Annotated in this window: 56 protein-coding genes and 1 tRNA gene (2 of these 57 only partly in view); 35 read left to right on the forward strand and 22 right to left on the reverse strand. The window is 70.8% G+C overall.

Translation table 11 applies throughout. The annotated features are described in order from the left end of the window. Window positions 1-1,218, forward strand: the 3' portion of a protein-coding gene (locus HNR15_RS01655) for a hypothetical protein (protein ID WP_179478583.1). The gene continues 348 nt to the left of window position 1, outside the view; the window shows 1,218 of its 1,566 coding nt (coding positions 349-1,566); its start codon lies beyond the left edge, outside the window; its stop codon occupies window positions 1,216-1,218. On the opposite strand, the gene HNR15_RS01660 is transcribed toward HNR15_RS01655, so the two are convergent. Then, window positions 1,182-1,928 (reverse strand): phosphatase PAP2 family protein, encoded by a 747-nt coding sequence (locus tag HNR15_RS01660; RefSeq protein ID WP_179478585.1) that lies wholly within the window; start codon window positions 1,926-1,928, stop codon window positions 1,182-1,184. The genes HNR15_RS01655 and HNR15_RS01660 overlap by 37 nt on opposite strands. A 235-nt stretch (window positions 1,929-2,163) precedes the next feature. Between HNR15_RS01660 and HNR15_RS01665 the strand changes: the two genes are divergently transcribed. From HNR15_RS01665 to HNR15_RS01675, 3 genes are read left to right on the forward strand one after another with little or no spacing between them, the layout of a single operon-like run. Continuing rightward, window positions 2,164-3,447: an aspartate kinase gene (locus HNR15_RS01665; protein WP_179478587.1), complete on the forward strand. Its 1,284-nt coding sequence runs from the start codon at window positions 2,164-2,166 to the stop codon at window positions 3,445-3,447. Continuing rightward, on the forward strand, window positions 3,444-4,502 hold the full coding sequence (locus tag HNR15_RS01670; protein ID WP_179478589.1) for an aspartate-semialdehyde dehydrogenase: 1,059 nt from the start codon (window positions 3,444-3,446) through the stop codon (window positions 4,500-4,502). The genes HNR15_RS01665 and HNR15_RS01670 overlap by 4 nt, the downstream gene beginning before the upstream one ends. 20 nt (window positions 4,503-4,522) lie before the next feature. Then, on the forward strand, window positions 4,523-5,581 hold the full coding sequence (locus tag HNR15_RS01675; protein ID WP_179478591.1) for an aspartate-semialdehyde dehydrogenase: 1,059 nt from the start codon (window positions 4,523-4,525) through the stop codon (window positions 5,579-5,581). A gap of 43 nt (window positions 5,582-5,624) precedes the next feature. On the opposite strand, the gene HNR15_RS01680 is transcribed toward HNR15_RS01675, so the two are convergent. The 5 genes from HNR15_RS01680 to HNR15_RS01700 form a co-directional block, all read right to left on the reverse strand. Continuing rightward, window positions 5,625-7,025, reverse strand: a complete 1,401-nt coding sequence (locus HNR15_RS01680) for an ABC transporter permease (protein ID WP_179478593.1) — start codon at window positions 7,023-7,025, stop codon at window positions 5,625-5,627. Continuing rightward, on the reverse strand, window positions 7,022-7,804 hold the full coding sequence (locus HNR15_RS01685) for an ABC transporter ATP-binding protein (RefSeq protein WP_179478595.1): 783 nt from the start codon (window positions 7,802-7,804) through the stop codon (window positions 7,022-7,024). Before HNR15_RS01685 ends, HNR15_RS01680 begins: the two co-directional genes overlap by 4 nt. 56 nt (window positions 7,805-7,860) lie before the next feature. Further along, window positions 7,861-8,901: an NAD(P)/FAD-dependent oxidoreductase gene (locus HNR15_RS01690; protein ID WP_343048369.1), complete on the reverse strand. Its 1,041-nt coding sequence runs from the start codon at window positions 8,899-8,901 to the stop codon at window positions 7,861-7,863. 173 nt (window positions 8,902-9,074) lie between these two features. Next, on the reverse strand, window positions 9,075-9,722 hold the full coding sequence (locus tag HNR15_RS01695; protein ID WP_179478599.1) for a response regulator: 648 nt from the start codon (window positions 9,720-9,722) through the stop codon (window positions 9,075-9,077). Continuing rightward, window positions 9,719-10,897, reverse strand: a complete 1,179-nt coding sequence (locus HNR15_RS01700) for a sensor histidine kinase (RefSeq protein ID WP_179478601.1) — start codon at window positions 10,895-10,897, stop codon at window positions 9,719-9,721. The genes HNR15_RS01695 and HNR15_RS01700 overlap by 4 nt, the downstream gene beginning before the upstream one ends. Before the next feature lie 116 nt (window positions 10,898-11,013). On the opposite strand from HNR15_RS01700, the gene HNR15_RS01705 reads away from it, so the two are divergent. From HNR15_RS01705 to HNR15_RS01715, 3 genes are read left to right on the forward strand one after another with little or no spacing between them, the layout of a single operon-like run. Further along, complete coding sequence (locus tag HNR15_RS01705) at window positions 11,014-12,951, forward strand: penicillin-binding transpeptidase domain-containing protein (RefSeq protein WP_179478603.1); 1,938 nt, start codon at window positions 11,014-11,016, stop codon at window positions 12,949-12,951. A 24-nt stretch (window positions 12,952-12,975) separates the two neighbouring features. After that, window positions 12,976-14,457, forward strand: coding sequence for an ABC transporter substrate-binding protein/permease (locus tag HNR15_RS18735; protein WP_343048370.1), 1,482 nt, complete (start codon window positions 12,976-12,978; stop codon window positions 14,455-14,457). Then, window positions 14,454-15,236, forward strand: a complete 783-nt coding sequence (locus HNR15_RS01715; RefSeq protein WP_281373808.1) for an amino acid ABC transporter ATP-binding protein — start codon at window positions 14,454-14,456, stop codon at window positions 15,234-15,236. The genes HNR15_RS18735 and HNR15_RS01715 overlap by 4 nt, the downstream gene beginning before the upstream one ends. A 21-nt stretch (window positions 15,237-15,257) precedes the next feature. On the opposite strand, the gene HNR15_RS01720 is transcribed toward HNR15_RS01715, so the two are convergent. The 5 genes from HNR15_RS01720 to HNR15_RS01740 all read right to left on the reverse strand — a co-directional run bounded on the left by HNR15_RS01720 (window position 15,258) and on the right by HNR15_RS01740 (window position 20,559). After that, window positions 15,258-16,430, reverse strand: a complete 1,173-nt coding sequence (locus HNR15_RS01720) for an acyl-CoA dehydrogenase family protein (RefSeq protein WP_179478605.1) — start codon at window positions 16,428-16,430, stop codon at window positions 15,258-15,260. Window positions 16,431-16,461: 31 nt separating this feature from the next. Then, window positions 16,462-17,643, reverse strand: a complete 1,182-nt coding sequence (locus tag HNR15_RS01725) for an SPFH domain-containing protein (protein WP_179478607.1) — start codon at window positions 17,641-17,643, stop codon at window positions 16,462-16,464. Between the two features lie 65 nt (window positions 17,644-17,708). Beyond that, window positions 17,709-17,948: a hypothetical protein gene (locus tag HNR15_RS01730; RefSeq protein ID WP_179478609.1), complete on the reverse strand. Its 240-nt coding sequence runs from the start codon at window positions 17,946-17,948 to the stop codon at window positions 17,709-17,711. Between the two features lie 112 nt (window positions 17,949-18,060). Continuing rightward, window positions 18,061-18,930: an SDR family oxidoreductase gene (locus HNR15_RS01735; protein ID WP_179478611.1), complete on the reverse strand. Its 870-nt coding sequence runs from the start codon at window positions 18,928-18,930 to the stop codon at window positions 18,061-18,063. Window positions 18,931-19,038: 108 nt separating this feature from the next. Beyond that, entirely contained in the window at window positions 19,039-20,559 is a 1,521-nt protein-coding gene (locus HNR15_RS01740; protein WP_179478613.1) for a glycerol-3-phosphate dehydrogenase/oxidase, read from the reverse strand. A gap of 103 nt (window positions 20,560-20,662) precedes the next feature. On the opposite strand from HNR15_RS01740, the gene HNR15_RS01745 reads away from it, so the two are divergent. After that, window positions 20,663-22,249 (forward strand): FAD-binding oxidoreductase, encoded by a 1,587-nt coding sequence (locus HNR15_RS01745; RefSeq protein ID WP_246305870.1) that lies wholly within the window; start codon window positions 20,663-20,665, stop codon window positions 22,247-22,249. Beyond that, window positions 22,246-23,133, forward strand: coding sequence for a diacylglycerol/lipid kinase family protein (locus tag HNR15_RS01750; protein ID WP_179478615.1), 888 nt, complete (start codon window positions 22,246-22,248; stop codon window positions 23,131-23,133). Before HNR15_RS01745 ends, HNR15_RS01750 begins: the two co-directional genes overlap by 4 nt. A 61-nt stretch (window positions 23,134-23,194) precedes the next feature. Here HNR15_RS01750 and HNR15_RS01755 read toward each other — a convergent pair. After that, window positions 23,195-23,271, reverse strand: a tRNA-Pro gene (locus HNR15_RS01755). Window positions 23,272-23,390: 119 nt separating this feature from the next. Beyond that, complete coding sequence (locus HNR15_RS01760; protein WP_179478617.1) at window positions 23,391-24,347, reverse strand: metallophosphoesterase; 957 nt, start codon at window positions 24,345-24,347, stop codon at window positions 23,391-23,393. 43 nt (window positions 24,348-24,390) lie between these two features. On the opposite strand from HNR15_RS01760, the gene HNR15_RS01765 reads away from it, so the two are divergent. Beyond that, window positions 24,391-24,846 (forward strand): GatB/YqeY domain-containing protein, encoded by a 456-nt coding sequence (locus tag HNR15_RS01765; protein WP_179478620.1) that lies wholly within the window; start codon window positions 24,391-24,393, stop codon window positions 24,844-24,846. 20 nt (window positions 24,847-24,866) lie between these two features. On the opposite strand, the gene HNR15_RS01770 is transcribed toward HNR15_RS01765, so the two are convergent. After that, complete coding sequence (locus tag HNR15_RS01770) at window positions 24,867-27,218, reverse strand: transglycosylase domain-containing protein (RefSeq protein ID WP_179478622.1); 2,352 nt, start codon at window positions 27,216-27,218, stop codon at window positions 24,867-24,869. Window positions 27,219-27,436: 218 nt separating this feature from the next. Between HNR15_RS01770 and HNR15_RS01775 the strand changes: the two genes are divergently transcribed. After that, window positions 27,437-27,739 carry a WhiB family transcriptional regulator gene (locus HNR15_RS01775; RefSeq protein ID WP_179478624.1) on the forward strand — a complete coding sequence of 101 codons (303 nt, stop codon included), beginning with the start codon at window positions 27,437-27,439 and terminating at the stop codon, window positions 27,737-27,739. A 37-nt stretch (window positions 27,740-27,776) separates the two neighbouring features. Here HNR15_RS01775 and bagB read toward each other — a convergent pair whose 3' ends face one another. From bagB to HNR15_RS01790, 3 genes are read right to left on the reverse strand one after another with little or no spacing between them, the layout of a single operon-like run. After that, complete coding sequence (bagB, locus tag HNR15_RS01780) at window positions 27,777-28,940, reverse strand: ArsA family ATPase (protein WP_179478626.1); 1,164 nt, start codon at window positions 28,938-28,940, stop codon at window positions 27,777-27,779. Continuing rightward, window positions 28,940-29,914, reverse strand: a complete 975-nt coding sequence (bagA, locus tag HNR15_RS01785; protein WP_179478628.1) for an ATPase BagA — start codon at window positions 29,912-29,914, stop codon at window positions 28,940-28,942. The genes bagB and bagA overlap by 1 nt, the downstream gene beginning before the upstream one ends. Continuing rightward, a complete protein-coding gene (locus tag HNR15_RS01790) occupies window positions 29,911-30,669 on the reverse strand; it encodes an alpha/beta hydrolase family protein (protein WP_179478630.1) in 759 nt (252 codons plus the stop codon). The genes bagA and HNR15_RS01790 overlap by 4 nt, the downstream gene beginning before the upstream one ends. A 120-nt stretch (window positions 30,670-30,789) precedes the next feature. On the opposite strand from HNR15_RS01790, the gene sp36 reads away from it, so the two are divergent. From sp36 to HNR15_RS01805, 3 genes are read left to right on the forward strand one after another with little or no spacing between them, the layout of a single operon-like run. Further along, a complete protein-coding gene (sp36, locus tag HNR15_RS01795) occupies window positions 30,790-30,948 on the forward strand; it encodes a Sp36 family protein (protein WP_179478632.1) in 159 nt (52 codons plus the stop codon). Then, entirely contained in the window at window positions 30,948-31,409 is a 462-nt protein-coding gene (locus HNR15_RS01800; RefSeq protein ID WP_179478634.1) for a RidA family protein, read from the forward strand. Before sp36 ends, HNR15_RS01800 begins: the two co-directional genes overlap by 1 nt. Beyond that, entirely contained in the window at window positions 31,402-32,274 is an 873-nt protein-coding gene (locus HNR15_RS01805; RefSeq protein WP_246305871.1) for an NUDIX hydrolase, read from the forward strand. The genes HNR15_RS01800 and HNR15_RS01805 overlap by 8 nt, the downstream gene beginning before the upstream one ends. A 3-nt stretch (window positions 32,275-32,277) precedes the next feature. Here HNR15_RS01805 and HNR15_RS01810 read toward each other — a convergent pair whose 3' ends face one another. Continuing rightward, complete coding sequence (locus HNR15_RS01810; protein WP_218883506.1) at window positions 32,278-33,144, reverse strand: GH25 family lysozyme; 867 nt, start codon at window positions 33,142-33,144, stop codon at window positions 32,278-32,280. A 162-nt stretch (window positions 33,145-33,306) separates the two neighbouring features. Here HNR15_RS01810 and HNR15_RS01815 point away from each other — a divergent pair, with 162 nt between their 5' ends. Then, on the forward strand, window positions 33,307-34,017 hold the full coding sequence (locus HNR15_RS01815) for an MBL fold metallo-hydrolase (protein ID WP_246305872.1): 711 nt from the start codon (window positions 33,307-33,309) through the stop codon (window positions 34,015-34,017). Window positions 34,018-34,035: 18 nt separating this feature from the next. Here HNR15_RS01815 and HNR15_RS01820 read toward each other — a convergent pair whose 3' ends face one another. Then, window positions 34,036-34,713, reverse strand: coding sequence for a Crp/Fnr family transcriptional regulator (locus tag HNR15_RS01820; protein ID WP_179478640.1), 678 nt, complete (start codon window positions 34,711-34,713; stop codon window positions 34,036-34,038). Between the two features lie 124 nt (window positions 34,714-34,837). Here HNR15_RS01820 and nth point away from each other — a divergent pair, with 124 nt between their 5' ends. Together nth and HNR15_RS01830 are read left to right on the forward strand one after the other, a co-directional pair. Next, window positions 34,838-35,497, forward strand: coding sequence for an endonuclease III (gene nth / locus HNR15_RS01825; protein ID WP_179483531.1), 660 nt, complete (start codon window positions 34,838-34,840; stop codon window positions 35,495-35,497). After that, window positions 35,494-36,129, forward strand: a complete 636-nt coding sequence (locus HNR15_RS01830; RefSeq protein WP_343048371.1) for an NUDIX hydrolase — start codon at window positions 35,494-35,496, stop codon at window positions 36,127-36,129. Before nth ends, HNR15_RS01830 begins: the two co-directional genes overlap by 4 nt. A gap of 32 nt (window positions 36,130-36,161) precedes the next feature. Here the strand turns inward: HNR15_RS01830 and HNR15_RS01835 are convergent, their stop codons facing one another. Both HNR15_RS01835 and nhaA read right to left on the reverse strand, forming a co-directional pair. Continuing rightward, complete coding sequence (locus tag HNR15_RS01835) at window positions 36,162-36,599, reverse strand: phage holin family protein (protein ID WP_179478642.1); 438 nt, start codon at window positions 36,597-36,599, stop codon at window positions 36,162-36,164. Window positions 36,600-36,664: 65 nt separating this feature from the next. Next, on the reverse strand, window positions 36,665-37,945 hold the full coding sequence (nhaA, locus tag HNR15_RS01840; protein ID WP_179478644.1) for a Na+/H+ antiporter NhaA: 1,281 nt from the start codon (window positions 37,943-37,945) through the stop codon (window positions 36,665-36,667). Between the two features lie 97 nt (window positions 37,946-38,042). Between nhaA and HNR15_RS01845 the strand changes: the two genes are divergently transcribed. The 10 genes from HNR15_RS01845 (at window position 38,043) to HNR15_RS01890 (ending at window position 45,023) form a co-directional block, all read left to right on the forward strand. Next, window positions 38,043-38,516, forward strand: coding sequence for a GNAT family N-acetyltransferase (locus HNR15_RS01845; protein ID WP_179478646.1), 474 nt, complete (start codon window positions 38,043-38,045; stop codon window positions 38,514-38,516). A 94-nt stretch (window positions 38,517-38,610) separates the two neighbouring features. Then, on the forward strand, window positions 38,611-39,444 hold the full coding sequence (locus HNR15_RS01850) for a Fic family protein (protein WP_179478648.1): 834 nt from the start codon (window positions 38,611-38,613) through the stop codon (window positions 39,442-39,444). A gap of 560 nt (window positions 39,445-40,004) precedes the next feature. Next, the gene (locus tag HNR15_RS01855; protein ID WP_179478650.1) at window positions 40,005-40,733 is read left to right on the forward strand and encodes a CpaE-like family protein; all 729 of its coding nucleotides are present in this window, start codon (window positions 40,005-40,007) and stop codon (window positions 40,731-40,733) included. Beyond that, window positions 40,730-41,863 carry a TadA family conjugal transfer-associated ATPase gene (locus HNR15_RS01860; protein WP_343048373.1) on the forward strand — a complete coding sequence of 378 codons (1,134 nt, stop codon included), beginning with the start codon at window positions 40,730-40,732 and terminating at the stop codon, window positions 41,861-41,863. Before HNR15_RS01855 ends, HNR15_RS01860 begins: the two co-directional genes overlap by 4 nt. Further along, window positions 41,860-42,561, forward strand: a complete 702-nt coding sequence (locus HNR15_RS01865) for a type II secretion system F family protein (RefSeq protein ID WP_179478652.1) — start codon at window positions 41,860-41,862, stop codon at window positions 42,559-42,561. Before HNR15_RS01860 ends, HNR15_RS01865 begins: the two co-directional genes overlap by 4 nt. Beyond that, entirely contained in the window at window positions 42,558-43,124 is a 567-nt protein-coding gene (locus HNR15_RS01870; RefSeq protein ID WP_179478654.1) for a type II secretion system F family protein, read from the forward strand. The genes HNR15_RS01865 and HNR15_RS01870 overlap by 4 nt, the downstream gene beginning before the upstream one ends. Window positions 43,125-43,311: 187 nt before the next feature. Then, on the forward strand, window positions 43,312-43,530 hold the full coding sequence (locus HNR15_RS01875; RefSeq protein WP_179478656.1) for a DUF4244 domain-containing protein: 219 nt from the start codon (window positions 43,312-43,314) through the stop codon (window positions 43,528-43,530). Continuing rightward, a complete protein-coding gene (locus HNR15_RS01880; RefSeq protein ID WP_179478658.1) occupies window positions 43,527-43,892 on the forward strand; it encodes a TadE family type IV pilus minor pilin in 366 nt (121 codons plus the stop codon). Before HNR15_RS01875 ends, HNR15_RS01880 begins: the two co-directional genes overlap by 4 nt. Beyond that, window positions 43,889-44,278, forward strand: coding sequence for an Rv3654c family TadE-like protein (locus HNR15_RS01885; protein WP_343048374.1), 390 nt, complete (start codon window positions 43,889-43,891; stop codon window positions 44,276-44,278). Before HNR15_RS01880 ends, HNR15_RS01885 begins: the two co-directional genes overlap by 4 nt. 13 nt (window positions 44,279-44,291) lie before the next feature. Next, on the forward strand, window positions 44,292-45,023 hold the full coding sequence (locus tag HNR15_RS01890) for a hypothetical protein (RefSeq protein WP_179478660.1): 732 nt from the start codon (window positions 44,292-44,294) through the stop codon (window positions 45,021-45,023). A gap of 73 nt (window positions 45,024-45,096) precedes the next feature. Here the strand turns inward: HNR15_RS01890 and HNR15_RS01895 are convergent, their stop codons facing one another. Continuing rightward, window positions 45,097-47,451 carry a DEAD/DEAH box helicase gene (locus HNR15_RS01895; protein ID WP_179478662.1) on the reverse strand — a complete coding sequence of 785 codons (2,355 nt, stop codon included), beginning with the start codon at window positions 47,449-47,451 and terminating at the stop codon, window positions 45,097-45,099. A gap of 118 nt (window positions 47,452-47,569) precedes the next feature. Here HNR15_RS01895 and HNR15_RS01900 point away from each other — a divergent pair, with 118 nt between their 5' ends. The 8 genes from HNR15_RS01900 to HNR15_RS01935 form a co-directional block, all read left to right on the forward strand. Further along, window positions 47,570-47,911, forward strand: coding sequence for an STAS domain-containing protein (locus HNR15_RS01900; RefSeq protein WP_179478664.1), 342 nt, complete (start codon window positions 47,570-47,572; stop codon window positions 47,909-47,911). Continuing rightward, window positions 47,904-49,397 carry a DUF7059 domain-containing protein gene (locus HNR15_RS01905; protein WP_179478666.1) on the forward strand — a complete coding sequence of 498 codons (1,494 nt, stop codon included), beginning with the start codon at window positions 47,904-47,906 and terminating at the stop codon, window positions 49,395-49,397. The genes HNR15_RS01900 and HNR15_RS01905 overlap by 8 nt, the downstream gene beginning before the upstream one ends. Before the next feature lie 118 nt (window positions 49,398-49,515). Beyond that, window positions 49,516-52,296, forward strand: coding sequence for a type I DNA topoisomerase (gene topA / locus HNR15_RS01910; RefSeq protein WP_179478668.1), 2,781 nt, complete (start codon window positions 49,516-49,518; stop codon window positions 52,294-52,296). A 153-nt stretch (window positions 52,297-52,449) separates the two neighbouring features. Then, entirely contained in the window at window positions 52,450-53,469 is a 1,020-nt protein-coding gene (locus tag HNR15_RS01915; protein ID WP_179478670.1) for an alcohol dehydrogenase, read from the forward strand. A gap of 72 nt (window positions 53,470-53,541) precedes the next feature. Continuing rightward, on the forward strand, window positions 53,542-54,255 hold the full coding sequence (locus tag HNR15_RS01920; RefSeq protein WP_179478672.1) for a hypothetical protein: 714 nt from the start codon (window positions 53,542-53,544) through the stop codon (window positions 54,253-54,255). Window positions 54,256-54,288: 33 nt separating this feature from the next. Continuing rightward, a complete protein-coding gene (gene tmk / locus HNR15_RS01925; RefSeq protein WP_179478674.1) occupies window positions 54,289-54,915 on the forward strand; it encodes a dTMP kinase in 627 nt (208 codons plus the stop codon). After that, complete coding sequence (locus tag HNR15_RS01930) at window positions 54,912-56,060, forward strand: DNA polymerase III subunit delta' (protein ID WP_179478677.1); 1,149 nt, start codon at window positions 54,912-54,914, stop codon at window positions 56,058-56,060. The genes tmk and HNR15_RS01930 overlap by 4 nt, the downstream gene beginning before the upstream one ends. 71 nt (window positions 56,061-56,131) lie before the next feature. Next, window positions 56,132-56,489 carry the 5' end (the start) of an alpha/beta hydrolase gene (locus tag HNR15_RS01935; protein WP_343048375.1) on the forward strand. The gene runs 1,097 nt beyond the window's last position, so only the first 358 of its 1,455 coding nucleotides appear in the window; its start codon is at window positions 56,132-56,134; its stop codon lies beyond the right edge, outside the window.

Genomic DNA, 56,489 nt, shown 5'->3' on the forward strand with positions numbered 1-56,489 from the left:
GCGGCCTGCGCCGTCGCCGCCGACGTCAGCCTCCGCACCCGTGCGCAACGTGTGTGGGCCGGGGTGCTGATGATCACCGCCGCGGTCGCGTTCCTTCCCGACGCCGGCCAGGCGGCCAACTACGCCCACTTCGCGCTCGCGCCCGGAGCGGTGGCGATGGTCCTGGCCCGGCGGCGTTCCAAGCGCGCGGCGGCCCTCGCCGGGCTGGCGCTCGCGGTCGCGGTCCTGTGTCGCCAGACCTGGCTCATCGGGTTGCTGCCGGCGGGGATGGCCGTGGCTCGTTCACGCCGCTGGTCCCACCTGGGGTGGATGTTCGGTGGGTTCGCGGTCGGCATCGGCATCGTCGTGGCCTGGCTTCCGACGGCCGATGTGTGGCACTGGGTGTTCGCCTCCAACGAGGGATTCCTGCTCACCGGTCCGAACTGGTCCATGGTGGCCGTCAGCTTCTTCGGTGGCCTGGCCCTGCTGGTGGGACTGCACCTGCCGCTGCTGATCCCCGTGGCGCTGCGTATCAGGGCGGCCGGCTCCCTGCGACAGGCGGTGCAGGTGGATCGGGACCTGTGGATCTGGTGGGCGACGGCGACGGTCGCCTGGATCTCCGGCTTCCGCTTCTTCGCCCACTACTGGATCCAGTCGCTACCGCCGCTGGTGCTGCTGGCCGCGCCCACCGCGGCCCGCATCACCGGCCGCCTGCGCACCTGGATCCTCGCGCTGCTCGTGGTGGTCACCACGGCCGCCGTGGTGGCCGGATTCACCCCCGAAACCTTCCGCACCCTGCCCAACACGACGCCGCTCGCCAAGTACGTCGCGGCCCACTCCCGTCCCGACCAGCCGATCCTCGTCTGGGGCAACCTGCCGCAGGCGCAGTGGGAGTCCGACCGGCCGCTCGGCGGGGCGTTGGTGCACTCCGACTTCGTCACGGGGGTCTCGGGCAACCGGACCGCCGACCCGAGCACGGTGCCGGCGACCACGCCCGGCGCCTACAAGGCCGTGCTGCGCTCGGTCTACACCCACCCGCCGCAGCTGGTGCTTGACACCTCGACCGCCGACCTGCGCGCGTACGGCGGGCAGTACTACGACGGCAAGTACCCGCTGTCGGTCTTCCCGCAGTTGAAGTACTTCGTGGACACCTACTACACGCTGGCGGCCCGGGTGAACGGCGTGACGATCTACCGGTTGCGTCAGGAGTACTCGGGCAACAGCGGAGCCGGTTCGTAGGCTCCGCGGCCCTGCAGCGTGCGGTGGATGCCGTACGCGAGGCCGAGCACCGCGGCGCCGGCGACGCCGTCGATCGCGAAGTGGTTGGCCGTGCCGATGACCACGGTGAAGGTCAGCAGCGGGTAGAGCATCGCGGCGTACCGCACGATCCGGCGCTTGGCCAGGTTGAAGACCGTCAGGCCGCACCAGAGTGCCCACGCGCAGTGCAGGCTCGGCATCGCCGCGTACTGGTTGGTCACGGCGGCGACGGAGGCGTGACCCCAGGATCCGAAGGTGTGGAACTGCACCAGGGTGTCCACGAAACCCGCGCCCAGCAGACGCGGGGGCGCCATCGGGACGAGGTAGAAGCCACACAGCCCCAGCACGGTCGTGGTCACCAGCACCGTGCGCGCCGAGCGGTAGACGCGTCGCTGCCAGAAGAAGAGCCAGATCAGGACTCCGCCGGTCATCGGCAGATGCAGGAAGGAGTAGTAGCCGTTGGCGAGGCGGGCGATCTCATCGTGCGCGGCGACGAAGTGGTTGAGGGACAACTCGAAGTTGATGTGCAGCTTCTGGGTCAGGTGCAGCACCCGCAGACCGCGGTCGATCGCCGCCGTCTCGTGGTCGGGCACGAGGTTGCGCAGACGCTCGTAGATCATGTCCAGGATGACCAGGATCGCGATCTCGTGCCACCAGACGGGCGCCCTGAAAGTGCGCAGCGAAGCAGGCAACAGTGCACGATGCCCGACTTCAGGCATAGTGGTCACCAACCCCGGGGTGCGACTTGACATCCGACAAGGATGCCACCGGCGGCCGACAAACGCACCTTTGCCCCAGCCGTCAGCGTGTTATACGCGCGCTGTGAGCCGTGTCTCGCCCGCCTCAGGGTGGTCGACGTAGGGGGGTGCCGTCCCGCCATTCGGGCATCGCACGTCTCGGATTCTGGGCTCACTACCCTTGTGGAGCGTGAGTCTCGTGGTCCAGAAGTACGGCGGGTCGTCGCTGGCCGACGCCGACAGCATCAAGCGCGTGGCGCGTCGCATCGTCGACACCCGCAAGGCCGGCAACCAGGTCTGCGTGGTCGTCTCCGCGATGGGCGACACGACCGACGACCTGCTCGAACTGGCCGACGCCGTCTCTCCCGCTCCGCCCTCTCGCGAGCTCGACATGCTGCTGACGGCCGGTGAGCGGATGTCGATGGCGCTGGTGTCGATGGCCATCGCCAATCTCGGCGACTCGGCCCGCTCGTTCACCGGTTCGCAGGCCGGTGTCATCACCGACGACGTGCACGGCAAGGCCCGCATCATCGACGTGACCCCCGGCCGCATCGAGGAGGCCCTGGGCGACGGGCACATCGTCATCGTCGCCGGCTTCCAGGGCGTGAGCCAGGGCAGTAACGAGATCACCACCCTCGGTCGCGGCGGATCCGACACCACCGCCGTCGCGCTCGCCGCCGCGTTGAAGGCGGACGTCTGCGAGATCTACACCGACGTCGACGGCATCTTCACCGCCGATCCGCGGATCGTGCCCACGGCGCGCAAGATCGACCGCATCACCAACGAGGAGATGCAGGAGATGGCGGCCTCGGGCGCCAAGGTGCTGATGCTGCGGTGCGTGGAGTACGCGCGGCGCTTCGGTCTGCCGATCCACGTGCGGTCCTCGTTCAGCCACCGCGAAGGCACCTGGGTCGTCGACCCGTCCTCCGCCCCAGAGTCAGAAGGAGCATCCGTGGAAGACCCGATCATCGCCGGCGTCGCGCACGACCGCAGCGAGGCCAAGATCACCGTCGTCGGGGTCGCCGACTCCCCGGGCAAGGCCGCTCAGATCTTCCAGGCGATCGCCGCCCAGCAGATCAACATCGACATGATCGTGCAGAACGTCTCCGCGCTCGCGACCGGTCAGACCGACGTGTCCTTCACCCTGCCCAAGACCGACGGCCAGCGCGCCGTGCAGGTCCTGCAGGCGGCCCGTGAGCACATCGGCTTCGAGTCGCTGCAGTACGACGACCAGGTCGGCAAGCTGTCCCTGGTCGGGTCGGGCATGCGCAGCCACCCGGGGGTCAGCGCCACCCTCTTCCAGGCTCTGGCCGACAACGGCATCAACATCGAGATGATCTCGACCTCGGAGATCCGGGTGTCGGTGGTGACCCGCGACGACCAACTGGACGACGCGGTCCGGGCGGTGCACACGGCGTTCGGGCTGGACGACGCCGACGGCGGGGCCGTCGTCTACGGGGGGAGCGGACGATGAGCGCCGCACCGCAGCGCGCACTGCACGTCGGGGTCGTCGGCGCCACCGGTCAGGTCGGGGCGGTCGTCCTGCGGCTGCTCGCCGAGCGCGATTTCCCCGTCGCCTCCCTGCGCCTCTTCGCCTCGGCGCGTTCGGCCGGCAGGTCGCTCACCTGGCAGGGGCGCGACTACGTCGTCGAGGACGCTGCCGCCGCCGACCCGAGCGGACTGGACATCGCGATCTTCTCCGCCGGCGGATCGACGTCCAAGGCACTGGCGCCGAAGTTCGCCGCGGCCGGCGTCCTGGTCATCGACAACTCCTCCGCCTGGCGCGGCGACCTGCAGGTGCCGCTGGTGGTCAGCGAGGTCAACCCGGCCCGGATCGCGGGCCCTGCCAAGGGCATCATCGCCAACCCGAACTGCACCACCATGGCCGCGATGCCTGCGCTCAAGGTGCTCTCCGACGAGGCGGGCCTGCAGCGGCTGACCGTCGCGACGTACCAGGCGGTGTCCGGGTCCGGACTCGCCGGCGTCGAGGAGCTGGCCGGCCAGATCCGGCAGGGCGTGCAGGCCGGCGACATCGAGGGCCTCGCGCTGGACGGCGGCGCCGTCGAGCTCGGGCCGGCCAAGACGTACGTCGCGCCGATCGCCTACAACGTGCTGCCGATGGCCGGCTCGGTCGTCGACGACGGGTCGCTGGAGACCGACGAGGAGCAGAAGCTGCGCAACGAGTCGCGCAAGATCCTCGAGCTTCCCGACCTGCGGGTCTCGGGCACCTGTGTGCGCGTCCCGGTCTTCACCGGGCACTCGCTGGCCGTGCATGCCGAGTTCGAACGGCCGATCAGCCCGGCCCGCGCGACCGAACTGCTCGCGAAGGCCCCGGGGGTGGCTCTCGCCCAGGTGCCGACACCGTTGGACGCGGCAGGTCAAGACGCCACATATGTCGGTCGCATCCGGCAGGATCAGGCAGTGGAGGACGGGCGCGGGCTCGTGTTCTTCGTGTCCGGCGACAACCTGCGCAAGGGAGCCGCCCTCAACACGGTGCAGATCGCCGAGGTCATCGCCGCGGCGCAGTGACGGGGGAGGGCACGTCTGACATGACGCGCGACGGAGCGACCCTTGCCGTGGTCGGGGCCACCGGACTGGTCGGCCAGACACTGCTCGGCGTCCTGCCCATGGGCCGCGACGTGTGGGGCGAGGTGCGGCTGCTCGCCTCGTCGCGTTCCTCCGGGCGCACCGTCGACGCCGCCGGTCGCGAGCTGCAGGTGCGCGGCCTGGACGACCACGCGTTCGACGGTGTGGACGTCGCGGTCTTCGCCGCACCGCCGGAGGTCGCCCTCGAATGGGCGCCCCGCGCCGTGGCGGCCGGTGCCGTGGTGGTCGACAGCTCCGGCGCCTTCATCGACCACGACAACGTGCCGCTGGTGGTCCCGGAGCTCAACCCGGCGGCCACCAAACGCACGGGCGCGCGCATCCTCGCCAGCCCGTGCGCGACGACCCTGACGATGATCGGGGTCCTCACGTCGCTGCACCGCAGGTGGCGCCTGCAGGAGCTGGTCGTCTCCACCTACCAGGCCGTCTCCGACGCGGGGTCGCTCGGCGTGCAGCGGCTCTACGACGAGGCGAACGCGCTCGGTGGCGACCGCAGTGTCGGGCAGTACCCGGGCGACGTACGCCGCAAGCTGTCCGACCTCTCCGGCGCGAGCCCGTTCCCCGCGCCGGTCGCGTTCAACGTCATCCCGTGGGTCGGCGGCCAGGGCGACGGCGAGTCCTCGGCGCAGGAGCTCAACGTACGCGCCGAACTGCGGGCGCTGCTGGAGACGCCCGCGCTCAAGATCGCGACGACCTGTGTGCAGGTGCCGGTCACCACGACCCACTCGATGACCGTGCACGCCACGTTCGAGCAGCGGGTGCACCGGGAGGACGTCGTCCAGGCCCTCACGCAGGACGCCAACTCCGTCGTCGTGCTGGACGACCCGCGTTCCGAGGAGTGGCCCACGCCGGTCGACGTGGTCGGTTCCGATCCGGTCTTCGTCGGTCGGGTGCGCCAGCTGGAGGACTTCCCACGGTCGGTGCAGTTCTTCGTGTGCGGCGACAACCTGCGCCGGGGGTCTGCGCTCAATCTCCTGGAGATCGCCGAGCTCGTCGTCAGCTGACGGGTCCACCGCCGGGCCCCTGAACCCGGCGGTGGCTGCGATGTCAGTCGGTCGCCCGCAGCGCCACCACCGGCGGCACCGAGACCGCCCGCCGGGCCGGCGGGCGCGAGGCGACCAGCACCAGGGCACCCCCGGCGACGGCCACGGCCGCGAGCGCCACCCACGGGACACCCCAGACGAAGCCGCTGCTCATCGCACCGACCAGGGACTGCGCCCCCACGGATCCGTAGACGACCCCGATCGCCGCGCCGAGGATGACGGCGGTCGCGGACAGGGCGATCGACTCGCGAGTGATCATCGCGCGTACCTGCACGGCGGTGAATCCCAGCGACCGCAGCAGACCGATCTCGCGACGTCGCTGGATCACGGTCAGCGACATCGTGCTGACGAAACCGACCGCCGCGATGATCGAGGAGATCACCACCAGGCAGACGAGCACGGCCGTGATGATCGCCATCACCTGGTCGGTGTGATGCCGTTGCGCGGCGCTCAGGCCCGACGCGGCATCCATCGCAGCACGCAGTGCCGACATGCCGGAGGCGATCGTGGTGATCAGCACGACCCCGACGATCAGCCCGATCGTCGAGCGGGTGGTGCGCGACGGGTCGGCGACGGCGTTGCGCCGGGCGATGAGGCTGGGCGGTCCGCCGCCGAGCAGCCGGCCGAGGGCGGTGACCACCCACGGGATGAGGAAGCGGGCACCGACGATCACGCCCGTGCCGGACACTGCTGCGCCGAGGAAGGCGCAGAGGAACCCGGACGTCGACATCCGATCGCCCAGTGCCACGGCCATCATGAGGAGGACGACGCCCACGCCGATCAGGGTCACGGTGAGCGCGGCCCGCACGACCGTCGTACGGCGTGCCGGGTCCACCTGTGCCTGGACCGCGCTCAGCGCCTGGACCGGAGCGACGTGCAGCACGGCTCGCGACCCGATCCAGCCGGCGCCGACCGAGCACAGCGCGACCGCGGCGATCGGCAGCGCCAGCAGGGGTACGGCCCACCGGTAGGGCAGGTCCGGAAGTGCTCCGCGGTGCACGAGCACGACACGGACGACGTCGGTCAGCAGCACACCGGCCAGCACCCCGAGGCAGGCGCCGACGGCCCCGGCGCGCGCCGTGCTGCGGCGTACCGACCGGCGCAGGCTGAGGCCGTCGGCGCCCAGCAACCGCATCAGCGCGATGTGCTGCAGGCGCCCGGCGATGACGGTGGTCACGCACCCCGTGATGACGACGGCGGCGACGTAGAGTGCGATCCCGATGAAGACCGGCGAAACGATCCCGAGCAGCATGGCGACGTCTCCGTCGCCCTGGGTCGAGCTGATCGAGGCCAGGATCGAGGAGGTCATGATCAGCGTGGCCGCGTAGCACCCGCTGAGCCCGGCCACCAGGGTGACCGTGCCCAGCTCGCGCACCGAGCCCAGCACCGGCGGCACCCGGGTCATGCCACACCCTCTTCGACGTCGATCAGCAGCTGCGAGATCTGCTGCGGTGACAGGGCCGCGTGGTCGGCGACGATGCAGCCGTCGGCGATCACCAGGATGCGGTCGGCGTACGACGCGGCGAGCGGGTCGTGGGTGACCATGGCGATCGTCTGCCCGTACTCCCGTGCCGCGGTGCGCAACAGCGCGAGCACCTCACGTGAGCTGCGGGAGTCCAGGTTGCCGGTCGGCTCGTCGGCGAAGATCACCTGCGGTCGTGAGGCGAGCGCACGAGCGATCGCGACGCGCTGCTGCTGTCCGCCGGACAGCTGCGCCGGGCGGTGGGCGGTGCGCTCCCTCAGACCGAGGGTGGTCAGCAGGTGGGCGATCCACTCCCGCTGGTCACCGTCGATGGTGCGTTGCGCGAGACGGAACGGCAGTTCGACGTTCTCGACCACGGACAGCGTGGGCACCAGGTTGAACGCCTGGAAGACGAACCCGACCCGGTCGCGCCGCAGGACGGTCCGACCCGCGTCGTCCATCGCGTGCAGTGCCTCGCCGGCGAGGTACACCTCCCCCGAGGTGATGTCGTCCAGGCCGGCGGCCACGTTCATGAAGGTGGACTTGCCCGAGCCCGAGGGGCCCATGATCGCGGTGAAGTCGCCGTCGAAGATGTCGACGGTGACCTGGTCCAGAGCGCGCACGGCGTCCGGGCCGGTGCCGTAGTGCTTGTCGACGCCGCGGAAGGAGACGACGGCTCGGCGTGGCTGGGTGACGGGGTGGATCGACCGGGTCGGGTTCATGACGACGACCCTGCCGCAGCCGCGGGCCGCGGACATCCGCCTGGCGGGCTATCTGTCTACATCTGCGGAGGTATGTCGGACGAGCCGCGGGACGCGGAACGCTCGCGGTACGCCGCGACCGCGGCCGCGCTGTCCTCGGCCATCAGGTCCATGTGGATGGCGGCCCCTGCTGCCGAGCCGGCCGAGGCGGAGGTGACGACCTGGGCCATGAGATTCGCCAGGTTGCCGGCCGCCCACACACCGGGAGTCCCGGTCAGTCCCGTCGGGTCGGTGGGCACGTAGGTACCCACCGACACCCCGCCCATGTCCAAGTCGCTCGTCCGTAGGTCGAGATCCGCCAGCAGATCGCCGCGACCGCGCACGAACGGAGCCACCGCGAGTGCTTCGCGGGCCACGACGTCCCCGGTGGCCAGGCGCACTCCCGTCAGGGCGTCGTCAGCGGTCTCGACGCGCTCGACGGAGCCCACCACATGAGGCACCGAGAGGGCCGCCAGCAGCTCCAGCTGCTCCTCGGTGGGGTCCGGTGCGGTGTGCTGGAAGTAGACGACATCGTCTGTGAGGGTGCGGAAGAGCTGTACCGCGTGCAGCGCGGTCGGACCGGATCCGATCACACCGATCGCCTGGTCGCGTACCTCCCATCCGTGGCAGAACGGGCAGTGCAGCACGTCTCTGCCCCACCGCTCCCGCAGGCCGGCGATATCGGGCAGTACGTCCACGACGCCCGTGGCCAGGAGCAGTCTGCGGGCCGACACGGTCCTGGTGCCGCAGTCCTGCACGTCGATGGTGACGGTGAAGCGCGGACCACCCGCCCCCGACTGTGGCACGACCGCAGCCGAGACGGCCGTGCCGTTGACGATCTGCACCCCGTATCCCGCTGCCTCGGCGCGTCCGATCTCACCGAGCCGGGCCGGTGCCGTGCCCTCGGCGTAGAGGTAGTTGTGCACTCCCTCGGCCGGACCGTTGCGCGGAGCGCCGGCATCGACCAGCAGGACCGTACGCCGGGCGCGCGCCGCGATCTTGGCACCGCTCAGCCCTGCGGCTCCGCCACCGACCACAACGAGGTCGAGGACATCGGTCTGATCGAAGGCTGCGGTCACGCGGGGACTCCTCGACGAAGGGTGCCGGAGCGGGTGTCGCATCCGGTATCGCCAGCATGGAAGCCGCCCGGCCGTAAGAGCAAGGTGGTTTGCCACTACGGCAAAGACCAGAGCGCGCCCCGTCATCCCTTGGCGCCGTTGCTCGCGACGCCGCGGCGACCTGACGTGCAGCGTCAGAGCAGGCCGTGCTCGTAGGCGTAGACCACCAGTTGCACGCGGTCGCGCAGCTGCAGTTTGGCCAGGATCCGGGAGACGTGCGTCTTGACGGTCGCCTCGGACAGTGTTTCAGCAGAGGCGATCTCGGCGTTCGACAGACCGGTGGCCGCCCGCAGCAGGATCTCCCGCTCGCGGGCGGTGAGGGCGTCGTACTCCGGGCCGGGGGCGGCGGCCGTCCGGGTCTTGAACCGGTCGAAGAGAGAGCGCGTGGCACCCGCCGCGACCACCTGGCTGCCGTCCGCCACGGCACGGATGGCCGCGAGCAGCAGCTCCGGCTGGGTGTCCTTGAGGATGAAACCACTCGCGCCGGCGTCGATCGCGTCGGCCGCGGACTCGTCGAGGTCGAAGGTGGTCAGCACCAGCACCCGCGGGGTCTGCTCGGTGGCGTTCGCACGGATGCGCCGGGTCGCAGCGACTCCATCGACTCGGGGCATCCGCACGTCCATCAGCACCACGTCAGGCCGGGTACGTCGGACGAGGTCGATCGCGCCCGCGCCGTCACCCGCTTCGCCGACCAGCTCCAGGTCCGGCTGGCTGCGCACCACCATGGCGATGCCGGCCCGGAACAGCACCTGGTCGTCGACCAGTGCGACCTTGATGGTCACCGGCTCTCCTTCTGCTGTGCCGGGATGTGCGCCACGACCCGGTGCACGCCGCCTGAATGGTCGATGGTGAGCGTGCCGCCGGCGAGGCCGGCGCGTTCGGACATCCCGATGATGCCGTGGCCGGTCTGCGAAGGGGGACCGGCGTCAGGGCGGATCGCGTTGGAGACGCGCAATCGGTAGTCGTTCGACCAGTCCTGCTCCACCAGTACGGGGCGGGACAGATCTCCGTGCTTGAGCGCGTTCGTCAGGCACTCGCTGAGGATCCGATAGGCCGTCAACGCGATGAGCTCCGAGGGCCGGCGCACGCCCGTCTCGCGCACCTCGAGCCGCATCCCGGAGGCCCGCATGCGCTCGAACAGGTCCTCCTGCTGGCCGTAGCCGAGCCGGGCGCCGGGCGCCTCGCGGTTGCGCAGCTCGGTGAGGATGGTGCGCACGTCGGCCATCGCCGACCGGGCCGTCTCCCCGATGACCTCCAGGGCCCGTTCGGCCTCCTCCGGAGAGGACTTCATCGTGTACCGCGCACCGTCCGACTGCGCCGCCACCACGGCCCACGAGTGCGCCACCACATCGTGCATATCGGCGGCGATCCGCGCCCGTTCCTGCTGTTGGTCCAGCGCCTCGGCCAGACGCAGCCGCTCGGACTCCTCCAGCCGGGCGTCGATCCGGGCCTGCACCCTCTGCCGGCTCTGGAAACGCAGGAACCCGACGATCCAGCCGCCTCCGCAGACCACGGCGGCCGACATGGCGATCGCGAGGACCGCGACAGGTTCGAGACCGAGCCGGGTGCCGCTGCCGAAACGCATGAGCGGGGCGGCGATGCCGGCCACCACGGGGGCGACGGCCGAACCGACGAGACCTGTGCGACGGAACACCGCACGACGGTCCGCGCCGAGTGTGAAGTAGAGGGGCGCGTACGCCAGGTCGGCGAGCGGGACGAGCTCCGCTCTCCCCAACTGGATGACAGCTCCCAGCACCGCGAAGCCGATCATGAGCGGCAGGGACAGTCGGCGGGTCACCAGGGCGAGGGCCAGCACAACGACCGTGGCCCACGCCGAGGCGCCGTAGGTGCCGGCTGCGGCCGCGCAGACGACGACGAAGAGGGCGGCCGTCAGGAGGTCGGCCTGCACGCGCCGTGGAGACACCCCGCCGTCTCCCCACACGTCGGCCGTGCTCATGGATCGCTTCCCGTTCCTCGATGGTCTCGGCACGACGCGGTCGCCGTGCGAGGTACGACCGTACGCGAGCAGCGTGGTGGGGCACCCGGGTCGGCGCACCGGGTTAGCGTGTGCGGATGGGGACCTGGGACGCCGGTGTGATGTATCGATCGAGCCGTCGGGCGGTGCTGGCGGCGGGGGTCGTCGTGCCGGTCACGGCGCTCGCGAGCTGCACCGGCTCCGGCAGCGGTGGTGACGGATCGAAGGACGCCGCCGCGAAGCTGGCCGCGGCGCTGCAGTCGGGACATTTCACGGGCAGCCCGGTCACCGGGCAGGACGTCGACACGTCGTACGCCGCGGTCGTCCGCGGGCTGGGCGCCACCGCGCACACCGTGCAGGTCGTCAAAACCGTTGCAGGAGCTGCGAAGTCGTCGAAGACGGTGACGCTCGCGACGCAGTGGACGCTCGCCGGCGGCCGTCGATGGTCCTACGAGCAGCAGGTCACCATGACGTCTGCGGACAAGAAGTGGACGACGCCGTGGTCCTCCACCCTGGTCCATCCGCAGCTGCGCACGGGCGAGCACCTGACGGCGGCATCGGTCGCGCAGGATCGCGGCGACATCACCGACGACAACGGCGACGCCATCGTGACCTACCGGCCCGTCTACCGGGTCGGCATCGACAAGACCAAGACGGCTGCCGCGACCGCGACGGCCTCGGCGACGAAACTCGCTGCGGTCGTCGGCGTGGACGCCGCGTCGTACGCGAAGAGTGTCGCGGCGAGCGGTCCCTCGGCGTTCGTCGAGGCCATCGTGCTGCGGACGCAGGCAGTGTCGGCCGCGGAGCAGTCCCGGATCCGGGCGATCCCGGGGGCGGTGTTGATCTCCGACCGGCGCCCGCTCGCGCCGTCCGCGACCTTCGCCCGCGCGGTGCTCGGCACAGTCGGCCCGGCGACCGCGGAGATCATCAAGGACAGCAAGGGCACCAAGGACCCGGTGACCGCGACCGACCTGGTGGGCATCGGCGGCCTGCAGCAGCAGTACGACGCGCAGCTGCGGGGGACCGCCGCGTTGCAGATCAGCGCTGTGCTGCCGGGCGCCAGCGGTCCGCAGTCGGTGCGCACCCTCGCCTCGCTCGGCGCGGTCGCGCCGAGGCCGCTCCGGACCACGCTGCGTCAGGACCTGCAGTCCACTGCGGAGTCACTGCTGCAGGGCCAGAAGAGCCCGTCGGCACTGGTGGCGATCCGACCGTCCACCGGCGAGGTGCTGGTCGCGGCGTCCGGCGCGGGCTCGCAGGGATACGACACGGCGTTCCTCGGCCGCTACGCCCCGGGGTCGACCTTCAAGGTGGTCTCGTCGCTGGCGCTGCTGCGGTCCGGGCTGAAGATCACCGACACGGTCGACTGCACCCCGACGATCTCGGTGCAGGGCCGGATCGTGAAGAACTTCCCGGACTATCCCAAGGACAAGCTCGGGATGATCCCCTTCAAGACCGCTGTGGCCAACTCGTGCAACACCGTGATGATCCGCGGAGCCGACCGGGCGTCGCAGAGTTCCCTTGCGGTGGCTGCGGATTCGCTCGGCCTGACGCAGAACCCGTCCGACGGTCCGTTCTTCGGCAGCGTGCCGCCCGGGGACACCGGAGCCGACCATCAGGTGTCGATGATCGGTCAGGGCAAGGTGCTCGCCTCACCGCTCGGGATGGCGACCGTCGCAGCCTCGGTCGCGCACGGCGCTCGCGTCACGCCGTTCCTGCTGCCCGACCACAAACCGACCGTGTCCAAGCAGCCGACCACTCCGCTCACGGCTGCGGAGACGACGTCCCTGCGCGCGCTGATGCGCGCCGTGGTGACCGAGGGCGGCGCGACGGGCCTGCAGTCGGTGCCCGGTGGGCCGGTGATGGCCAAGACCGGCACGGCCGAGTACGGCACCGGCAACCCGCCGCAGACCCACTCGTGGATGATCGCGATCCAGGGCGACCTCGCGATCGCCGTCTTCGTCGAGACCGGCGGCTACGGCGGCGTGACCTGCCTGCCGATCGTGAAGAGCTTCCTCACCGCGGCTGGGAGGGCATGACCGGCGACCATTAGGGTTTTGCGCGTGCTCCATAACCTTCGCTTACCTGCCGGTCGATGGCTGGGCGCGCTGATCGTCCTCCTCTTCGGGGCGATGGTGGCTCTGCCCGCGGCAGGAGCCGCCACGTCTGGCGGTCACCCACAGAGTGTCGGGCGGGCCTCGACGGCATCGGTTCCCAAGGTGCTGCGGGTCGGCACCGAGGGCACCTACCCGCCGTTCGATTTCAACCAGGACGGAAAGCTCACCGGCTTCGACGTCGAGGTGGTGCAGCAGATTGCCCAGCGCCTGGGTGTGAAGGTGCAGTTCGTCCAGGTGCCCTTCGACTCCCTCTTCGCGGCTCTCAGGGCCGGGCGCATCGACATGATCGCCGACCAGATCACCATCAACACCGAGCGGCAGTCCCTCTACGACCTGTCCTCGCCGTACGTCGACACCACCGGGGTCATCGTCACCCGCAAGAGCGAGAACGACATCCACTCCCTCGCGGACATCAAGGGCCGGAAGGCCGCCGAGAGCAGCACCAGCAACTGGGGCGACATCGCCCGCAAGGCGGGCGCCAGCATCCAGACGGTGGAGGGGCTCGATCAATCGCTGAAGTTGTTGCAGGAGAAGCGCATCGACGTGCTGGTCAACGACCAGCTGGCCGTCAAGTACGCCCTGCGCGTCACAGGCGCGAACGATCTGAAGATCGTCGGCACGACGTCCGATGCGAGCCAGTCGGCGTTCGCGGCCCGCAAGGGCAGCGGGTTCATGACCCAGATCGACTCCCAGATCGCGGCCATGAAGGCCGACGGCAGCCTGAAGAAGACCTACGACAAGTACTTCACGGTCGCGCCGAAGGTGCCGAGCACCTGGGACACCATCCGCACCAACCTGGTGCCGATGCTGAAGAGCCTGGTGACCGGCACCCTGCCGCTCACCGCGATCAGCTTCGTGGTCGGGCTGGTCATCGCGCTCGGCGTGGCCATGGCCCGGATGTCCAACCGGCTGGTGCTGTCCGGTGTCGCCCGCGCGTACATCGGACTGATCCGCGGCACACCGCTGCTGGTGCAGCTGTTCATCATCTTCTTCGGCCTGCCCGAGCTCGGTGTGAAGTTCAACCCGTTCCCCGCGGCGGTGATCGCCTTCAGCCTCAACGTCGGCGGGTATGCCGCCGAGACGATCCGAGCCGCCATCCAGAGCATCCCGCGCGGGCAGTGGGAGGCAGCGTCGACCGTTGGGATGGACTATCGGACGTCGTTACGGCGGGTGATCATCCCGCAGGCTGCCCGGACCGCCGTACCCCCGCTGTCCAACGAGCTCATCTCGCTGGTCAAGGACACGTCACTGGCATCCACGATCCTGGTGACCGAGGTCTTCCGCAGGGCGCAGACCGCCGCAGCGACGAGTGGGAAGTATCTGGAGCTCTACTCCACGGCGGCGGTCTACTACCTGGTGGTCTGCCTGATCCTGGCGTTCATCCAGGACAGACTCGAAGGACGACTGGGCAGGTTCGTGGCGCGATGAGTGATCTGGTGCAGGTCAGCGGACTGGCCAAGTCGTTCGGCGACCACATGGTGCTCAAGGACATCGCCCTCAGGGTGCCCGCGGGATCTGTGACGGTGGTGCTGGGACCGTCAGGTTCCGGCAAGACCACGCTGCTGCGGGCACTCAACGCGCTGGAGATCCCCGACTCCGGCACGGTCCGGATCGCCGACGTGGAGGTGGACTTCTCCAAGATCACCCCCGGTCGCGGCGGGCGGGTGCCGAAGCAGCAGGCACGGCTGCTGGCCCGGTACCGCGCACAGAGCGGGATGGTCTTCCAGAGTCACAACCTGTTCCCTCACCGCACGGTGCTGCAGAACCTCACCGAGGGTCCTGTCGTGGTGCAGAAGCGGCCGACGGCCGAGGCGACGGCGGCGGCCCGGGAGCTGCTGGCGAAGGTGGGTCTCGCCGATCAGGCCGACAAGCACCCCTTCCAGCTGTCCGGCGGGCAGCAGCAGCGGGTCGGCATCGCCCGCGCGCTGGCGTTGCGTCCGGAGCTGCTGCTCTTCGACGAGCCCACCTCGGCCCTCGACCCCGAGCTGGTGGGTGACGTGCTCGGCGTGATGCGCGACCTCGCGCAGGAGGGCCGCACGATGATCGTGGTGACCCACGAGGTGCGCTTCGCCCAGCAGGTCGCCGACCAGGTGCTCTTCATCGACGGCGGCAGCGTCGTGGAGTCCGGCCCGCCGAGTCAGGTCATCGCCGATCCTCAGCAGGAGCGCACCCGCACCTTCCTGCGCCGCATCCTCGACCCGCTCTGACCCCTCGACGGAGCGTGAGGATCAGCGGAAGGCGCCCTCGCCGGTCAGCGCCTGTCCCACGATCAGCTGGTGCACCTCGGAGGTGCCCTCGTAGGTCATCACCGACTCCAGGTTGTTGGCGTGCCGCATCACCGGGTAGTCCAGGGTGATGCCGTTGGCCGCCAGGATGGTGCGGCACTCGCGGGCGATCTTGATGGCCTCGCGGCAGCTGTTGAGCTTGCCGACGCTGACCTGCGCGGGCTGCAGGGTGCCGGCGTCCTTGAGGCGGCCGATGTGCAGGGCCAGCAACTGGCCCTTCATCAGCTCCAGCGTCATGTCGGCCAGCTTGGCCTGGGTCAGCTGGTAACCGGCGAGCGGCTTGTCGTAGATGACGCGCGAGTCGGCGTACTCCAACGCGGTCTCCAGACAGTCACGCGCGGCGCCCATGGCGCCGAAGATGATGCCGAAGCGGGCCTCGGACAGGCAGGTCAGCGGCCCGCGCAGCCCGGCGACCTCGGGGAGGACGGCGTCGCCCGGCAATCGCATGTCCTCGAAGGACAGTCCGGCGGTCTTGGACGCCCGCAGCGACAGCTTGTGCTTGACCTCGGTGGCGGTGAAGCCCTTGGTGTCGGTCGGCACGACGAAACCGCGGATCTTGTCGTCGGTCTGCGCCCAGACGACGGCGACGTCGGCGACGGTGCCGTTGGTGATCCACATCTTGCTGCCGTTGATGACCCAGTCGTCGCCATCGCGCTTGGCGCGGGTGCGCATGCCGGCCGGGTCGGAGCCGAAGTCCGGCTCGGTGAGCCCGAAGCAGCCGAGCGCCTCACCGGCGGCCATCCGGGGCAGCCACTCCTGCTTCTGCTCCTCGCTGCCGAAGTGGTGGATCGCCGTCATCGCGAGCGAGCCCTGCACCGACATCAGGCTGCGCAGCCCGGAGTCGGCGGCCTCCAGCTCCTGGCACGCCAGGCCGTACATCGTGGCGGAGGCGCCGGCGCACTCGTAGCCGTCCAGGTGCATGCCGAGTACGCCGAGCGCCCCCAGCTGCTGGGCGATCTCGCGCGCCGGGATCTCGCCGGCCTCGAACCAGTCGGCCAGGTAGGGGCGCAACTTGTCGTCCGCGAAGGACCGAACCGTCGTGGCGAGGTCGCATTCCTCCTCGGAGAGGAGCGAGTCGAAGGCGGTCAGTTTGTCCAGGGCGGGGTGCGCGGTCACCCCTCCATCATGACGCCCCGCGGAAGCGGCGTCAGACCTGCGGGCCCTGCTCGCGCCCTTCGATGCCCTTGGTGTCGGGGTTGGTCGCCGTGGCGCCGGTGCGCCCGGAGTCCTGCGACCGGTTGTTCTTGTCGTGGTCGGAGCCGACGTCGCCCTTCAGCGCGTTGAAGATCGCCACACCCTGCCCGGCCAGACCGGTGACCAGGTCGGACAGCCCGTCCGAACCGTTGACGACCGTCATGTTCGCGCCCGCCAGTCCGGCGGCGGCCTTCTCGACGATCTGCGGCAGCTGCGCGATGAGCGCCTGGTCCAGTGCGACCCGGTTGCTGGAGGCTGCTGCTGCCGCCTGGATCTGCACCTTCTCGGCGTCCGCGCGCGCCAGGATCCGCACGCGCTCGGCGTCCGCCTCGGCCGGCTTGACCACTTCGGCGACGAGCTGCTGCTGGCGCAGCTCGGCGTTGCGCTGGGCCAGCTCGGTCTGCGCGGCGATCACCTCGCGCTGGGCCTGCGCCTGCGCGAGGGGCCCGGCCTGAGCCGACTTCGCCTGTGCTGCCTGGGTTTCAGCGGTGTATCCGGCCTGGGTGACGGCGGTGTCGCGCTGGAACTGGGACTGCGCGCGCAGCGACTGCTGCTCGGCCTCGGCCGCGGCCTGGTTGGCGTTCGCCTGGGCGATCTGCGCCTGCTGCTGGATGCGCGCGTTGTGCGGCGCGGCCATCGCCTTGATGTAGCCGAGTCCGCCGTCGTCGATGTTCTGGATCTGCAGCGCGTCGACGAGCAGACCCATCCGCGCCATCTCCTCCTTGGAGCCCTCGAGCACCTCGCCGGCGAGTTTCTGCCGCTCGGTGATGATCTCCTCGACGGTCATCGAGCCGATGATGCTGCGCAGGTGCCCGGCGAAGATCCGCCCGGTGAGCGTGGCCATCTGGGTCTGGTCGGACAGGAAGCGCTGGCCGGCGTTCACGATCGAGTCGTTGTCGGAGCCGATCTTGGCGGCGATGACCGCCTTCACGGTGAGCGCGATGCCCTGCTTGGTGACGCAGGGCTCCTCGACCTCGGCCTCGAAGAGCGAGAGTGTGAGGAACTGCACCTTCCGGAAGACAGGCAGCACGAACGCGCCGTGGCCGGTGACGACGCGGAACGGGGACACGCCTGAGCCCTTGCCGCCCGAGATGAGCATGGCCTCGTCAGCGCGAGGGACCCGGTAACCGAACATTTCTCTCCTTGATGAGTGGGTGGTACGCGCCGAACGTCGGCGAAGGATCGGGGGTGAGGGACCATCTAGAGACGCAGCAAGGAATCCAGGCGTTCCCCCCAAGGGGCGACCTCGACGGTGCGCGGCCCGATCTCGCCGGTGCAGACGACCTGCTGCCCGCGGCGCAGGGGTTCGGGGGAGCGCGCGATGAACGCCTCGGTGCCACCCCTGATGCGGAACACCGCTTCCCCCGGTCCGTCGTCACCCTGCGTCGCCACCGTGAGGTGGCCGATCAGGCCGACCGGCGACAGATCAGACGTGCTCATCCGGACTTCCCGATCGGGCGGCTCCCTCGGCCGCCGTACTCCGTGAAAACTACACCTGCGCACCGAAGTACGACGGCGTACCGGTCGATCGGGAGCACGACTGCGGCTGAGTTCAGGGGTTGCGCTGCGACCACGCGGCCCGGACGACGTCGGCGAGCGGAGTGACGGGTCGCCCGATCAGCTCGGCCAGGGCGTCGCTGTGGGTCTCCAGGTCGCCGTGGGCGATGGAGCTGTCGATGCTCGCGACGAACTCCGCGGTCCCTTCATCGAGGCCGTTGCTGCGCAGCACCGCGACGTACTCGGCCGCGGGGACGTCCCGGTAGGCGACGGTCTTGCCGGACACCTCGCTGATCACGGCGGCCAACTCGGACATGTCGAACGACGGCCCGCCCAGCTCGTAGGTGCGGTCGCCGGACTCGTCCTGCAGCAACGTGGCCACGGCCGCGACGGCGTAGTCCTGGCGGGCGGCCGCGGAGATCCGGCCGTCGCCCGCGGCGCCGACGATCTCGCCGTGCTCGAGGTACTGGTCCAACTGCCGGGTGTAGTTCTCGTCGTACCACCCGTTGCGCAGCAGCACGACCGGCACGCCGGACGCGCGCAGCAGGCGCTCGGTCTCCTGGTGCTCGCCGGCCAGCGGGTTGGTGGTGTCGTCGGCGTTGAGGATGCTCGTGTAGACGATACGCGTCGCGCCGCCCGCCTTCGCCGCCTCGATGACGTTGGTGTGCTGGGGGATCCGCTGACCGGCGGTCGGACCCGAGATCATCAGCACACGGTCGGCGTCGTGCAGAGCGGCGGTCATGGTCTCCGACCGGTCGTAGTCGCCCTCGCGGACCTGGACCCCGCGGTCGGCGAGATCGGCTGCCTTGCTCGGTGTCCGGACGACGGCCACGACGTCCTGGGCCGCCACGCCCCGGGTGAGCAACTCCTCGACGGCGAGGCGCCCTAACTGGCCGCTGGCGGCGGTGACGGTGTACGTGGGCATGGGGATCCTCCTGGTACGGAGCCTGGCCCGACGCGGGCGCGTCGTGTCTTCGGTGGCAACACCGCGGCGGGCTCGATCCATACCGCGCGACGTACGCCATTCGGGATGTCAGTCGAGCCCGGGGGCGACCAGTACATCGGTGGCTACGGGCAGGGCGGCGGCCCGGTCGGCTGGGACCAGCCCGATCCGGGTGCGGCGGTCGAGCAGGTCATCGACGTCGAGGGCACCCTCGTGGGTGACGCCGAAGGCCAGTTCCGCGCGGGTGACGAGTTGGCGCCCGTCGATCGGGGCGAGCAGGTCGGGGTCGTCGGTGAGCGACGGCGCCTCGGTGCCGTACTTGTGGACGAGCCGGGCGGGTGCGGCGAGCCGGTCGAGCACAGCGGGTGCGGCGGCGCCGACGAGCGGCAGGTCATGGGTGCGGCACGGGCCCGCGACCAGTCGGCGCCCGCGGACAGCAGCGTTGACCGCGTCCTGGGCCATCCGGCGGTACGTCGTCAGCTTGCCGCCGATGACGGTCACCACCCCGTCCGGCGAGGTGAGCACCGCGTGCCGCCGGGAGATGTCGGCGGTCGAGCCGCCGGCGTCCAGCAGCGGGCGCAGACCGGCGTAGGTGCCCACGACGTCGACTCGGGTCAGCGGTCGCGCGAGCACCCGGCTGAAGGTCTCGAGCAGGAAGTCGATCTCACCGTCGGTGGCGACCGGCACATCCGGCACGGGGCCGTCGGCGGCCTCGTCGGTGAGTCCGAGGTAGGTGCGGCCGTCCGGCTGCGGCAGCGAGAAGACGAAACGGCCCACGGAGCCGGGGACCGGCGCGTTGAGGATGACTCCGCTCCCGCCGAGCGTCTCCGAGCGCAGGACGAGGTGGGTGCCGCGCGACGGCCGGAGGCTGACCCCTGGCACGAGGCCGCCGGCCCAGACACCGGTGGCGTTCACCACCGCCCGTGCCGTGATGTCGTACGCGGTGCCGGTCAGTTCGTCGCGCACCCGGGCTCCGTCGCCCGCCACGTCCAGGGCGCGGACGCGGGTCAGCACGCGGGCTCCACGACCTGCTGCGGTGCGTGCCAGCGCGATGACGAGCCGGGCGTCGTCCTCGATGCGGGCGTCCCAGGCGGTGATCCCACCCCGCACGTCGTGTCGGAGCGCGGGTGCGAGTTCGCGGGCGCGGGCGGCACCGACGCGGCCCGGCCGGGGCAGCAGGCCGCTCGGCGTACGGACGACCCGGCGCAGGACGTCACCCGCGACGAAACCGGCGCCGATGACCGCGGCGCTGCCGCGGGAGATGTCCGGGGTGAGCGGCACCAGCCACCGGGAGGGCCGCACGAGGTGGGGCGCTGTGCGGCGCAACAGGATCCCTCTCTCGGCCGCGCTCTCGTGGGCGGTGCCGACCTGGCCGTGGGCGAGATAGCGCAACCCACCGTGTGCCAGCTTCGAACTCCACCGCGACGTGCCGAACGCCAGGTCGTGTGCGTCGACGGCCACCACGCTCAGCCCCCTGGACGCCGCGTCGAGCGCCACACCGGCGCCGGTCGCGCCGAGTCCGATCACCAGGAGGTCGACCTGGCGCCCGTCGGTGGCCTCGGCGAGCTCACGCGCCCGACGGGGGCGGTTGAGGGCGGTGTCGCCGGACATGGATGCCTTCCGAGAGTGCCCTTCGTGGGCAGATGCTGTCGAGTGGCTGAGAGCCTCGACGTTGCAATGTTACGGGTCAAAGCACTGTGTCACACTCTAGCCCATGAGTGATCGGATGCACTGGTCCCGCTGGGGAGACCCGGCTCGCACGACGACCCTTCCCGCGAATGCCCTGGCAATGCTCGAGCTTGCGTTCGGGCCGCCCGCGCCACGGCCCGCCGTGGATCAGCAGACCGTGCAGCTTCCAGCCGTCGGACTGCCGGACGACGTCCTCGACGCCCTGCGGGACGCGATCGGTGTCGAGCACGTCGACGCGGGCGTTGAGCCGCGGCTGCTGCATACGGGTGGCAAGTCCACCCCTGACCTGCTGGCCCTGCGCGGTGGCGACGCCGCAGCTGCCCCGGACGCGGTGCTGCGACCCGCCGACCACGACGAGGTGCAGGCGCTCGTGAGCTTCTGCTCCGAGCGTCGGATCGCCGTCGTGCCCTATGGCGGCGGCACCTCGGTCGTCGGCGGCCTCACCGCCTCGAGGGACGGGCTCGTCGCGGTGGTCGCGATCGATCTCGGCCGGCTCGACCGTCTGGTCGACGTGGATGAGGTGTCCAGCACGGCGGTGCTGCAGGCCGGGGTCTCCGGGCCGCGCGCGGAGGAGCTGCTGGGCGAGCACGGGATGACCCTCGGCCACTTCCCCCAGTCGTTCGAGTTCGCGACCGTCGGCGGCTTCGCAGCGACCCGTTCGAGCGGCCAGTCCTCCTCGGGATACGGCAGATTCGACACGATGGTCGTCGGGCTCAAGGTCGCGACGCCGCTCGGCACCTGGGAGCTCGGCGTCGCGCCGGCGAGCGCCGCCGGGCCCGATCTGCGCCAGCTCGTGCTCGGCTCCGAGGGCACGCTCGGGATCGTCACCGAGGTGCGACTCGCCGTTCGGACGAAACCCGCGACCGCGGTCTACGAGACCTGGCGCTTCCCGACGTTCGTCGACGGGGCGACCGCGATGCGCACCCTGACCCAGGACGGCATCAACCCCACGGTGCTGCGGTTGTCCGACGAGACCGAGACGTCGTTGAATCTCGCGAAGCCGGAGAGCATCGGCGCCGATTCGGGTGGCGGTGCGCTGATGGTCTGTGGATACGAAGGCACGGACGGCCGGGTGGAGCGGATGCGCCGTGAGGTCGGCGAGGTGCTGCAGGGTCTGGGCGGCACCCCGCTCGGCGCCGAGGACGGCGAGCAGTGGGCCGAGGGCCGGTTCGACGCGCCCTACCTGCGCGACGCGCTGCTCGACGAGGGCGTCCTGGTCGAGACGCTGGAAACGGCGACGTTCTGGGGCGACCTCGACCGCCTGTACGCCGAGGTGAAGGCGGCGCTCGAGGGCGCGCTGAGCGCTCAGGGGACGAACCCGATCGTGCTGTGCCACATCTCGCACGTCTACCGCACGGGTGCCTCGCTCTACTTCACGGTGGCGTGCCGGGAGACGGACGACCCGCGCGCCCAGTGGTACGCCGCCAAGCAGGCCGCGTCCGACGCGATCGTCGCGGCCGGCGGGACGATCACCCATCATCACGCGGTCGGCCGGGACCACAGGCCCTGGTACGCCGAGGAGATCGGCCCCATCGGCACGGACGTGCTGCGCGCGGTCAAGCGGAGCGTCGACCCTGCAGGGGTCCTGAACCCGGGTGTACTGATCCCATGACGCGGGCCTTCCATCTCCTCGTGAATCCGAACTCGGGAGCGGGACGCGGCGCCCGCATGGCTGCCGAGGTCGGTGCAGCCCTTCGGGCCCGGGGTGCCGAGGTGCGGTCCACAGTGAGTCCCGGCATCGAGGCGGCCGACGACCTGGTCGCCGACACCGGCGAGGGCGAGGTGTGCGTTGCGGTCGGTGGTGACGGGATGGTGAGCTCCGTGGCCGCCGCCGCGGTCCGTCACGGGGTCACGCTCGGGATCGCGCCCGCGGGCCGGGGGAACGACTTCGCCCGCCAACTGGGCATACCGAGGCACGGGGAGCTGCTCGCGTCGCTTCTGCGCGACGGCGACGTGCGTCCCGTCGACGCGATCGGTGTGAGCGACAGGGTCGTGGTCGGCAGCGTCTACGCCGGTGTCGACTCCCTCGCGTCGCAGCTCGTGAACGAGATGAAGCGGGTGCCGGGAGCTCTGCAGTACCCGCTGGGGGCGCTCCGTGCGATGGCGACGTTCCCGGTCACGACGTACCGCGTCACGGTCGACGGCGCCGAGCACACCTTCGAGGGGTTCACCGTCGTGGCAGCCAATTCCGGCTACTACGGCAAGGGCATGCACATCGCACCGGACGCCGACCCGCGCGACGGGCTGCTCGACGTCCTGCTCCTCGGAGCGGGCAGCCGGGCGAGCTTCATCCGCAAGCTGCCACAGGTCTACCGCGGCACCCACACCGCCAACGCGGAGATCGTCGTGCTGCGCGGGCGCGAGGTGCGTATAGAGGCCGATGGCGTCCAGGCGTACGCCGACGGCGACCCTCTCGCTCCGCTGCCGATCACGGCGACGGTACTGCCGGGCGCGCTGCGGATCATCTCGCCCGATCCTTCGGCCGTCACGCGCTGAGCACGAAGCACGAAGAACGGCCCTGATCCGCGTTTCCGCAGTTCAGGGCCGTTCTGTGAGCTGGTCGGGGTGACAGGATTTGAACCTGCGGCCTCGTCGTCCCGAACGACGCGCGCTACCAAGCTGCGCCACACCCCGTGGCTGCTGCACCCGTCGTGCGGATCGCGCACGAGCCGGATGCAGCGCGGCATACGTTACCGGTAAGGCTCGCGCATCTCCCAATCGGTAGGCGCGTCAGGCGATGTGCGGCGCCGCGATCAGAGCGTGCGGCCGGAGTCCCACGAGGCGGGCGCCAGGGTGAGCAGGGTGGCCTCGGGGCGGCAGGCGAAGCGCACCGGCGTGTACTTGTTGTGGCCGAGGCCGGCCGAGACCTCCAGCCAGGCCGCGTCGCAGGGCGCGATGGTGGACCGTTGGCCGTTGGCGCCGGGCCACCAGCGCGAGACCCCTTTGGCACGGCGCCGGTCCAGATCGCAGTTGGTGACCAGCGCGCCGTATCCCGGCACGCACAGCTGTCCGCCGTGGGTGTGCCCGGCGAGTAGTACGCGTGCCCCGTCGGCCGCCATGGCGTCCAGGACGTGCGTGTACGGCGCGTGCAGGACCCCCATGGTGAGATCGGCCGCGGGATCGGCAGGTCCGGCCACGGCGGGGTAGCGGTCGTAGCCCAGATGCGGGTCGTCGACCCCGACCAGCTCCAGGTCGAGACCGCGCACCGTGACGGACCGGCGTGCGTTGGTCAGGTCGATCCATCCGCCGGAGGTGAAGCCCGCGACGAGCTCGCGCCACGGCAGTTCGTCGGCCTGCGACTCCGACCCCCGCGGATGCGAGCGGTTGAAATAGAGGAGCGGGTTCTTTGCGGTCGGTGCGAAGTAGTCGTTGGAGCCGAGCACGAACGCGCCCGGAAGGTGCAGCAGCGGCTCCATGGCGCGCAGCACGGCCGGCACTGCGTCGAGGTCGGAGCAGTTGTCGCCGGTGTTGACCACGAAGTCCGGCTCGAGGGAGGCCAGCCCGCGCACCCACGCGATGCGCCGCTCCTGGCGGGGGACGAGGTGCAGGTCGGAGACGTGCAGCACCCGCACCGGCGTGGCACCGGGGGGCAGCACCGGCAGCGTGGCGCGGCGGACGGCGTACCAGTTGCGTTCGACGAGCGAGGCCCAGGCGAGCGCTCCCGCTCCGGCGGCGGTCGCCGCGGTGGCGGCGCGGGCGGCGGGATGCATCCGCACATCCTCACACGCGAGGGTGAGTGAAAGACTGCCCCGCATGAGCCTCAAGGACACCCTGCAGACCGACCTCACCGCGGCGATGCGCGCCAAGGACACCGTGCGCACCCAGACCCTGCGGATGGCGCTGGCGGCAGTGCGCAACTCCGAGGTCAGTGGCGACACCAAGCACGAGCTGACCGACGACGAGGTGCTGGCGTGCGTGACCAAGGAGGCCAAGAAGCGGCGCGAGGCGGCGACGGCGTACGACGATGCCGGGCGGCCCGAGCTGGCCGACGCCGAGCGCGCCGAGCTGGCCGTCCTGGAGCACTACCTGCCGGCGCAGCTCAGCGACGAGGACCTGACCGCGATGATCCAGCAGGCGATCTCATCGACCGGCGCGTCCGGGATGTCCGGCATGGGCCAGGTCATGAAGGTCCTGCAGCCGCAGATCGCCGGCCGTGCGGACGGCAGCAAGGTCGCCGCCGCGGTGCGTCAGGCGCTCAGCGCGAGCTGAGGCTCACCCAGAGCTGGGGCTCAGCCCGAGCTGGGGTAGATGAAGATCGTCGTGCCCTGGCTGGCCGAGCCGCCGGACGCGGACATGGCGGTGATCTGACCCCGCGGCTGCGGACCGGGACGGTTGGGACCGACCTGGACATGGAAGCCGGCCGCCTGCAGGGTGGCGATCGCCGAGTTGATGTCCTGCCCCACGACGTTCGGCACGGAGATCTGGGTCGAGGTCGATGAGGACGAGGGCGACGACGGGCCGGAGCTGGGTGTGTCGGTGCCCGTGTTCATGCCGGGCACCGTGGGGAACTGCTTGATGGGCTGGCCCTTGAGGGCGGCGTCCATGATGTCCTTCCACATCGGGGCCGCGAGGTCGCCGGCGAAGATGTAGTGGCCGCTGCCGATCAACTGCCCGTTGATGGGGACGTTGCGGAGCGGCCGGTCGCTGCCCGAGCCGTGCCCGACCCACACCGCTGTGGCGAGCTGCGGGGTGTACCCGACGAACCAGATGTTGTTCGCTCCCGACACGGTCCCGGTCTTGCCGGCAGCCGGGCGGTTGTTCGCGAGCGCGGCCTTGTAACCGGTGGCCTTGTGGTCGTCCGGATTGAGCACGGCCCGGAAGATCTGGGTTGTCTCGGCCGCGACCTGCTGGGACATCACCCGCTTGCACTTGCCGACCGAGATGGCGAGCTTCTTGCCGTTGCCGTCGATCATGGAGTCGACCGGCCGTGGCGGGCAGTACATGCCGCCGGCGGCGGCCGTGGCGTAAGCACTCGCCAAGCCGATGGGCGAGGTCAGGCCCACGCCCAGCACGACCGATGCGGGAGTGATCTGCAGGTCTTTGCGGTTCAGGCCGAGTTTGACCATCGTGTCGACGACGTTGCACATGCCGACGTCCTCGGTGAGCTTGGTGAACGCCGTGTTGACCGACCAGGCGGTCGCGCGCGCGTACGTCATCTTCCCGGTCGGCACCACGAAGTCGTTACCGATGACGAACGAACCCCTGGCGTTCTGGTAGCACGGCCCTTGAAAGGCTGAGTACCTGAACGAGGTGCCGAGCTCGTTGTCGGCGTTCTTCGCGGTCTGCGGCGCCACGTCGATGGTCATGTCCGGCGACGCATTGCGCTCCAGCGCCGTCACGATCTGGAAGAACTTCGTCGAGGATCCGAAGGTGAAGCCGCTGTTGGCGAGGTTGATGCCGGACTTCCCGAGGCCCGCAGTGGTGCTGTACGAGGTGTTCTGTCCGGTCGCGATGATCTGCCCGGTGCCCGGCTTGATCATCGCGGCGGCGTCGTTGATGCCGTACTTGTTGTTCGAGGGCACCCGGGCGCGCAGCTTCGCGTCGAGGATCGCGGCCATTTTGGGCTGGAACGACGTCTTGATGGTGAGTCCGCCGCTCTCCAGCGCTGCCTGGCGTGCCTTGACGGTCTTGCCGAGGGAGGGTTGCTGGCTCAGCCAGTTCTCGACGTAGTTGCAGAAGTAGGGGTACTTCGAGGACGCGCAGTTGCCGCTGACGTTCTTCAGCTTCAGCGAGATCGGGGAGACCGACGCGTCGGAGTACTGCTTGAAGGTGATGATCTTCTGCTGGTACATCTTCTGCAGCACGATGTTGCGCCGCGCCTTGGAGTCGTTGGGGTTGTTCACCGGGTCGTAGGCGGTCGGCTGGTTGACCACGCCGGCGAGCAGGGCAGCCTGCGGCAGGTTCAGCTTCGAGGCGGGCACGCTGAAGTAGTGCTCCGCAGCGGCCTCGATGCCGTACTGCTGGTCGCCGTAGTAGACCAGGTTGAGGTAGCCGTCGAGGATCTGATCCTTGCTGTACTTCTGCTCGAGCGCGGTGGCGTACTTGAGCTCCTGCAGCTTGCGGACGTAGCCCTGCAGCCCCTCGCGCGCCACGGCGTTCCTTGCGGCCGTGGTGTTGCCGGAGCTGAGCGCCTCGTTCTGCAACGACACCTTCACGTACTGCTGGGTGAGGGTGGATGCTCCCTGGACGCCGCCGCCCTGCGCGTTGCTGGTGAGCGCACGCAGCAGGCCCTTGGGGTCGATGCCGCCGTGCTGGAAGAACCGCTCGTCCTCGATCGCCACCTGCGCCTTCTGCATGATCGGCGCGACCTTGTTCAGCGGCACCACGATGCGGTTCTCGTTGAACGGCGTGGCGATGGTCGACCCGTCCGCCGCGAGGATCCGCGATTGCTGCGCCAGCGGGTTCATCGCGAACGTCGAGGGCAGGCCGTTGAAGAGGTCGATGCTCTTGTTGGTGGCGAGACCGGCCCCGCCGACGGCGGGGATCAGCAGACCGGCGGCGAGCAGGCCCATCACCATCGCGGTGGCGAGCAGGGCGATGAGCAGGGAGAGCACGGAGCCGAGCCGGCGGGTGGCACGCATGGGCATGAGGGTAACCAGGTCGACTGTGGGAGGCCCTGATGCCGCGCTGATCCGTGAGCGAGGGCGTTGTAACTTACCCAATCGTCGGTACAGTTGAAATAGTTATAAAGAGCTAGGTTTAAATGGTTCTTGGTAGGCCTACCGGATCAATTACCATTTATTTACCCTTCTGACACAACTTAGGGGAAAGCACCACACGATGGGGAAGGACTCGCTCGATGACTGCAGTTGCTCCGGAGCAGACCGGCTGGGATCAGAGCTGGGCGGCACGTGCCGCGTGTCGTGGGGGAGCTCCGGACGAACTCTTCGCCAGGGGTGCGGCCCAGCAGAGCGCCAAGCTGGTCTGTCAGGGCTGTCCCGTCGTGGCCGAGTGCCTGGCCGACGCGTTGGACAACCGCACCGAGTACGGCGTGTGGGGCGGTATGACCGAGCGTGAGCGCCGTGCGCTGCTGCGCCGGCGACCGGACGTGCAGTCCTGGACCGCGCTCTTCAAGGCGGCCCGCGCCCGCGAGAACGCCTGACCGACGCAGGACGCGCTCCGCGCCCGAACGGCGCCGGCTAGCCACCGCTGAGCGCCGCGCCGATCTCCCGGAGCTGGTCGACGTCGTTCACGTCGCTGCCGGATGTCGGCACGTGGACCTGGGGAATGTCCTCGTGAGCGGCAGTGAACCGCGCGACCGCTGCACGGTGTCGCGCCGCCTGGTCGGCAGCCTCCGCGTGCACCTGCAGCAGGGCCGCGGTGTCCGCCGGCCGCCATCCCTCGGCCCGGGCCGGTAGTTCCCGAATGGCCTGCGCCGTCTCCGTCGCCCGCGCCGCGGACAGCGACGGGATGGTGATCGGCTGCAACCGGTTGACCACGAGCCCGGCCAGCGGCATCCCCTCCGACGCGAGGCGATCCACGAAGAACGACGCCTCGCGCAGGGCGTCCCGCTCGGGGGACGCGACGACGAGGAACGCCGTGCTCGCATCGCTGAGCGCCGCGTACGTCACCTCGGCACGCTCCCGGAAACCGCCGAACATGGTGTCCAGCGCCGCGATGAACGTCTGCGCGTCCTTCAGCATCTGCGCGCCCAGGATCTTCGACATCACCCCGGTGACACCGCTCACCCCCACCGACACGACCTTCAGGTACGCCCGGCCGCCCACCTTGGCGGGTGCGGTCATCAACCGGATGAACCGCCCGTCGAGGAAGGAGCCGAGCTTCTTGGGTGCGTCCAGGAAGTCCATGGCCGACCGCGAGGGAGGGGTGTCCACGACGATCAGGTCCCACCGCCGGTCGCCGTCGACCATCTCCTGCTGCAGCTGACCCAGCCGCTCCATCGCCATGTACTCCTGGGTGCCGGCGAACGAGCTGGACACGGCCTCGTAGAACGGGTTGGCCATGATCGCGGCGGCCTTCTCCGGCGTGGAGTGCGACATCACGACCTCGTCGAAGGTCCGCTTCATGTCCAGCATCATCGCGTCGAGCGACCCACCGGCCGAGGCGTCGATGGTGTGCACGGGCGCGGGGTCGTTGTCCAGATGCTCCAGGCCGAGCGCCTGCGCCAGGCGGCGCGCGGGATCGATGGTGAGGACGACGACCGACCGGCCGGCCTCCGCGGCACGGATCGCCACGGCGGCCGCGGTCGTGGTCTTGCCCACGCCTCCGGACCCGCAGCAGATCACGGTGCGAATCGTCGGGTCGTCGATCAGGTCGTCGACGTCCAGCTTCGGAGTCGTCATCACACCCCCTGTCGGTGCAGGTCGGCGGCGAGCTGGCGCAGTCCGCCTGCATCCATGCCGTCCGGCAGCGCAGGAAGCCGCACGATCGGCAGGTCGAGGGAGGTGAGCCGCGCGCGTTCGCGCTCCTCCAGGGAGAGCCGCTCGTCCAGGCGGCGGCCGGACTCCACGAGCCCGTCGACGAGCGTGGGCCCCACCCGCAGTCCGCCGGCGGCGAGGTCGGCGCTCAGCGGCTCCGCGTCGAAGTCGGCGCCCTGCAGCAGAGCGCGGGACCGTTTGCCGAGCAGCGCCGCGCGTTCCTGATTGACGATGATCGACCCCATCGGCAACCCCTCGGCGCGCAGCTCGGCCGTGGCGTCGATCGTCTCCTGCACCGGCATCTCCTCGGCGACCGCCACCAGGTGCACCCGGCTGCGGCCGGAGGTCAGCATCTGCATGATCGAGTCGGCCTGCTTCTTGATCGGGCCCATCTTCGCCAGCCCCGACAACTCCCGGTTGACGGCGAGGAACTTACCGATCCGACCGGTCGGGGGAGCATCGACGACGACGGCGTCGTACTGCTGGAAACCGCGCCGCGCGTGGTGCTCGTCGCGGCGTACGACCTCGTAGACCTTGCCGATGACCAGGACATCGCGCATGCCCGGCGCGATGGTGGTCGCGAAGTCGATCGCACCGAACTTCTCCAGCAGGCCACCGGCCCGGCCCAACTTGTAGAACATCTGCAGGTACTCCAGCAGCGCGGCCTTCGGATCGATGGCGAGTCCGCGCACCTCGCCGCCCTCCAGTCCGCGCGCCACGTGGGTCTCCTCGTCGCCGAGCGGTGCGACGTCGAAGACCTGGCTGATGCCGCCCCGCCCCTCGACCTCGACGAGCAGGACCCGCCGGCCGTCGTGCGCCAGAGCGAGCGCCAGGGCGGCGGCGACCGTCGTCTTACCGGTGCCGCCCTTGCCCGAGACGATGTGCAGCTGTGCGGTCACCGGTCGCGCCCGCCGGTGTCGGCCAGGTCGGCGACGGTCCCGCGAACGATCTCGAACGCCGCGGACTGCGGGTCGATGACGTCGAAGTGGTCGGCGTCGTCGACCACCCGCAGCCGAGCATCGGGCACGGCGTCCACGTAGCTCTGCGAGATCTCCAGCGGCACCTGCTCGTCGCGCGTGCCGTGGATCGCGACCACCGGGGCCGCGGGCGCGCCGAGCCGGGCCGGATCCGCCTGCTCCCACGCGGCGGGGTCGTCCTGCGGCGTGCTGCCCATCAGGGCCTCCGCGGCGCCCCCGCCCAGACCGAGCTCGTGCACCAGGTGCAGATCGACGCAGCCGGCCAGCGCGACCGTGCCGATCACCGCGCTCGCGTCGGGCTGCGCCGCGAGCCAGGAGACCAGGTGCCCGCCGGCTGAATGCCCCACCAGGACGACGGGTTCCGGCAGATCGGTGCGTGCGCTCGCGGCGGCCAACATCGTCAGCAGGTCGGCGCGCATGTCCGGCCACCCGCCGCGCGGCGCCCGCCGGTACTCCGGCACGACCACGTGGAAGCCGTCCTGCCTGAAGGCCTCGGCCTCGCTGCCCGTGTGGGAACGGTCGGTGGCAGGTCGCCAGAACCCTCCGTGCACGACGATCACCGTCACCCCGCGGACCGGCCCCGCCGGTCGGCGTACGTCGTAGACCTGGTCCGGCTCCACGCCGTACGCGGTGGTCTCGTCGGGAGGCGCCGCGGCGCGGTCCAGCACGGAAGCCATGCTGGGAAGCCTACGCAGCCGGCTGTCGGGTTCGCACCGACCGGTCGTGCCCTGCCAGACTGCGATGGAATCCGTCCGCTCCACGAGCGGACCAGACCCGAACGACGACGAGGAGAACCCGTGACCACCTGGGAGTACGCGACCGTTCCGCTGATCGTGCACGCGACCAAGCAGATCCTGGACCAGTGGGGCGAGGACGGGTGGGAGCTCGTGCAGGTGCTGCAGAGCCCGGACGGCGGCAACCTGGTCGCCTATCTGAAGCGGCCCAAGACCGCCTGATGTCGCAGGTCGAGGACCGGCTCGCGGCCATGGGACTCAGCGTGCCCGATGTCGTTGCGCCCCTGGCGGCGTACACGCCGGCGGTGCGGTACGCCGACACCGTGCAGACCTCGGGCCAGCTGCCGATGGTCGACGGGTCGCTCGCCGCGACCGGCAAGGTGGGCGCGCAGGTCAGTCCGCAGGAGGCGGCGGATCTGGCGCGCATCTGTGCGCTCAACGCCATCGCCGCGGTGAAGTCGCTGGTGCCCGACCTCGACACCGTGCGGGTGGTCAAGGTCGTCGGGTTCGTGGCGAGCGACCCGTCCTTCACCGGGCAGCCCGCGGTGGTCAACGGCGCGAGCGAGCTGCTCGGCGCGGCGTTCGGCGAGGACGGTGTGCACGCCCGCTCCGCGGTGGGGGTGGCCGTGCTGCCGCTGGATGCCCCCGTCGAGGTCGAGATCACCGTCGTCGTGCGTGGCTGAGCGCGTGACCGGTTCCGTGGTCCCCACCCGCGAGCAGGTCTTTGTGGCCGGTGGGCCGGTCGGCGAGTTGGCCCGTCTCTGGCTGGACGCCGGATCGCCGGCCGGCGTGCCGCCGCGGCGCGCCTCGACAGTGATGGTGCTGCGGCACGGCCGGTCCGACGGCGGCCCGGAGGTGTTCATGCTGCGCCGGGTCGCGTCGATGGCCTTCGCGCCCTCGATGTGGGTCTTTCCCGGCGGCGGGGTCGATCCACGCGACGCGGATGTCGATGTCCCCTGGGCGGGTCCGACCCCGCAGGAGTGGGCGGTGCGTCTCGGAGTGCCGCGCGAGGAGGCGGTCGAGCTGGTGTGCGCCGCCGTTCGCGAGGTCTTCGAGGAATGCGGCGTCCTACTCGCCGGGCGCGCTGCCGACGAGGTGCTGGCCGACGTGACCGGCCCGACCTGGCAGGGGCACCGGGCGGCGCTGCTCGCCAAAGGGCTGTCCATGTCGCAGCTGCTGTCCCATGAGGGGCTGGTGCTGCGCTCGGATCTGCTGTCGTTCCAGGACCATTGGCTGACGCCGGAGTTCGAGAAGCGGCGCTACGACACCTACTTCTTCGCCGCGCTCCTGCCCGAAGGTCAGCGCGCCGACGACCAGACCAGCGAGGCGGACATCTCGCGCTGGGTCACACCCGCCGATCTGATCGCCGACGTCGCGTCCGGCGAGGCATCGATGTTGGCGCCCACCGTCACCAACCTCGAACGCCTCGATCAGGCGAGCGGCCCGGAGGTCGTCATCGCCTCCACGCCGCCCGTCGTACCCGTGATGCCCGTGGCCGAGTACGACGGGGCGCGCGTAGTGCTGCGGGCGCGACTGCCGATCCGCTGAGCCTCAGCGCAGGGCGAGTGACCGCAGACCGGCGATGGTGCCGTTGAACCGGTTCTTGTCCAGGCCGCCGCTCTGGCTGTACTGCCAGATGTAGGAGGACCTCGTGCCGGCCGGGAGCTGCGTCGGCACGTGGCTGTACTGCGCGATCCAGAACGGCGTCAGCCCGGCGAGCGCCGAGGTGTTGCCGGTGCAGGTCCTCCACCAGTCGTAGGTCGTGTAGACGACGGGGTACCGGCCGGTGCGGTAGTGGTAGCGATTCACGAACGACTTGATCCAGGACGTCATCCCGGACCAGCCGTAGCCGTAGCAGGACGAGCCGTACGGGTTGTACTCGATGTCGAGCGCACCCGGCAGGGTGCGGCCGTCCCGGGACCAGCCGCCGCCGTGCGCGATGAAGTAGTCGGCCTGGTAACTGCCGCTCGACTGGTTGGGCAGCGCGAAGTGGTAGGCGCCACGGATCATCCCCGAGGAGTAGGAACCGGAGTACTGCGACCCGAACCGCGAACTGGTGTAGTTCGTGCCCTCGGTCGCCTTGACGTAGGCGAACTGGAAGCCCTCGGCCCGCAGCGTCCCCCAGGCCACCGAGCCCTGGTACGCGGAGACGTCCACCCCGTAGGCGTTGCCGCTGGTGTACATCGGGGCCATCTGCTGCGGGGCCTGCTGGGTGGAGGAGGCCCTCTTGGACTCCCAGCCAGGGTAGGCACCGCCGGCGGTGGTGATTCCCGCGGCGCGCGCCGCAGCGGTGGGGGTCGGGAGCGCGGGCTTGGCGTGGGCCTGCGCCATCGGCATGGCAGCCGCCATCCCGAGCGTCACGATGGAGGTGCCACACAGGGCACGCAGCACGTTCTTCATGGTGGGGGGTCCGTTCATCGGGGGAGAGGCGAGCGTCACCGACACAGGTGAACAACGGGTGCGGCGTAGCCCAGGAGTTCTTCAGTTCTCCGTCAAGATGTACCAATGGCAGACACGATATGGCGTAGTGGCCCTGTTACGCACGGGGCAGAAGTGATTCTCTGCCCCAACCCCGGCCCGATGACGCTGGACGGAACCAACACCTGGGTGCTGCATACGCCGGGTGGCGACGAGGCCGTGGTGGTCGATCCGGGGCCTCTGGACGAGGGGCATCTGCAGGCGGTCCTCGAGGTCGTCCGGGCCGCCGGGGCGCGGGTGGCGCTCACCCTGCTCACCCACGGTCACTTCGATCACGCGGAGTCCGCGGACCGCTGGGCGGAGCTGACCGGGTCGCCGGTGCGCGGCGCCGGACACGGGCGCGCGTTCACCGACGATGAGTGGATCACGGTGGGGGATCTGCGCATCCAGGTGCTGCTCACGCCTGGGCACACGAAGGACTCGGTGTCGTTCCTGGTGCCCGACCAGCAGTTGCTGCTGACCGGCGACACGGTGCTCGGCCGCGGGACGAGTGTGGTCGCGCACCCCGACGGGGAGCTCGCGGCGTACCTCGCCTCGCTCGACCGGCTCGCCGGCGTCGCCGGGGGTATGACGCTCGGTCCCGGCCATGGGCCGACGCACGCCGACGCCGCGGCGGTCATCGCGCAGTACGCCCGGCACCGGCTGCAGCGGCTGGATCAGGTGCGGGCAGCGCTGGCGGCCGGAGCGGGTGATGCGGACGACGTCGCGCAGGCCGTCGTGGAGCAGGTCTACGCGGACGTACCGCGCGAGGTGTGGCCCGCGGCGCACAAGACCGTGCAGGCGCAGCTGGACTATCTGGCCGCGAGAGGCTGACGCCGGCGCATCAGGGGGTCAGCGCGCGCGGTGCTGCAGGCGTTCGACGTCGATCAGCGTGACGGCCCGCGCCTCCAGCTTGATCCAGCCGCGGGAGCTGAAGTCGGCCAGGGCCTTGTTGACCGTCTCGCGGGAGGCGCCGACCAGCTGGGCGAGCTCCTCCTGGGTCAGGTCGTGCGCGACGAGCACCCCGTCCTCGGCCGGCTGACCGAACCGGGACGACAGGTCGAGCAGCGCCTTCGCGACACGACCGGGCACGTCGGTGAAGACCAGGTCGCCGAGCGCCTCGTTGGTGCGGCGAAGCCGGCGAGCCAACGCGCCGAGCATGGTCATCGCGACCTCGGGCCGGTCCTTGAGGAACTCGGTCATGTCCGCGTGGGCGAGGCCGGCCAGCTCGGTGTCGGCGACGGCCGTTGCGGTCGCCGTGCGGGCGCCGGGGTCGAAAAGGCTGAGTTCGCCGAGCATCTCGCCCATGCCGAGGATCGCGAGGAGGTTCTCCCGGCCGTCCATCGAACGGCGGCCGAGCTTCACCTTGCCGGCGGTGATGACATAGAGCGTGTCGCCCTGGTCGCCCTCTTTGAACAGCTCTCGTCCGCGAGCGACCTTGGTGCGCGACATCGACTCGAGCAGAGCCTCAGCAGCGCTGTCGTCGAGTGCGGCGAACAATGGCGCCTTGCGTACGGCCTCGGTTTCCACGGGGTTAGTGTGCCACGTCACCATCGCGTCGGCGCGTCGTCCGGGCCCCCTTAGTCTCGGTCGGGTGAAACGTCTCGATGTCACCGCCGAGAGCCCCGTGTCGCGCACGCGCCGCGCTCGCAAGATGTACCGCGTCCTGCACGACACCTACCCCTACGCCCGGTGCGAGCTGGACTTCAGCACCCCGCTGGAGTTGCTGGTCGCGACGATCCTGTCCGCACAGACCACCGATGTCGGAGTCAACAAGGTCACGCCGACCCTCTTCGCGCGCTATCCGGACGCCGCGGCGTACGCCGGGGCGGACCGCGAGCAGCTCGAACAACTCCTCAAACCGACCGGTTTCTTCCGGGCCAAGACCAACGCCGTGATGACCCTGGGCCAGGCGCTGGTCGAGCGGTACGACGGCGAGGTGCCGCCCCGCCTGAAGGACCTGGTGACACTGCCCGGCGTCGGCCGAAAGACCGCGAACGTGGTGCTGGGCAACGCTTTCGGCATCCCGGGTCTCACCGTCGACACCCACTTCGGGCGGCTCGTACGACGCTTCGGCTGGACCGTGCTGGACGACCCGGTCAAGGTCGAGCAGGAGATCGGCGCGCTGTTCCCCCGCAAGGACTGGACCATGCTCAGCAACGTCCTGATCTTCCACGGGCGCCGGATGTGTCACGCCAAGAAGCCTGCCTGCGGGGTGTGCCCGATCGCCCGGTGGTGCCCGTCGTACGGCGACGGCGAGACCGATCCGGAGAAGGCGCGCAAACTGCTGAAGTACGAGATGGCGCCTGCGTGACCGACATCCATCCGGTGCCGTCCTGGTTGACGGGCATCGAGGAGCAGGCCGCCGGCCGGATGCCGACGTTCCCCGTCGGCGAGGGCCGCCGGTCCGCGGTGCTGATGCTGTTCGGTCCGCGCGACGGCGGCGGTGAGGACATCGTGCTGACCCAGCGGGCCGACACGTTGCGCCAGCACGCCGGTCAGGTGTCCTTCCCCGGAGGCGGCGTGGATCCGCAGGATGCCTCGCCGCAGGAGACGGCGCTGCGCGAAGCGCACGAGGAGATCGGACTGGATCGCGCGGGGGTGCGGGTGCTCGGCACGCTGCCGTCACTGCCGTTGAGCGTCACCGGTTTTCACGTGACACCGGTGGTGGCCTGGTGGGAGTCGCCGTCGCCGGTGCATGCGGCGGAGGCGGAGGTCGCGAGGGTGGAGCGGGTGCCGATCGCCGATCTGATGGACCCGGCGAACAGGTTCACCGCGATCGCGCCGGCACGCAGGTTCGCGGCCCCGGCGTTCGAGGTGGACGGGCTCTACATCTGGGGGTTCACCGCGATCGTGCTGGACGCGCTGCTCACCCTCACCGGCCACACGCTGCCGTGGGACGAGAGCGACGAACGCGTCGTACCCGAGAGGTACCGCCGCCGCTGAAGTGGCGGCGGGCGACAAGTGGGGGGTGTGCCCTACGACGCCTTGGGGGGCTTGACGGCGGCGATGGCCTTCTGGCTGGTGTCGATGGTGCGCTCGGGCTTGCCCTTGATCTTCTTCAGGGCGCTGATGCCGAGCAGCGCCAGCACGATGGTGATCAGCAGGAGCACGCCGCCGATGATCAGGAATCCCGCCCAGGTCGGCACGACGAGGGCCAGCGCCCATGCGGCCGCGGTGAGCAGGAATCCGAGGGCGTAGAGACCGAACAGGCCGGCGCCGGCGAGCAGACCTGCGCCCTTGCCGCCCTTGGCGACGTCCGCCTTGATCTCCAGCTTCGCCAGGGCGATCTCACCCTTGACGATGTCCTTGACGTCGGTCTGGGCATCGGCCACCAGCTGACCGAGGGTGCGCTCGGTGCCGGCTGCGCGGCCGTTCAGACGGGTTGCCCCGGCGTCCTTGGTGCTCTGAGCCATCGAGTGTCTCCTTCGGTGCGGAACGGGTTCTCACCCATGACGTCTGGGAAGAGACTAGCGACACGCTACCGCCGAGTCTCTTCGGCGCGGGTGAGATAGCAGTCCGGCACCCCGTCCCCGTCGTCGTCGCGGATCTCCCGTTCGTGCAGCGCCCGGTAGGTCCTGCTGCGAGCCCGCAGGACGACTGCGGCCAGCAGCGCCGACACCAGCGAGCCCAGCAGCACCCCGATCTTCACGTGCTGGTCGCGCACGCTGCCGTCGCCGAACGCGAGCTCTCCGATGAGCAGCGACACGGTGAATCCGATGCCCGCCAGCAGGCTGAGCCCGACCACGTCCCACCAGGCCAGGTCGTCGTCCAGGCGGGCGCGGGTGAAGCGCGCCACGGCGTACGTGCCGCCGAGGACGCCGACCGCCTTGCCCAGCACGAGGCCGGCCACGATCCCGAGGGTCACCGGGTCGCGTACGGCATCGCCGAATCCCGTGACGGCGACGCCCGCGGAGAAGAACGCGAAGACCGGCACGCAGACACCGGCGGACAGCGGCCGCATCCGATGTTCGAGACGGTGCGCGCGGTCGTCCTGCACGGGCACCGACAGACCCAGCAACACCCCGGCAATGGTCGCGTGGATCCCCGAGTTGAGCACGAGCACCCAGGTCAGCAGCGCGAGCGGGATGAGCACCCACGGGCTGTGGACACCGCGGCGCATCAGCAGCCCGAACGCCGCCAGCGGGACGACCGCCGCTAGCAGCGACCACACGTTGATCGAGCCGGTGTAGAAGAAGGCGATGATCGTGATGGCTATCAGGTCATCGACCACCGCGAGCGTCAGCAGGAAGGAGCGCAGCGCGGACGGCAGGTGGGTGCCGATGACCGCCAGGACGGCCAGGGCGAACGCGATGTCGGTGGCCGTGGGGATCGCCCAGCCCCGCAGCGCCCCGACCCCGAACCCCTGGACGACGGCGTAGAAGATCGCGGGCACCGCCACCCCGGTGGCAGCGGCGACGACGGGTACGACGGCCTTGCGCCGGTCGCGCAGCTCGCCGCGCAGGAACTCGTGCTTGAGCTCCAGGCCGACCACGAAGAAGAAGACGGCGAGCAGCCCGTCGGAGGCCCAGTGACCGAGGCTGAGGTGAAGACCGATCGCGGATGGCCCGACGTGCAGGTGCTGCAGGTGCGAATACGCCTGCCGCCACGGTGTGTTGGCCCAGGCGACGGCGATGACAGCGGCCACCAGCAGCAGAGCGCCGCCGATGGTCTCGTGACGGAGGAGCTCGGCCACGCGACGGGCCTCGGGCCATTCGCCGCGGGTGAACAGCCGCGGGCGTTGCGGATTCGGGAGGGACACTGGCTGCCGCCTTCGCGGTGTGGGGTCGGTCGACGAGATGCCGACCAGACTTCCCGGCTCACCTGAAGGACAGGATATCGATGGGATGCTCGCCCGTGTGATCTCGATCCAGGAGCTGGGACCGGACGAGTGGCGGGTCTGGCGGGAGATCCGGTTGGAGGCGTTGCGGGACGCGCCGGAGGCGTTCGGGTCGACGTCCGCGGACTGGGAGGACGCCGACGAGGCGCGCTGGCGGGCACGGTTGGTGGACGTGCCGCTCCACGCGTTCACCCGCCTGGACGACCTGCCGGCGGGGGTGGTCAGCGCGACCGCACCGGACGGGAGCGGGCAGGTCGAGTTGATCTCGATGTGGGTCGCGCCGTTCGCGCGTGGACGGGCGGTGGGCGGCGCCCTGATCGAGTACGCGCTGCGCTGGGTGACCGACCGTCACCCCGGCGCGCGCATCGCGTTGCAGGTGCGCAAACACAACGCGCCCGCCATCGGGCTCTACGAGCGGCACGGGTTCGTCCTGGCCGGTGAGAACCCGGAGGACGAGCTGGAGTTCACGATGCGGTGGCAGGGAGTCATCTAGTCATTGGAGTCGTGGCGCGCTCCATACGGCGCGCGACGACTCCCATCGCAGGCGGGCGACGTCCGCCGCGGGCCCTGTCCTAGGTTGGTGCGACGTGGCCGGACCTCTTGACACCCTCATCGCTCTGCCCGGGGTGTCCGCGGCCGTCGAGGACGCGCGGGAGACCTGTACGGCGCTGCGCTGGCACCCTGCCCTGCGCCGCCGGATCCCGGAGGCGGCCACCGAGTCGCGGGTGCGTGGCGCGCGGGCGAGCGCGGCGCTGGACGGCGCGGAGTTCGCCGTCGACCTGGTGCGCGACCTGATGCGCGGGGCCGTGGCGTGGCCGGATCCGATCGGTCCGCTGGAGCAGGGGCTGCGGTCCGCCGTGCTCGCGACCGCGGAGACCGAGCGGATGGGCTCCCAGGTGCGGTCGTCGCCCGCCGGGGCGCTCGCCCGGCTGCACGTGGCCGCGTCCGCCGGCGTCGCCGATCCCGACGACGTCGGGCGGCCACGAGTCGCAGGGCAGGACAGCCGCGAACTGGTCGAGTTGGGCCCGGCGCCCGAGGCCGGCCACGCCGCCGAGCGGATGCGCGCGGTGGCGTCGCTCGTGGCCGACCCGCAGGGTGCGCCCGTCCTGGTGCTCGCCGCCGTCGCGCACGCGGAGATCGCGACCGCCCGCCCATTCGTACGCGGAAACGCTGTAGTGGCAAGGGCTTTTGAACGCGCAATCCTCATCGATGGTGGTGTGGACCCGACAGGTGTGGCCGTGCCGGAGTGGGGTCACGGCAGGCAGGGAGCTGTGGACTACCTCGGTGCGCTGTCGGCGTACGCGACGGGGAGCACGGACGGGGTGCGGCTCTGGCTGATCCACTGCGCCGAGGCCGTCGCGGCCGGCGCCCAGGAGGGCGGCCGGATCTGCGACGCGGTGCTCGCTGGGCGGCTCAACTAACGGATTGTCCTCCTGTTCGGGGCCGTCCGCGAGGCCTTGTGTGACGGGCGGGGGAGGAGTAGACCTGTGGTCACAACTCCAGACCACGCGAACGACAGGTACCCACGCGCAGGCAGTTCACTGATGAACGCGATCGGTTTTACCGGACCCTCTGACGGCCGGGCCGACACAACGCCGAGTGCACGCTTGGTAACCAGGTCACGCGCGTTGGCGAGGACGCCTCCACCGACTCTTGTGGGGGCGTCTTCGTTGTCCCCTCCTCGGGCCGTCGCACGGATATCACGCGAGACGCTTGCCCGGAAAGCCGCGACCCTCCACACTTGAAGAACGGCGCTCCCTTCGGGTTGCAGCGCCTGGGTCGGTTGCCCTCCCCCAGGGCGATCCACCAGAAAGGCCCCCGCCACCCCCCTGGCGGGGGTCTTTCTACGTCTCTACATCTGAGGAGCCGAGGCCGATTCTCAGGGCCCCTCATCCACATCCCCCCGAGAAGCAGCCTCGGCATCCACAGGCGCTGACGCACCGGTGGGCCGCCCGGTTCCCGCACCGCTTCCATGTGGGACATGCGAACAAAGGGCGACCGGCGCGGGGCCGGCACGGCGGACGCCGTGGTGGTGATCGGGTGCGGAGGCGGCGCCGGGGCGTCCGTGCTGGTCACGGGACTGGCCGGTGCGGCCGATCGCCGCGGGCTGCGAGTGGTCGCGCTCGATCTCGACGCGTACGCCGGAGGGCTCGACGTCGTCTTCGGCATCGAACGCGCCGACGGGGTGCGGTGGGCCCAGGTCGCCGGTTCCGTGGGCGCGCTGGACGGTGCTGCGCTCTACGACGCTCTCCCCGCTGCGGGCCCCGCCGTTCTGTCCTACGGCCGGGAGGGCACAGCAGCGCCGGCTCAGGTGGTGGCCGAGGCGGTGACCGCGCTGGCGGCATGCTGCGACCTGCTCTTAATCGACGCGCCACGGGACATCGACCCGCAGGACCTGCCGGCCGACGCGGTACCGGTGGTGGTGGCGCACGGTTCGGTACGCGGCACCGCAGCAGCCGGCGTCGCGGTGGCGCGGCTGCGGTCCGCGGGGCGGGACCCGGTCGTCGTGCTGCGGGACGCCTCGGATCGGCTGGCAGAGGAGCTGTCCGATGCGGTCGAGGTGCAGGTGGTGGCCCAGGTGACCTCCGAGCGGCGCGTGCGCAGCGACCTGGCCCGCGGCGAGCGGCCGGGGGCGCAGGGCGACCTGGCCAAGGTGTGCGACGAGCTGCTGGAGCGGCTGATTGCGCAGCGGTCCGAGGCGGCGGCGTGAGCATCGGGGAGGCGATGTGGGGCCGGATCCGCGAGGGCTCCGCTCCGACGCCGGAGTCCGTGGGCGAGCTGGCGTCACTCGACCGGGTCACCCTGGGCGCCGGTCGGGTGCAGCAGCTGCAGTCCCGGCTCAGCGCGGAGGTCTTCGGCGCTGGACCGCTCGAGGAGCTCCTTGCCCTGCCCGGCGTCACCGATGTGCTGGTCAACGGGACCGACGGGGTGTGGATCGACCGGGGCGAAGGCCTCGAACCCACGACCTGCGACGTGGGTGATGCGGCCGCGGTGCGCCGGCTCGCGGTCCGGCTGGCGACGAACGCCGGTCGACGGCTGGACGAGACGAGCCCGTACGTCGACGGACTGCTGACCGGTGGAGTGCGCCTGCACGCGGTGCTGCCGCCCCTGGTGCCCGACGCTGCCCACATCAGCCTCCGGGTGCCGCGGCGACATACCCCGACGCTGCAGGAGTTGCAGGCGAACTCCACGATCTGCGCGGTCGGGGCGCAGGTGCTCGACCGACTGGTGCGCGCCCGGATCGCGTTCGTGGTGACCGGCGGCACCGGTTCCGGCAAGACCACCCTGCTCGGGGCGCTGCTGTCGCGGGTGCCCGCGGGCGAGCGGATCGTCGTGGTCGAGGACGTCCGTGAGCTGCGGATCGAGCACCCGCACGTCGTGGCGCTGCAGGGACGCACCCCGAACGTCGAGGGCGCCGGCGCCGTCCCGCTGGAGGTGCTGGTGCGCCAGTCGCTGCGGATGCGTCCCGATCGGCTGGTCGTCGGCGAGGTGCGCGGCGCGGAGGTGCGCGAACTCCTGAGTGCCCTCAACACCGGCCACGACGGCGGATGCGGCACGGTGCACGCCAACACCGCCGCCGACGTCCTCGCCCGGTTCGAGGCACTCGGCGCCCTCGCCGGGATGTCCCAGCACGCCGTCCGCAGCCAGCTCGTGAGTGCGGTCAAGGTCGTGGTCCACCTGCGTCGTGAAGCGGCCGATCGGGTGGTGAGCGAGATCGCGGTCATCGGCTGGGACGGCGACGCGTTGTGCGTGCGGCCTGCCCTGGCCCGCCGGGACGGCACCATGCACCGTGAGGCCGCCTGGCCGGTGCTCGACCGCATGCTGGGCGACGCACCGTGATCACCGCGCTGGTCTGCCTGTGCATCGCGGTGCTGTGCTGGCCGCTGCGCCATCCTCGACCGGACCTGCCGGCCAGGACCTCGTGGTTCCGCCGGGTCGCGATCGGGCGGTCGCGGCGCGGCAGGGCGCAGGATCCGGTCCGGGCCGTCTTGACCACCCTGGTCGAGGGCATCGCTCCTGCGGTCGAGGCCGGGGTCCCACCGCCCGTCGCGGTCGCCACGGCCGCGTCGGTCGCCGCCCGCACCGTCGAGATCCCCGAGCTGGCAGCAGAACTCGCGGGCCTGTCGTCCCTCGCTCGGAGCGGAGCGCCCCTCGCTCAGGCGTGGGCGGATCTGGCCGCGCGGCATCCGGGCGCCGGTCTCGAAGCCGTGGCCCGTGCGTGGTCCCTGTCCGACCGGATCGGCTGCGGGCTGAGCGAGGCCTTGAGCACGGCCGTCACCTCGATGCGCGAACAGGAGGACCACCGTCGCAGGGTCGCCGCGGCCACCGCCGGTCCGCGCGCCACCATGCAGTTGCTCACGCTGCTGCCGATCGCGGGCATCGCCATCTCGGCGTTCATCGGGGTGAACCCGGTGCGTCTCTACGCCGGCACGCCGGGCCTGGTCGCCCTGTTGCTCGGAGTGCTGCTGCTGTGGGCGGGCCGCCGGATGATCCGAGCGATGATCGCGCGATCGTGTGCGCCGGGGCCCCTGCGATGAACCCGTCCGCGCCGGGGGCGTGGTGGTGCGCGGTCCTGCTCGTGGCGGTGACCCCGCTGGTGTGGCCACGGGCGCTGCCGGCGTCCCGACCCGCATCGTCCGTCCCGCCGCCGGTGGTGGCCGAGGACGTGCGTGCAGTCGCCGCCTCGCTGGATCTGCTGGCTCTCGCGCTCCGCAGCGGGGTGCCTCTGGTGACGGCCGTCGAAGCCGTTGCAGAGGACGCCGGCGAGAAGGTCTCGCGGCATCTGCGGCAGGTGGCGGCGGCGATGCGGTGGGGTGTGGACGAGGTGCGCGCCTGGGACGGGCTGCCCGCGGTGTGGAAGCCGGCTGCGGCATCGCTGGCGCTCGCGGTGACCGCCGGAGTGCCGCCGGGCGCCCTGCTGCGGCGCGCGGCCGACGACATCCGTCGCGTCGAACGCCAACGGCTCGACGAGGCGATCGGTCGGGTCTCCGTGCTGATCGTGGTGCCGCTCGGGCTGTGCTTCCTGCCGGCGTTCGCGCTGCTGACGGTGGTGCCCGTGGTGATGACGATCGCCCGCAGCGTCCTGGCCGGCACGTCGTGAGCGGCCCCGGACCACCACGTGCGCGGTTTGCGCCGTTGGCCAGTGCTGCAGTCCTGGCCGCCGACGCAAACCGCGCACCTGGGCGCGGCACCCCACGCCCAGCGCACCACGTCATCCCCCGATCGGTGGATGGGCAGAGAGGCGACGCCGGCGAGGGCCGGCACGCCATAGAGAGAGGCAGCAACAGATGACACGACTCATGGTGCGGATGCGCCGGTGGTGGGCCAGGCGCTGGTCCGCGGTGACCTCCGCCGGACGACAAGCTGGGATGTCGACGGCCGAATACGCGGTGGGCACCCTGGCAGCCGTCGCGTTCGCGGTGGTGCTGATCGGGGTGGTGAAGTCGGGAGCGGTGAAGACGACCCTGACCTCGATCATCCAGCATGCGCTGAGCGTGGCGTCGTGACCCCGCGAGCTCGGCGGGCGGATGCCGGCATGGTCTCCGCCGAGCTCGCGGTCGCCCTGCCGGCGGTGGTCTTCGTGATGCTGGTGGCGCTCGGTGCGCTCATGGTCGGCGTCGACCAGATCCGCTGCACCGACGCCGCCCGGGTGGCTGCCCGAGCCGCCGCCCGCGGTGATCCTGTCGACGCCGTACGGCGGGACGGCATACGCGCGGCACCTCCCGGGTCGTCTGTCGCCGTGCAGTTGGACGGCGACCTGGTGCGGGTGACGGTCACCACCCCGGTGCGGGGTCCGTTCGGGTGGGTCGCGGGCAGCGGCTCTCTGCACGCGACCGGGGTGGCGCAGCAGGAGGCGGCACCGCCGTGAGGTGGGCGCGTGATCGTGGGTCCGGCACGGTGCTCATGGTGGGAGTCATCGCGGTTGTGCTGTGCGTGCTGGGCGGCGGACTCGCGCTGGTGTCAGCGGTGCAGGCCAGCATGCGGGCGCGGACGGCAGCGGACATGGCCGCACTTGCCGGCGAATCAGCCCTGCTGAAAGGCGGGGTGGACCCGTGCGCGGCTGCCGCGCGGGTGGCGTCGGCCGGCGGAGCCACGCTGCGGACGTGTACCCCGACCGGTGACAGCGTGACGGTCGATGTCACCGTGGTGACGGGCGCAACCGCCCGGCTGGGCCTGGGAGCGGCGACTGCACGGTCGCGCGCCGGCTACTCCGCCGGGATCCCTCGCAGCACTGCCGCCGTGCCCTGGCTGTGACTACCGTTGGCTCATGCCGCGGCAAGAAGACGAAACCCGCTTGTTGCCCGTGAACCTGCCGGTGAGGCAGCGCTGGGCCATCGGATCGCTGGGCGGCGTCTCGTTCGCCCTTGGTGCGGTGAGCAACCTCTGGGCGGGGCAGGACGGTGTCAGCACTCTGGGATTCGTGGTGGTCGGGGCGGGCGCCCTGATCATCGGGACGGTCGGGAAGCTGCCCACCCGTGTGACGTGGGGCGACAAGTCGGTCGAGATGGGTGCGCTGTACCGGGCGGTGGCGAGTATGGACCACGACCAGCGGCTGGCTCTCGCGCATTCCGTACGCGAGTCGGGCGAGGATGTGCCCGGTCCGATCCAACTGGCGATCAGTGGTGTCAGGATGGCCGAGCTCGCCTTGTTGGATGCCGTCCGGCGCGCTGCTCGCGGTCTGCATCTCGAGGTCAAGGAGGTGGGCGCCGATCTGCCCTACAACTGCGAAGTCTATGACGACGCGCGGCGCGTGGGCGTGATCCTCAAGGCCGGCGGGGCGACGGTGCAGTTGAGTCGCCTGGCGAAGATCGATGACATCAGACGGTGGCTCGTCGTCAGCGAGGCCGTCAGCTCGGCCGTGGTGGCGCACACCGCGGCAGAGGCGGGGGATCGCAACGAGATCATCCGGACCTGGGCGGATCAGAACGATCTGGTGAACGCGTTCAACTACTACTTCTCCGACACGGTGGAGCCGCATCTGGGTGTGGCTCGATTCTGACGAGCACTCTGCCCCCCGCCGTACGCCCGGGGGGCAGGTGCGTCGCCGGCCTTCACCGCGGTTCCCCAGTAGGTCATGAGGGCGGGGCATCCTGAAGCAGCCGGTCCAGCAGCAGCACGGCACCGGGCTTGTCCAGGGGCTCGTTGCCGTTGCCGCACTTGGGCGACTGCACGCATGACGGACATCCGTGCGCGCAGCTGCAGTCCGCGATCGCCGATCGGGTGGCCGCCAACCAGGTGCGCGCCGCGGCGTACGCGCGCTCGGTGAAACCGGCGCCGCCCGGGTGGCCGTCGTAGACCACCACCGTCGGCACGCCGGTGTCCGGGTGCAGCGCGGTCGACACCCCGCCGATGTCCCACCGGTCGGACTGGGCCACGAGCGGCAGGATCCCGATGGAGGCGTGCTCGGCCGCGTGCAGCGCACCGGGCAGGTCAGCAGGGTTCAGACCCGTTGCGAGGGCGACGGATTCGGGCATCGTCCACCACACGCCTCTGGTCACCAGTTCGCGCTCGGGCAGGTCGAGGGGGTGCTCGCCCAGCACCTCGCCGGACGGCAGCCGGCGCAGGAAGGAGGTCACCTGACTGCGCACCCGGATCGTGCCGAAGTGCAGCTCGCAGTCGCCCCACACCTCGTGCCGGTGCGAGCTGACGATGTCGAACGAGCTGACCGACCGCGCCATCGTCGACCACCCGGGATCGCCCGGCACGACGTGCGCGCTGCCGTCGTCCAGGTCGAGCGCGGTCACCACGAACGGTGCTCCCTGGTGGGTGTAGACGGCACCGGTGTGCACCGTGGTGTGCGACCGGGCACCGTCGACCGTGCCGAGCACCCGCGCGGTGCGCGTCTCGACGATGCGCACGACGTCCTCGCCGGAGCCGCGCAGCGAGAAGTGGTCGGCGGGGCGGTCCTCGCGTGCCCAGAACCACCCGCGAGGGCGGCGTCGCAGCACACCGCGCGCCACGAGCGCGGCCAGCAGACCCACCATGTCGTCGCCGAAGTAGGCGCTGTCCGCCACGGTCACCGGCAGCTCGGCCGCCGCCGCCGCCAGGTGCGGCGCGAGGACATAGGGGTTGGCCGGGTCGCAGACCGCCTGTTCGACCGGTCGGTCGAAGATCGCCTCGGGATGGTGGGTGACGAACGTGTCCAGCGGGTCGTCGGCCGCGACCATCACGACCAGCGACGACGCTGCGCCGCGCCCGGCGCGGCCGGCCTGCTGGCGGAACGACGCGACCGTCCCGGGCCAGCCGGCCATCACGACGGCGTCCAGTCCGCTGATGTCGATGCCGAGCTCGAGGGCGTTGGTCGCCGCGAGACCCCGCAACGCGCCGCTGCGCAGCGCCGCCTCCAGCTCGCGTCTCTCCTCCGGCAGGTACCCCCCGCGGTACGCCGCCACGGTGGACCCGTCCGATCCCAGCGCCGCTCGCGTCATCTCTGCCACCACCTCGACGCCGACTCGGGACCGGGCGAAGGTCAGGGTCTGTACCCCCCGGCGTACGAGAGCGGTCATCAGGTCCGCCGACTCCGCGACCGCACTGCGGCGGCTCTCGCCCGTGGGATCCGAGGGCGCGCTGCCCGGCTCCCACAGCGCGTACGTCGTGGCGCCGTGCGGCGACCCGTCCTCGTCGACCACCTGCACCGGCCGGCCCACGAGGCGCCCCAGCTGCTCGGACGGCGCGGCCGAGGTCGCGGATGCCAGCACGAACGTGGGGGAGGTGGAGTACCTCACCGCGATCCGCTGCAACCGGCGCAGGATCAGCGCGACATGCGCGCCGAAGACGCCTTTGTACACGTGCGACTCGTCGACGACGACGTACCGCAACCGTCGTAGGAAGGAGGCCCACCGCTCGTGCTGCGGCAGCAGGGTGTGGTGCAGCAGGTCGGGGTTGGTGAGCACGAGGTGGGCGTGCTCGCGGATCCAGCGGCGTTCGTCGGTGGGGGTGTCGCCATCGAGGGTCGCCGCGCGGATGCCGGGGATGGCGTACGAGGCGATCCGGGCCTCCTGGTCGGCGCCGAGCGCCTTGGTCGGCGCCAGATAGATGGCGGTCGCGCCGCGTCCGGTCGGCGCCGACACGCCCTCGGAGAGGGCGGACAGCACCGGAAGCAGATAGGCCAGGCTCTTCCCGGACGCCGTGCCGGTGCAGATCCCGACGTCCACGCCCTCGTGGGCAAGGTCGGCGACATGCCGCTGGTGGGTCCACAGCTCGCGCACCCCCGTGCCCTCGATGGCGGCGCGGACAGGGGCGTGCACCCAGGTCGGCCACGGCGCGGAGGATGCCGGCCGGGCCGGGTCGGTGCGCACGTGCAGCAGCCGGCCCGTGCCGGCACCGGTCAGAGCGTCGAGTGCCGATGCGACGTCGGGTCGGCAGGCGCTGGACGTGATGATCGCTCCGTCCCTCCGTGTGGTGTCCGAGTGGCTGATGAGGGCCATGACACAATGTGGCCGGTCTACCGACCTGGTCTGATTGTGACCATCATCATCACTGTCGCATCACCGGACGACATCCCTGTCCCGGGTATCACGACGATGTCCGCGGAAAGGCGGTTTCATGCAGGTCTCGGTGCTCGGCTCGCCCGAAACCGATCCATTGGTTCTCAATGTCCAGGGTGACCTGGACGCGACCACCTCGCCGGTTTTGCGCGCGGAACTCGCCCGTCTGATGGCGGCCCGCAACGCCCGTGTGGTCCTGGATCTGCGGGGCGTGCCGTTTCTGGACTCCACCGGCCTCGGCGTGCTGGTCGGCCGCCTGCGCTCCATCCGGCTCGCCGGAGGCGACCTGGTGCTGGTCATCGACAACGAGCGCGTGCTGCGCAATTTCGCGATCACCGGTCTGAACAAGGTCTTCCAGATCTTCAGCAGCCGCGACGAGGCCCTGACGACCCTTGGCTGAGCCGTCGGTCTCCGCGGGGCCGGTCAGCGCTCTGCGCGCCGACCTGGCCGCGGCCGACTTCACGACCGATGCGATCGGCGAGCTTCTCGGTGCGGTTGCGACCCTCGCCCTGCACCGCGACCAACCGACGGCGGCGGTCCGGGCCACCGGGGGCGGGGGAGTCCTGGCCACGCTGGTGCGCCTCTTCTGTCTGGGCCGACCGATCGCGCCGGCCGAGGTGCAGGACGCATTGCCCACCTGCGGTGTCGGCGGCCTGAGGACGCTCGGCCTGGTCGCCGAGCAGCAGGACGGGATGCTGCGCTCCACGTGCGATCTGCGCCCGTACGGCGACGAGGGCCACAGCTGGTGGGTCGCCTCCGACCTCTCCCAGGTCGTGACCGGCACGATCCTGCCGCCCGACCACGTGCTCGGCATCGGCGGTGCCTCCACCACGTTGGCGTTCTGGACGCCGCGTCGCGCTGTTGGCCGCGCTCTCGACGTGGGCACCGGATGCGGCGTGCAGTCGCTGCATCTGCTGACCCACGCCGATGAGGTCGTCGCCACGGACACCTCCGAGCGAGCCCTTGCCTACGCGCGGTTCAACGCGGCCCTGAACGGCGTGGACCTCGACCTGCGGCACGGTTCGATGCTGGAGCCGGTGCGGGGCGAGACGTTCGACCTGGTGGTCAGCAACCCGCCGTTCGTGATCACCCCGCGCGCCGCGGCGATGCCGCAGTACGAGTACCGCGACGGCGGGATGACCGGGGACGCCCTCGTCCGCAGCCTGATCGAAGGTCTGCCGGAGGTGCTGGCGCCCGGCGGGATCGCCCAGCTGCTCGCCAACTGGGAGGTGCCGCGCGGGCAGGACTGGCGCGAGGTCGTCACCGGGTGGGTGGCCGGCACCGGCCTGGACGCGTGGGTGGTGCAGCGCGACGTGCAGGATCCGGCGCAGTACGCCGAGCTGTGGTCGGGTGACGGTGGTCACACCTTCGGCCACCCTTCGTACGACGCGATGTACGACGCGTGGCTCGACGACTTCGCCGCTCGCGACGTGGAGCAGATCGGTTTCGGGATCATCACCCTGCAGCGTCCGCTGACCGCGCGGACGCCGTTCGTGGACCTGGCCGAGGCGCACGGCGCGGTCGGCGACGCGATGGGCGCAGTCGTCGACGCCGGTCTGCGGGCTCGCACCGCCCTGGCGGAGGGCGGGACGGCCTACCTGCTCGAGAACCGTTGGCGCACAGCATCGGACGTCACCGAGGAGCGTTACGGACTGCCGGGCGCCGGGGATCCGAACGTCATCCTGCTGCGCCAGGGAGGCGGACTGCGCAGGGCCGTCACGATGGACACCGCGCTCGCGGCGTTCGTCTCGGTGTGCGACGGCGAGCTGCCCGCCGGGGCGGCGATCGACGCCATCGCGGACCTGCTGGGGCAGGACGCCGTCGACCTGCGCGCGACCCTGCTGCCGCGGCTGCACGAGCTGGTGGCCGACGGCCTGCTCGTCTGAGGACGGCGGTGGGCCCTGCAGCCCACGTCCAGCCTTGACCGGTTACCGTCTAAGCGCCCGAGGTCGAGGCGGTGACGAATCCACCGCACCAGGGTGACTACGCAAGGAGAGTCCAGTAGTGCCACGAAAGCTCGTCATCGTCGAGTCCCCCGCCAAGGCCAAGAAGATCGGCGGATATCTCGGCTCCGACTACGTCGTCGACGCCAGCGTCGGCCACATCCGCGACCTGCCGACCCCGTCGGAGATGCCCGCGGACATGAAGAAGGGCCCGTACGGCAAGTTCGCCGTCGACGTGGACAACGGTTTCGACGCCTACTACGTGGTCGACCCGGACAAGCGCAAGAAGGTCGCCGAGCTCAAGCGCCTGCTGAAGGACTCCGACGAGCTGCTGCTCGCGACCGATGAGGACCGCGAGGGCGAGGCCATCGCGTGGCACCTGCTGGAGGTCCTCAAGCCCAAGGTGCCGGTGCGCCGGATGGTCTTCCACGAGATCACCAAGGAAGCGATCGTCCGCGCCGCGCAGGACACCCGCGAGCTGGACACCGACCTGGTCGACGCGCAGGAGACCCGCCGCATCCTCGACCGTCTCTACGGCTACGAGGTCAGCCCCGTGCTGTGGCGCAAGATCCGCCAGGGCCTGTCGGCCGGGCGCGTGCAGTCCGTCGCGACCCGCTTGGTGGTGCAGCGCGAGCGCGAGCGGATGGCGTTCCGGTCCGCCTCGTACTGGGACGTCGAGGGCGACTTCGCCCCTCAGGAGGCCGGTCAGTCGTTCGCGGCCCGGCTGAGCTCGGTGGACGGCGTACGCGTCGCCACCGGTCGCGACTTCGCCGACAGCGGCGAGCTGCGTGCCAGCAACGTCGTGCACCTGGACCAGTCCCGCGCGACCTCCATCGCGAACGCCGTCGCCGCGGCCACCGCCACGGTCAGCTCGGTGCAGGAGAAGCCGTACACCCGCAGGCCGTCCGCGCCGTTCACGACCTCGACGCTGCAGCAGGAGGCCAGCCGCAAGCTGCGCCTGTCGAGCAAGAACGCGATGCGCGTCGCTCAGCGGCTGTACGAGAACGGCTACATCACCTACATGCGTACCGACTCCACGACGCTGTCGGAGTCGGCCATGACGGCTGCGCGTGCGCAGGCCAGTGACATGTACGGCGCGGAGTACATCACCGACACCCCGCGTCGTTACGAGAAGAAGGCCAAGGGCGCCCAGGAGGCGCACGAGGCGATCCGGCCAGCCGGTGACCGCTTCCGTACGCCGGCGCAGGTCGCCGGTGAGCTGCGCGGCGAGGACTTCTCCCTCTACGAACTGATCTGGAAGCGCACCGTCGCCTCGCAGATGACCGACGCCCGCGGCTCGACCGCGACCGTGCGCCTCAGCGTGCCGGTGGCCAGCAGCGGCGTGGCCGAGCAGGTCGAGTTCAGCGCCAGCGGCACCGTCATCACCTTCCGCGGGTTCCTCGCGGCGTATGAGGAGGGTCGCGACGCCGGCGACGCGACGGACGCCTCCGAGCAGGAGCGCCGCCTGCCGCAGCTGACCGAGGGCGCACTTCTCGACGTCGAGCGCGCCGAGGCCGACGGCCACGAGACGAGCCCGCCCGCCCGCTACACCGAGGCCAGCCTGGTCAAGGCGATGGAGGAGCGCGGGATCGGCCGCCCGTCGACGTACGCCGCGACGGTGGGCACGATCCAGGACCGCGGCTACGTGCGCACCAAGGGCACTGCCCTGGTGCCGACGTGGCTGGCGTTCGCCGTCACCCGTCTGCTGGAGGAGCACTTCCCCTCCCTGGTCGACTACGACTTCACCGCCTCCATGGAGGAGGGCCTGGACCTCATCGCCTCCGGCGATCGCGGCCGGGTGGAGTGGCTCAACAAGTTCTACTTCGGCGCCACCGGGCAGACCGTCGAGGGGCTTCGCGAGATGGTCGAGCACCTCGGTGAGATCGACGCTCGCGAGATCTCCACGATCGACCTCGGCGACGGCATGGTCGTGCGCGTCGGCCGCTACGGCCCGTACGTCGAGCAGGTCGTGCCCGTCGGCGTCGACCCTGCGACCGGTGAGGTCACCGGCGAGGCGCCCGACCCGGACGCCAAGCCGCGGCGCGCCACCATCGGCGACGATGTCGCCCCCGACGAGATGTCGCCGGAGAAGGCGCGCGAGCTGCTCGCGACCGCCGACGACGACGGTCGGGTGCTCGGCAAGGACCCGGAGACCGGGCACGACATCATCGCCCGCGCAGGCCGTTACGGGCCGTACGTGACCGAGGTGCTGCCGGAGGAGCCGGCGGCCGAGAAGCCCGCCAAGGGCAAGAAGAAGGCCGCCAAGACCAAGCCGCGGACCGCGTCGCTCTTCAAGGACATGGACCTTGCGACGATCGAGCTGGACGCCGCGCTGAAGCTGCTCAGCCTCCCGCGGGTCGTCGGCACGGTCACCGAGGGCGACGAGGCCACACAGGTCGAGATCACCGCGCAGAACGGCCGCTACGGGCCCTACCTGAAGAAGGGCACCGACTCGCGCTCGCTCGTCACCGAGCAGCAGCTCTTCGACATCACGCTCGAGGAGGCCGTCGCGATCTACGCCGAGCCCAAGCGCCGGGGTCGCGCCGCGACGCCGCCGTTGAAGGAGCTGGGTGAGGACCCGGTGTCCGGCAAGCCGGTGGTGGTCAAGGACGGCCGGTTCGGCCCGTACGTCACCGACGGCGAGAGCAACGCGACGCTGCGCAAGGACGACGACCCGGAGTCGATCACGCCGGAGCGCGGCTTCGAGCTGCTCGCCGAGAAGCGCGCGAAGGGTCCGACGACCCGCAAGCGCGCGGTGAAGAAGACCGCGAAGAAGTCGACGGCCAAGAAGAGCACCGCGAAGAAGACCACGGCGAAGAAGTCGGCGGCCAAGAGCAGCTGACCCACTCCGCCGAGTGGCATAGATATGTTTCGAGTGCACCGCTCATAGGTGCGCCACTCGAGGCGTAGGTATGCCACTCGGCGAGGGTGACCGCAGTCGGGTCGTCCTGACATCATCGATCGGTACCCCCTACCGATCGATGAGGACACCGTCATGGCCACTGTTCGTGCAGCGCAGGTCGATTCCAAGGGCGGGGACTTCCGCATCGTCGATAACGACGTGCGGGAGCCGGGCCGCCGACAGGTGCGGATCACCGTCGAGGCCTGCGGCGTATGCCATTCCGACGCCGCCTTCGTGCACGCGGCGTTCCCGAACGTGCAGTTCCCCCTGGTCACCGGCCACGAGATCGCGGGCCGGATCGACGCGCTGGGCGAGGACGTCGAGGGCTGGGAGGTCGGCGACCGGGTGGAGGTCGGCTGGTTCGGCGGCAACTGCGGACACTGCCTGGCCTGCCGCGAGGGCGACTTCATCAACTGCGCCGAGCTGCAGGTGCCCGGCTGGGCCTACCCCGGCGGGTACGCCGACTCGGTGATCGTCCCGGCAACCGCGCTCGCGCGCATCCCGGAGGGCATGAGCGCAGTGCAGGCCGCGCCGATGGGGTGCGCCGGCGTGACGACGTACTCCGCGCTGCGCTCCAGCATCGCCAAGCCGGGGGACCTGGTGGCGATCCTCGGGATCGGCGGTCTCGGTCACCTCGGCGTGCAGTTCGCGGCGAAGCTCGGCTTCGAGACCGTGGCCATCGCCCGCGGCGCCGACAAGAAGGACTCCGCGCTGGAGCTCGGCGCGAAGCACTACATCGAGAGCAACTCCGAGAACGTCGCGGAGGCGCTGCAGAAGCTCGGCGGCGCCAAGGTCGTGCTTGCGACCGCCGCGAACGCCGACGCCATGTCGGCCACCATCGACGGGCTGACCCACCGCGGCGAGCTGATCGCGATCGGCGCCGTGCCCGAGGCCATCCAGGTCAGCCCAACGCAGCTGATCATGGGCAGCAAGACCGTGCACGGGCATCCGTCGGGCACCGCCCAGGAGGTGCAGGAGACGATGGAGTTCGCCCAGGCACACGGCGTACGCGTGATGACCGAGGAAGCGCCGCTGAGCGACGTCAACGATGCCTTCGCGAAGATGATGAGCGGCGAGGCGCGCTACCGGATGGTGCTGACCACCGGCAACTGATCAGGTGAGGCGTGGAACCGCTCCGGCGGTGCGCCCGTCGTATTCCCAACGTCACCTACGAAGGGAATGCTCATGCGTACCACCCTCACCCGGATCGCCGTCGCCTCTCTGAGCGCCACCGCCGTCGTCGGCATCGCCGCCTGCGGGCCGGGCGGAGCACCCTCGGTGGGCGCGCCCACCAGCGGCGGCTCGACCTCCTCGTCCTCGTCCGCCGCGCCGACCAGCCCGTCCTCGCCGTCGACCCCCTCCACGAGTTCGACGTCTCCGTCCAGCCCCGCGACCCCGTCCACGACGACGTCCTCGTCATCGGACAGCACCTCGGCTCCGGCCGGCACCGCGCTGCCCGCCGGCTGCAGCACGAAGCTGAGCCCGCAGACGGCGGCGCTGCGCTACGGCCAGCCCGCGGTCTACAAGGACGACAACGGCACGACGGTGTGCATGACCGTCAAGAAGCTGACGGTCGCGCCGGAGTCGGCGTACGGCGGCACGGTCTCCAAGGCCAACGGCACGCTCTACTACATGACCGTCAACTACGCGAACGTCACCGGCGGCACCAAGCAGGTGGAGGCCGGTGACATGAACCAGCTGGAGCTGCACCCGATCTTCAGCGAGTCCCAGACCGGCAAGACGCTCTACTCCTCCGTGCCGGGATGCGACAACGACTCTGACTACACCCCCATCCCCGCCGGGCAGTCGCGCGACACCTGCATCGCCTACCAGATCACCGGCGCCACGGTGACCTCGTCGGTCTACGACAACTACACGCTGCGCTACACCTGGAAGTGAGGCCCCGTCGGGCCCGTGACCTAGGCTCGCGGTATGCCGACCGCCACCGCCCCCTTCGTCGTCTTCGAGGGCGGCGACGGCGCCGGCAAGACCACCCAGATCGAGGCGCTGCGGGAGTGGCTCTCGCGGGGTGAGCAGGAGGTCGTTGTCACCAGGGAGCCGGGGGGCACGAAGCTCGGGCTGCAGCTGCGGGACCTGCTGCTGCACGGCGACCACGTCGCACCCCGCGCGGAGGCGCTGATCTTCGCTGCGGACCGGGCCCACCACGTGGAGACGGTGGTGCGCCCGGCGCTGGCGCGCGGCGCGGTCGTCATCGCCGACCGCTACCAGGACTCCTCGATCGCCTACCAGGGCGCTGGTCGCACGCTGGACGCCAAGGAGATCGCCGAGGTCTCGCGGTGGGCCACCCAGGGGCTGGTGCCGGACGTGACGATCCTGCTCGACCTCGACCCTGCCGTCGGCCTGGCCCGGCGCGGGCCCGGGGGCGACCGGCTGGAGCAGGAGAAGGCCGACTTCCACGAACGGGTACGCGCGGGCTTCCTCGCGCTCGCCGCTGCCGCGTCGCACCGCTACCTCGTGGTCGACGCCACGCTGCCGGCCGAAGAGGTCACGGCGCTGGTGCGCGACCGGGTGGCGCCGATGGTGGAGTGCGCGCCGTGAGCGTCTGGGACGACGTGATCGACCAGCCCACGGTCGTCACCACGCTCGACCGGGCGGTGCGCGACCAGACCGCGATGACGCACGGGTGGTTGCTGACCGGGCCCCCGGGGTCCGGAAGATCAACTGCTGCACGGGCTTTCGCCGCCGCCCTGGAGTGCCCACGGCACGGCTGTGGTGAGTGCCACGAGTGCCGTACGGCGCTCGACGGCAGCCATGCCGACGTCGAGATCGTCGCCACGGCGGGCCTGTCGATCCCGGTGCGGCAGGCGCGCGAGCTTGCCCTGCTTGCCCAGGCGAGGCCGTCGGTGGGTGCGTGGCGGGTCATCGTGGTCGAGGACGTCGACCGGCTGACCGAGCGCGCGGCCGACGCGCTGCTGAAGGCGTTGGAGGAGCCGGTGTCGCGCACGGTGTGGGTGCTGTGCGCGCCGTCGCTGGAAGACGTCATCATCACCATCCGCAGCCGCTCGCGGCACGTACGGCTGCGTACGCCGTCCGCGGAGGCGGTCGCGCAGCTGCTGACCCGGCGTAACGGCATCGACCCGCAGCTGGCGCTCGACAGCGCCCGCGCGGCGCAGTCCCACGTGGGGCTCGCGCTGCGGTTGGCGCGCGACGAGGGCGCGCGCGAACGCCGCCGGGAGACACTGCGCTTCGCCGGCGGCATCCACAACCTGGGTGAGGCAATGACCGCTGCGGCGACGCTGGCGTCCATTGCCGGCGACGAGACCAGCGCGGCATCCGGGGAGCGCGACGCTGCCGAGCGGACGCGGCTGATGGAGCAGTTGGGTGCCGACCCGGCCGCCCGCACGCAGCCGCCGCACATCCGCTCGCAGGTCGCGGCGTTGGAGAAGGAGCAGAAGACCCGGGCGACCCGCTTCGGCCGCGACGTGGTCGACCGCGCGCTGGTCGATCTGCTGTCGCTCTACCGGGACGCGCTGATGGTGCGCTCGGGTGCGCCGGTCGACCTGGTGAACGCGGACCTGGGCGATCAGGTGCGCGACGTCGCCCAGAGCCACAGCGCCGAGCAGCTGCTCAACGCGATGGACGCGATCGGGGTGGCGCGGGAGCGGATCGAGGCCGCGGTGCCGCCGCTGTTGGCGTTGGAGTCGATGACCATCTCGTTGCAGGTCAAGGGGGTTCGCGTATGAGGCGCCGGTCGTTCTATACCGCGTCCGCCGCTCTTGTGGGTGCGTCGCTGGCGCTGTCGGGGTGCAGTCTCGTGGGCTCGTCCACCCCATCGTCCTCGACGCCGGTGCCCCCGTCGGTGACCCGTGCGCCGACGCCGACGCTGGCGAAGTTCTACAGCCAGAAGATCGCGTGGAAGGACTGCGACGGCGTGCAGTGCGCGAAGCTGACCGTGCCGCTGGACTACGCGAACCCGACCGGCGCCACGATCCAGCTGGCGATCGACAGAGTGCCGGCCACCGGGTCGCGCAAGGGCTCGCTGGTCGTCAACCCGGGTGGCCCGGGTGGGTCGGGCTACGACTACGCGGCGGCAGCCGACCAGATCGTGACCGGCTCGATCCGCAAGGCGTACGACGTGGTCGGTTTCGATCCGCGCGGGGTGCAGCGCTCGG

Source organism: Allobranchiibius huperziae (genome assembly GCF_013410455.1).
In the GTDB taxonomy this organism is placed as follows: domain Bacteria; phylum Actinomycetota; class Actinomycetes; order Actinomycetales; family Dermatophilaceae; genus Allobranchiibius; species Allobranchiibius huperziae.

Coding starts and splice junctions, on each gene's coding strand:
- HNR15_RS01670 (WP_179478589.1), top strand. CDS start 3,444: ATGAGCGCCGCACCGCAGCGCGCACTGCACGTCGGGGTCGTCGGCGCC.
- HNR15_RS01765 (WP_179478620.1), top strand. CDS start 24,391: ATGAGCCTCAAGGACACCCTGCAGACCGACCTCACCGCGGCGATGCGC.
- HNR15_RS01890 (WP_179478660.1), top strand. CDS start 44,292: ATGCCGCGGCAAGAAGACGAAACCCGCTTGTTGCCCGTGAACCTGCCG.
- HNR15_RS01800 (WP_179478634.1), top strand. CDS start 30,948: ATGTCGCAGGTCGAGGACCGGCTCGCGGCCATGGGACTCAGCGTGCCC.
- HNR15_RS01735 (WP_179478611.1), bottom strand. CDS start 18,930: ATGCCCACGTACACCGTCACCGCCGCCAGCGGCCAGTTAGGGCGCCTC.
- HNR15_RS01725 (WP_179478607.1), bottom strand. CDS start 17,643: ATGTTCGGTTACCGGGTCCCTCGCGCTGACGAGGCCATGCTCATCTCG.
- HNR15_RS01815 (WP_246305872.1), top strand. CDS start 33,307: ATGACGCTGGACGGAACCAACACCTGGGTGCTGCATACGCCGGGTGGC.
- HNR15_RS01760 (WP_179478617.1), bottom strand. CDS start 24,347: ATGCATCCCGCCGCCCGCGCCGCCACCGCGGCGACCGCCGCCGGAGCG.
- HNR15_RS01835 (WP_179478642.1), bottom strand. CDS start 36,599: ATGGCTCAGAGCACCAAGGACGCCGGGGCAACCCGTCTGAACGGCCGC.
- HNR15_RS01740 (WP_179478613.1), bottom strand. CDS start 20,559: ATGTCCGGCGACACCGCCCTCAACCGCCCCCGTCGGGCGCGTGAGCTC.
- HNR15_RS01730 (WP_179478609.1), bottom strand. CDS start 17,948: ATGAGCACGTCTGATCTGTCGCCGGTCGGCCTGATCGGCCACCTCACG.
- HNR15_RS01770 (WP_179478622.1), bottom strand. CDS start 27,218: ATGCGTGCCACCCGCCGGCTCGGCTCCGTGCTCTCCCTGCTCATCGCC.
- bagB (WP_179478626.1), bottom strand. CDS start 28,940: ATGACGACTCCGAAGCTGGACGTCGACGACCTGATCGACGACCCGACG.
- HNR15_RS01915 (WP_179478670.1), top strand. CDS start 52,450: ATGGCCACTGTTCGTGCAGCGCAGGTCGATTCCAAGGGCGGGGACTTC.
- HNR15_RS01680 (WP_179478593.1), bottom strand. CDS start 7,025: ATGACCCGGGTGCCGCCGGTGCTGGGCTCGGTGCGCGAGCTGGGCACG.
- HNR15_RS01895 (WP_179478662.1), bottom strand. CDS start 47,451: ATGGCCCTCATCAGCCACTCGGACACCACACGGAGGGACGGAGCGATC.
- HNR15_RS01750 (WP_179478615.1), top strand. CDS start 22,246: ATGACGCGGGCCTTCCATCTCCTCGTGAATCCGAACTCGGGAGCGGGA.
- HNR15_RS01745 (WP_246305870.1), top strand. CDS start 20,663: ATGAGTGATCGGATGCACTGGTCCCGCTGGGGAGACCCGGCTCGCACG.
- HNR15_RS01920 (WP_179478672.1), top strand. CDS start 53,542: ATGCGTACCACCCTCACCCGGATCGCCGTCGCCTCTCTGAGCGCCACC.
- HNR15_RS01790 (WP_179478630.1), bottom strand. CDS start 30,669: ATGGCTTCCGTGCTGGACCGCGCCGCGGCGCCTCCCGACGAGACCACC.
- HNR15_RS01900 (WP_179478664.1), top strand. CDS start 47,570: ATGCAGGTCTCGGTGCTCGGCTCGCCCGAAACCGATCCATTGGTTCTC.
- HNR15_RS01715 (WP_281373808.1), top strand. CDS start 14,454: ATGAGTGATCTGGTGCAGGTCAGCGGACTGGCCAAGTCGTTCGGCGAC.
- HNR15_RS01705 (WP_179478603.1), top strand. CDS start 11,014: ATGGGGACCTGGGACGCCGGTGTGATGTATCGATCGAGCCGTCGGGCG.
- HNR15_RS01700 (WP_179478601.1), bottom strand. CDS start 10,897: ATGAGCACGGCCGACGTGTGGGGAGACGGCGGGGTGTCTCCACGGCGC.
- HNR15_RS01855 (WP_179478650.1), top strand. CDS start 40,005: ATGCGAACAAAGGGCGACCGGCGCGGGGCCGGCACGGCGGACGCCGTG.
- nth (WP_179483531.1), top strand. CDS start 34,838: ATGTACCGCGTCCTGCACGACACCTACCCCTACGCCCGGTGCGAGCTG.
- HNR15_RS01775 (WP_179478624.1), top strand. CDS start 27,437: ATGACTGCAGTTGCTCCGGAGCAGACCGGCTGGGATCAGAGCTGGGCG.
- HNR15_RS01875 (WP_179478656.1), top strand. CDS start 43,312: ATGACACGACTCATGGTGCGGATGCGCCGGTGGTGGGCCAGGCGCTGG.
- HNR15_RS01870 (WP_179478654.1), top strand. CDS start 42,558: ATGAACCCGTCCGCGCCGGGGGCGTGGTGGTGCGCGGTCCTGCTCGTG.
- HNR15_RS01675 (WP_179478591.1), top strand. CDS start 4,523: ATGACGCGCGACGGAGCGACCCTTGCCGTGGTCGGGGCCACCGGACTG.
- HNR15_RS01810 (WP_218883506.1), bottom strand. CDS start 33,144: ATGAACGGACCCCCCACCATGAAGAACGTGCTGCGTGCCCTGTGTGGC.
- tmk (WP_179478674.1), top strand. CDS start 54,289: ATGCCGACCGCCACCGCCCCCTTCGTCGTCTTCGAGGGCGGCGACGGC.
- HNR15_RS01685 (WP_179478595.1), bottom strand. CDS start 7,804: ATGAACCCGACCCGGTCGATCCACCCCGTCACCCAGCCACGCCGAGCC.